Origin of the sequence: Streptomyces sp. NPDC096040 (assembly GCF_040303265.1) — a bacterium.
In the GTDB taxonomy this organism is placed as follows: Bacteria; Actinomycetota; Actinomycetes; order Streptomycetales; family Streptomycetaceae; genus Streptomyces.
Window position 1 is genome coordinate 56859 of the sequence record NZ_JBEOTA010000026.1, and the last position, 55616, is coordinate 112474.

Below are 55616 nucleotides of genomic sequence, written 5' to 3' on the forward strand. Positions count from 1 at the left end.
TCGACGAGCGGCGCGTGGTCGAGGCCCAGTTCCTCGCAGGAGAGCTCGACCTGCTCTACCTGGCGCCGGAGCGGCTGCGCCTGGACTCCACGCTGGACCTGCTCGCCCGCGGCAAGATCGCCGTCTTCGCGATCGACGAGGCGCACTGCGTCTCCCAGTGGGGCCACGACTTCCGCCCCGACTATCTGTCCCTCTCCCTCCTCGGCGAGCGCTGGCCGGACGTCCCGCGCATCGCGCTCACGGCCACCGCCACCCACGCGACCCACGAGGAGATCACCCAGCGGCTGCACATGCCTGCCGCCCGGCACTTCGTGGCCAGCTTCGACCGGCCCAACATCCAGTACCGGATCATCCCCAAGGCCGACCCCAAGAAGCAGCTGCTCACCTTCCTCCGCCAGGAACACGAAGGTGACGCGGGCATCGTCTACTGCCTCTCCCGCAAGTCGGTCGAGTCCACAGCGGAATTCCTGACCCGCAACGGCATCGATGCCGTCCCCTACCATGCCGGCCTGGACGCGGGCACCCGCGCGGCCCACCAATCCCGATTCCTGCGCGAGGACGGCCTGGTCGTGGTCGCCACCATCGCCTTCGGAATGGGTATCGACAAACCCGACGTCCGTTTCGTCGCCCACCTCGACCTGCCCAAGTCCGTCGAGGGCTACTACCAGGAGACCGGCCGCGCCGGCCGCGACGGCCTGCCCTCCACCGCCTGGATGGCCTACGGCCTCAACGACGTCATACAGCAACGCAAACTCATCCAGTCCGGCGAGGGCGACGAGGCGTTCCGCCGCCGCGCCCAGGCCCACCTCGACTCCATGCTCGCCCTGTGCGAGACCGCCCAGTGCCGCCGCGGGCAACTGCTCAACTACTTCGGCCAGGACCCCGCTCGGGAGGGCTGCGGCAACTGCGACACCTGCCTCATCCCGCCGGAGACCTGGGACGGCACCGTCGCCGCCCAGAAGGTCCTCTCCACGGTGGTACGACTGCAGCGCGAACGCGGGCAGAAGTTCGGCGCCGTCCAGATCGTCGACATCCTGCTCGGCAAGCGCACCGGCAAGGTCATACAGTTCGACCACGACCAGCTGTCCGTCTTCGGTATCGGCACCGACCTCGACGAAGGCGAATGGCGAAGCGTCGTCCGGCAACTGCTCGCCCAGGGACTGCTGGCCGTCGAGGGCGAGTACGGCACGCTGGTGCTCACCGAGGCCAGTGGCACGGTACTGCGGAGGGAACGGGACGTTCCACTCCGCAAGGAGCCGAAGAAACCGGTGGTCTCCCGGTCCTCCGGGACGTCCGGATCCTCCGGGTCCTCCGGCAAGGGCAAGGCGAAGGCAGCTGTGGCAGAGCTGCCCGAGGACCTGCTCCCCGCCTTCGAGGCACTGCGCGCCTGGCGTGCCGAACAGGCCCGCGAACAGGGCGTACCGGCGTACGTGATCTTCCACGACGCCACGCTCCGGGAGATCGTCGGCCGATGGCCCGAGACGATCGCCGAACTGGCCACCGTCGGCGGCGTGGGCGAGAAGAAGCTCATGACGTACGGGGAGGGCGTGCTCGGTGTACTGGCCTCCCTGAAGGCACCGTCCTCCCCGTCCCCGTCCCCGTCTCCGTCCCCGTCCCCGGCGGCGGGGACCGGGGACGAGGACCACTGGCCCGAGATGGACGCGGAGCCGGAGCCGGACGACTGGATATAGCCCGAGCCGGCCCGGCGCGCGGACCCTGCTCAGAGACCCCGCGCCGCGTACGCCCTGACGTCCGCGTCCGCCGTCGCCGTGGCCAGCGCCGCACGGGCCTCTTCGACACCGGCGTGCCGGGTCAGAGCGAGGACGGCCGCTTTGCGGACGTCGGCGTTCGATGGGCCCGGCTGGTGTGGGACAGCCGTCCTCCAGGCCAGCCGCTTCCCATGCCTGAAGCCGATCGCCCGCGCATCGACACGAACTCGGTCAACCGTTCACGGGTCTGGTCGAAGTTCCCCGCGTCCGGCAGGTCGCCGGCGGCAGGTCCCCTACCCGAGCGCCGTCAGCCCCGGTGCGAACGTGATCAGCAGGGGCAGCAGGGGTACCAGTGCGGCCACTGTCGTCGTCAGGGCCCGCTGGCGGCGCAGCAGCCGTGGTGGTGGTTCCAGGAGGCGGTCGACCCGCTCGCCGAGCAGTCGGCGGCTCGACGCGCAGGACAGGACTCCGCGGTGCTGGTTCAGTTCGATCAGCGCCAGTGCGGTCGTGAGGTGGCCGCAGCGGCGGGATGCCGCGTCGTCGGCGGCGAGTTCGACGAGCCGGTGGGTCTGGTCGCAGAAGTGGGAGAAGAGCGGCACCCGCGGGAAGCCTGTGGCCAGTGCACTGGACAGGTGGAGCAGCCAGTCGTGGTGTGCGCGGGCGTGGCCCCGCTCGTGGGTGAGTACGGCGTCGAGCTGGTGGTCGGTAAGGCGGTGCAGTGCCCCGGTGGTCACGACCAGCTGCGGTGGATGCCCGGGCATCCACCAGGCGTCCGGGTATTCGTCCTCCAGCACCAGCATTGGTCCGCGTGCCGCAGGCAGCCCCGCCGGCAGTTCCGGTGCCCGTTCGCGCAGGTGTGCGCGGGTCTGGTCGCGGTGCCGCCGGGCCTCGACCAGTTCGCGGGCGAGCATCGCCGTCGTCCACGCGGCCCCGCAGGCGAGCAGCACCGTGAGGGCGACCGCCCACGGGGGCGCGACGGAGAGGTCGTACGCCGCGGTGACCGCCGGTGGCGCCGGCGCGAACACCCGGTCGCGCACGGTGTGGAAGACGGCCGCCGCGCCCAGGACGAGTGCGGTCAGGCAGCACATCAACACGGTGGCGACCAGGCACTGCCAGACCCACAGCGCGACCACCGGTTCCCGTTCGGGCCACAGGGCCTGCACCAGCGCACGCGGCGCGGGCACCGCAGCCGTCAGGGCGACGACGCTCAGCAGGAGCAGGCAGACGGTCATGCCGAGGCTCCGTTTCCTGTCGGAGAGGTGCGCGGGTGGTGGGTGGTGCGGGGGTGATGCGCCGTTGCGCGACAGGGTGCGTGCGCCGACGCATCACGTAATGCGTGCGCCGTCGCCTCGCATGGTGCGCGTGCGGGCGCCTCGCATGGTGCGTGTCCCGTCAGTATGACGGGACGGAGCACCCCGAGTCAGGTACCGACGAGGATCCGGGTGCCCTACTGCCCAAACCCCGGCAGTGGGCGCGGCCCTACTCCTGCAAGCGCTCTGCGATCCGACCGCCTCTCACGCCGCCACGATCCGCCCGCTGACCTCCCCGAGCCCCACCCGGCTACCGCCCGGGCCCGGCGCCCACGCGGCCAGCGTCACCACGTCGCCGTCCTCCAGGTACGTCCGCTTGCCGTCCGGGAGTTCGAGCGGGTCCCGCCCGTTCCAGGTGAGCTCCAGGAGCGACCCGAGTTCCCCGGGATCCGTACCGCTCACCGTGCCGGAGCCGTACAGGTCGCCGGTGCGCAGTGAGGCGCCGTTGACGGTCAGGTGGGCGAGTTGCTGCGCGGCGGTCCAGTACATGGTGGAGAACGGCGGCTCGGACACCACCTGACCGTTGATCGCGATCGACATCCGCAGGTCGTAGCCCGCGGGCTCCTCGGCGGAGTCGTCGAGATACGGCAGCAGCGGATGCGTCCGGCGGGGCGGGGCGACCCGTGCGTCCTCCAGCGCGTCCAGCGGGGTGATCCACGCCGAGACCGAGGTGGCGAACGACTTGCCGAGAAAAGGGCCGAGCGGGACGTACTCCCAGGCCTGGATGTCGCGCGCCGACCAGTCGTTCAGGAGAGTGAGCCCGAACACGTGCTCCCGGAAATCGCTCAGCGCCACCGGCCGCCCCTGCTCGGAGGGCGCGCCGACGACGAAGCCGACCTCGGCTTCGATGTCCAGCCGGACCGACGGGCCGAACACCGGCGCCTCCGAGGGGTCCGAAGTCGTCTTCCGCTGGCCCGACGGCCGTACGACGTCCGTCCCCGACACCACGACCGTGCCCGCACGGCCGTGGTAGCCGATCGGCAGGTGCTTCCAGTTGGGGGTGAGCGGTTCGGCGGCGTCGGGTCGGAAGATGCGGCCGGCGTTCCGGGCGTGGTTCTCGGAGGCGTAGAAGTCGACGTAGTCGGCGACCTCGAAGGGGAGGTGCAGGGTCACCGCGGACAGCGGGTGGAAGAGGGGTTCGAGTACCTCGCGGTGAGCGGGCACGGTCACCCAGGCCGTCAGGGCGCGCCGTACGTCCGACCAGGTGGTGCGTCCCGCGGCCAGCAGTGGGTTGAGGGTCGGGCGGGCCAGCAGTGACGCGTACGGGGAGCCGAGCGCGAGAGCCGCGGCGCCGGCGTCCAGGACGTGGTCGCCGAGGCGGACGCCGACCCTCCGTTCCGTGTTCTCGGGCGTCGAGAACACGCCATACGGGAGATTGTGCGGGCCGAAGGGGTCACCCTCGGGGACCTCGAAGGGGGGCAAGGGGGGCATGGGGTGGCTGCCTCGCTCTCATCCGTGTCGCGCTGGGCCAAGTATGTGGAGACGTTGCTATGGCGTTGCGCGGCATTCCATGTGGTCGCGCCACACGTTACGGGTGAGTTGGCTGTCGTGGCAGTGTCTAAAGAGTTCGCAATGTCCGAATAAGCCTTGTCGGAGGGGTCAATTCCGGCTTAGCGTCCTTTGGGGGACACGGACGGGGTGGATCCGGTCCGTAGGGGGGACACGTGGGGGGACCCGTGGCCAGGAATGCCGTCAGCATGCCGTTCGAAGCGGATCGCGACGTGCCGGGCCTGATCGTCAAATTCGGCGACTATCCGCTGCACCATGGCGGGGTCGGCGCGATTCGCAGCCTGGGCCGCCTGGGCGTTCCCATGTACGCGATCACGGAGGACGCCTACACACCGGCGGCTTCCTCCCGTTACCTCAAACGGGCGTTCGTGTGGCCGACAACGGGCGCCGAGGAACCGGCTCATCTGGTCGAGGGACTGCTGCGCATCGGCCGCCGCATCGGCCGGCCGACCGTGCTGATTCCCACCGATGAGGAGGCCGCCGTCCTGATCGCCGAGCACCAGGACGCGCTCGGCGACCGCTTCCTCTTCCCGCGCGTGGAGTCCGCGCTGCCCCGCCGGCTCGCCAGCAAGCAGGGTCTGCACGAACTGTGCGTGGAACACGGCATCCCCAGCCCGACATCCGCCTTCCCGCAGTCGTACGACGAGATCATCGACTTCGCCGAGAAGGCCCGTTTCCCGATCGTCGCCAAGAACCGCGAGGCGTTCGTCCGGCGCGCGCAACCCGCAGTCAACGGCACGACGAAGATCGCCACCCGCGAAGGGTTGCTCGCTCTCGCGCGTGACTGGGGCACCCACCCGGGTGTCATCCTCCAGGAGTACCTCCCGAGGGAGGATGCCGAGGACTGGATCGTGCACGCCTACTTCGACGCCGACTCGAACCCGCGCGCCCTGTTCACCGGCGTCAAGGTGCGCTCCTGGCCGCCGCACGCGGGCATGACGGCGAACGCGTACGTCGTCGACAACCCGGAACTCGCCGACCTCGCCGCTCGTTTCATCAAACAGATCGGCTTCAGCGGCATCATCGACCTCGACCTGCGCTTCGACCGCCGCGACAGGCAGTACAAGCTGCTCGACTTCAACCCGCGCATGGGCGCCCAGTTCCGGCTCTTCGAGAGCGAGTCGGGGGTGGACGTGGTCCGCGCCATGCACCTGGACCTGACCGGGCGCCGCGTTCCGGAGGGGGAACAGCGCGCCGGTCACCGGTACGTCGTGGAGAACATCGACCTGCCCGCCCTCCTCGCCTACCGCCGCAGCGGCTATACGACACCGCACGCACCCGAACGGCCGAGCGGGACCGAACTGGCCTGGCTCGCGGGTGACGACCCGCTGCCGTTCGTCACGATGCTCGCCCGCCTCGTGCGTCCGGGCGCGAAGCACCTCTTTCAGCTGTGGCGCACCAACCGCCGCGGCTCCAGCACCTCCACGAAGTAGGCACCACGTTCCTGGGGAGGGACTTCGTGATCCAACCGGTAGCAGTCATAGGTGCCGGGCCCTTCGGCCTGTCCACCGCCGCCCATCTGCGGGCGCGCGGCATCCCCGTCCGGGTCTTCGGCGACCCCATGGTCAGCTGGCGCGACCACATGCCCGAGGGCATGCTCCTGAAGTCGACGCCCGCCGCCTCCAACCTCGACTGCCCGCAGCGCGGGCACACCCTCGCCGACTACTGCGACGCGGCGGGCATCCGCAGGCTGGTGACCGACGAGGACGTCATCCCGGTGGAGACCTTCATCGGCTACGGCGAGTGGTTCCAGCAGAAGCTGGTGCCCGAGCTGGAGCGGGTGCGGGTGGTCTCCGTGGACCGCGACAAGGCGGCCGGGTTCGAACTGAAGTTGGACTCGGGAGAGTCGTTCACCGCCCGCGCGATCGTCGTCGCCACCGGCCTGTCGGGACTCGCTCATCTCCCCGCGGTGCTCGCGAAAACGGCGGCGGACGGGCCCACGAGCCCCGTCTCACACAGCTCTCAGCACCACGACCTGACCCGCTTCTCCGGCAAGGAACTGATCGTCGTCGGTGCCGGACAGTCCGCGCTGGAGACGGCGGCTCTCGCGGCCGAGGCGGGCGCCCAGGTGCGGGTGGTCTCACGCGGGCGCGGCAAGGTCACCTTCGGCGCCCCGCCCTGGGACCAGCCCCGGCTGCGCCCGGAGTCCCCGTTCGGCCGGGCCTGGTCGCTGTGGGCGCTCAGCTACTACCCGCACCCCTACCGCTACCTCCCCGCGCGGACCCGCCACTACCTGGTCCGCCGGGTGCTCGGCCCGCTCGGCGCCTGGTGGCTGCGCGACCGCTTCGAGGGCAAGGTCCAGGTCCACGAGGTCGCCGGCGTGACCGGCGCCGACACCTCCGACGGCGCCCCGGTCCTCACCGTCCGCACCCACGACGGCCGTACCGACCGGCTCACCGCCGACCATGTCGTCGCCGCCACCGGCTACCGCGTGGACACCGCGGCGATGGACTTCCTCGGCCCCGAGCTGCGCACCCGCGTCGCAGTCAGCCGCGGCGCCCCGAAACTGGGCGCCGGATACGTCTCCTCCGTGCCCGGCCTGTACTTCACCGGCCTGCCCGCGGCGGCGTCGTACGGCCCGGTGATGCGGTTCGTGTGCGGTACGGAGTTCGCCTCGCCGCGCCTGGCCAAACACCTGGCGGCTGCCCACGCCTGACGCCCGCCTCGCCCACCGCTCGCGGATCCGGCCCCGCCCACCCGCACTCGGGGCCAGGCGGCAGCCACCCCTGGATCCGCGCCGACACCCACCTCCGGGGGCGGGGCCTGTCACCCCGCCCCCAGGGCCCGCCTGCCACCCCGCCCTCGGGGCCGGCCCGCCACCCCGCCCCGGGGCTACGCGGCCTCGGCCGCAGCTGCCAGGTCAGGAACTCCTCGATCGTCTCGGGCGGATTGGCCGCTTCCGTGGCCTCGGCCTCCGATCCCGGGCAGTACATGTAAGACCACCACCGGCAGCGGTCACCCGAGGACCTTCTCGATGCGGCCCCCGCCGTGCGGATCATGTGCCAGCCGTATGCACGGGTCGGCGAAGTGCAGCCCCAACGGCTCGCGCCCCGCGTCCAGTTCGGCGTTCTCGCCGTACCCGTCGAACCAGAGTCCGAGCCGCCGGACCTCCTCGGTGGACAGCACGCCGCCGACCGGGTCCTCGGGACAGTTGCCGAGCATCTCGAAGCCGCCGAGGATCCAACGCCCGTAGTTCCAGCGCGCCTCGCCGGGTCCGCCGGGTCCCGTTCGGCCTCGTACTGGCTCTCGGTGTTGCAGCCGGCCGCCACGTACGGTCTGAGCTCGCCGTCGTCGACACGCCGGATGCGGAACGACGGCGTAGATCTCCGGCCGCAGCGCCCGGGGAAACCGCTCCAGCACCTCGGACGCCGATTCCAGCAGACGCGCGCGGGAGTCTCCCGGTCCAACCGTCACCATGGCCGCCCCCGTCCGATCGGTGCCATCAACCCACCGCCAACGTAACGCGGCCCACTGACAAGGCCCCATCACTGAGGCAGCGGGCGCCACTTGAGGCCGAAACGCACAGTGAGTCTCAGGGGCGTGCTGTCCGTATTCTCTGATCATGGTCGCACCCACCCCGTACTCACTGATCGCCACCGACCTGGACGGCACGCTGCTGCGCACCGACGACACCCTGTCGGAACGGTCGCTCGCCGCGCTCGCGCGGGCCGGCCGGGCCGGCGCCCGGCATCTCGTCGTGACCGGGCGCCCCGCGCCGAGAGTGCGCCCCCTCCTGGACGACCTCGGCTGCACGGGACTCGCGGTCTGCGGCCAGGGAGCGCAGGTGTACGACGCCGGCACAGCCCGGCTGCTGTGGTCGGTCACCCTGGACCGGGAGCTGGCGGAGACCGCCCTCGGCAAGATCGAGGCCGAGGTCGGACAGGTGTACGCGGCGGTCGACCAGGACGGCGTGGACGGGCTCACGCTCATCGAGCCGGGCTATCTGATGCCGCACCCCACGCTGCCCGCGCTGCGCGTCGGCCGGCGCGACGACCTGTGGTGCGCGCCCATCAGCAAGGTGCTGCTACGGCACCACACCCTGTCCGATGACGAGCTGGCGGCGACCGCGCGCTCGGTGGTGGGGTCGCTGGCGACGGTCACCATGTCGGGGCCGGGGACCGTCGAGCTCCAGCCGTGCGGGGTGACCAAGGCGACCGGGCTCGCGCTGGCCGCCGACCATCTGGGGCTGAGCCGCGAACAGGCCGTCGCCTTCGGGGACATGCCCAACGACATCCCCATGTTCGACTGGGCGTCCTACGGGGTGGCGATGGCCAACGCCCATCCCGAACTCAAGACGGTGGCCGACGAGATCACCTTGTCGAACGAGGACGACGGCATCGCCGTCGTCCTCGAAAGACTCTTCCGCTGACGGCGCCGGTCAGTACGCGCCGTGCACGTTGTCGATCGAGCCGTACCGCGCGGCGGCGTAGTTGCAGGCGGCGGTGATGTTCGCGACCGGGTCGTATATGTCGAACGACGTGCCGGCCACGTGGTACGCGCTGAACGTCGGGTCGATCACCTGGAGCAGCCCCTTGGACGGGATGCCGGCGGCCGCGTTGGAGTCCCAGAGGTTGATGGCCCGCGGGTTGCCGGAGGACTCACGGATCACGTTGCGGTAGATGCCGTTGTAGCTGCCCGGGATCTTCTTTTCAGCCATGATCGCGAGCGACTCGCGGATCCAGCCGTCGAGGTTGTTCGGGTACCCGGCGAGCGTCGTCGAGGCCGTCGAGGTGGAGGTGGCGGCGGAGGCGGTGGTCGCCCCGATGAGCGGGAGGGCGAGAACGGCGGCGCCGGTGCCGGCGATGGCAAGCGTGCGGACGACGCGGTTACGGCGGGGACGGCGGTGCTGATCGGCAGCAGACATGGCGAAGTTCCTCTCCGTCGCCTACGAGGTGAGCTGTCGGGTTCGGGCGCGGGGAGTGCCCGGCCGCACCGCCCGAAGGCGAGGCGACTTCACCCCTAGCCGTTCCGGTACGACGTCCGTCGTTGACGTCGGCCGCCCGGTCCCGCGACTTACCTGGATCCCCCGCTCCTGCCGTGCGAATGGACTCGTCGATGGGTCACGACGGGCGGCGGCAGGATTCGGCGTCCGCCCGGCGAGCGGGAACGTATGCGAGAGCACATGTCCGGAACAAGTGCTGGATTCACACAACACACCGATTGACCTTGATCTGAGTCGTATGGGGTACTTGATCCTTTGCGGCTGCCAAGCCTCAACTCGCCCACAGGAAACGGAAAGAAAGGTTCGTCCTGGCTTTTACGGCCTCCCGACCAACGTGACCCACTTCACGAAGTGGCAATCGCGGCAAATCCGACATAGGCGATTCGTGAAATCCGTTTTTCCGGGCATCGATGGAAAAGCGTTCGGCCGTCATTCGTGCGGATTGCCCTAATTGGGGTAAGCGGAGTGGTGTGCATCACAGGCGATTTCGGGTATTGCCCGAATTGTCTAATTCGGCGGAATTCCGGCTCGGTAGGCGAACCGGCGGGCCCGACCGGGTGCGGGTCGGCAGTGGGCGCTGCTCGTCCAGTCCATCTGTTCAGATGGTTCATCCGGTCGTGTGCATCTCCGGCGCGCCCCTCGTGAACTCCGTACGGTCCGGGTACGCGCGCGTGCCGCTGATCGAGCGCGGCGCCGGAAGGTCGGCGCCCGACGGCTACGTCCGTTCGGATTCCTCGACGGCGACGGGTCGGCCAAGTCCGCGGAGCAGGCGTGGAATTCAAGTGCGTGGGCCCCGGCGGGCGTACATGATTCCGGTCACGTTGGGGGAGGGATGGGCGGGCCCGCCGACCCGGCGGCGGGCGAGGCGGCAGTCCACGCGCGCGTGTCCACCGTGAGAGGGGAACCTCCGCCGCCCCACACGTCGTTGTCATAGCGGCCGTCCGTGGAGTAGGCCACGGCGACCGCTTTGAGCGGCTCGGGTGCGAGGGTCGTCACCCGGAGCGAGATGCAGCCGTCCCGGGGGATGTCGGCCGCTCGACGGTCGCGGGGCCTGCCGGCCGGCCGAGGCATGTCCATGACCCATCGGGCACGGTCGGCGCCGGCGGCCGCGCGGGCCCGTCCGGTCGGTGAGCTCGGCGGGGGAGGTCTTCGAGCGGCGCGGGGGCGGTCTCGTCCGTCCGTGGGCACCACGCCCGTGGGAACGACGTTCGGACGGCGAAGGGGATGAAGGGGGGTGCGGAGGTCGTCGTGCGTGGTCTTGTAGGGGACGGATGTACGGGTACGGATCGACTCGATCTGAACCCCGTCGGCTTTGACGGGCCGCGGAGGGGGTACCTCCGGGCAGGTGACGTCGGTCGGAGAAGACATGGCCGTCCGTGGTCGGGGCTCTGTGGGACGGCCCGCCGTCCGACCCGGTGACGGCGCTGGTCCGGGACGCGGTTCGCCCTCCGGCCCGGGACACGACTTGAGCCCCGGTTCGGGACAACTGGCGGTACTTCCTGTTAAGTCATTGGATGTCAGGTCGTATCGGCTGATCAAAAACATACCGGTCGTGATCCGATAGTGCCCGGGGTGTAACGATGGGCGCCCTCGGTGATCGAAACCTGACCGGATACGCTGACTTGAGTGATGGCAGCGACCTATCGACAAACCGTGTAATCGCCAGTGGACACCAGCAGACAGGAGACCCCTCGTGACCGTCGGGCCGTTCGGGCTGAGCGTGCGGGACCAGGCTCTGGAAGCCGATGTCCAGGCCGGATTGACGGCTGTCGAGGAGGGCTTGCTAGAAGCCACCAAAAGTGAGGTCCCCTTCATCACGGAGGCCGCGCAGCACCTCGTGCGGGCCGGCGGGAAGCGGTTCCGGCCGCTGCTGGTGATGCTGGCCGCGCAGTTCGGTGACCCGTACGCGCCGGGCGTCGTGCCGTCGGCCGTGGTCGTCGAGCTGACCCATCTCGCCACGCTGTACCACGACGACGTCATGGACGAGGCCGCCGTGCGGCGCGGTGTCGACAGCGCCAACACTCGCTGGGGCAACTCGGTCGCCGTTCTCACGGGTGACTTCCTGTTCGCCCGCGCCTCGCAGATCCTCGCCGACCTCGGACCCGAAGCGGTGCGGGTCCAGGCCCTCGCGTTCGAAAGGCTGGTGACGGGCCAGATCCTGGAGACGGCCGGGCCGTCGGACGGGCGTGACCCGGTCGACCACTACCTCGACGTGCTGGCCGGCAAGACCGGCTCGCTGGTGGCGGTCTCCTGCCGCTTCGGCGCGATGATGTCCGGTGCCGACGAGACGGTCGTGGACGTCCTCACCCAGTACGGCGAACGCCTCGGTGTCGCCTTCCAGCTCGCCGACGACGTCCTGGACATCGCCTCCGACTCCCGCGAGTCCGGCAAGACCCCGGGAACCGACCTCCGCGAGGGCATTCCCACGCTTCCGGTGCTACGGCTGCGGGAGCGGGCGGCCCGGCTGGGGCTGGCCGAGGACGTCGCGCTGTGTGAGCTGCTGGACTCCGACCTCACGGACGACGCGCGGCACGCGGAGGCCCTGACCGCCCTGCGGGCGCATCCGGCGCTGGAGCAGGCGCGCCGGGACACGGTCAGGTACGCCGAGGAGGCCCGGGCCGCGCTGACCCCGCTGGCGGAGTGCGATGCGAAGGTTTCCCTCCTGGAACTGTGCGACGCGGTGGTGCACCGGGCGGGATAGCCCTCCAGCTCCCTGGCCAAGCCCAAGGGGCGCATTCGTGACGCATGTCACATTACTGGACTGAGTTCAATCTAGGACCGTTTCGTACTTCCTCTCAGAAGCCGACGCAGGGGGCGTCGGCTGCCAAAGGGGGAGAAAACGGATTGATGGTCATCAACGCAACGCGTCGCAAGAGCCTCGTCGCCGCCGTCGTCACTGTGACCGCTCTCGGTGGTGCCGTCGTCCCGGCGTTCGCCGTCACCAGCCACAGCCCCACCAGCCACAGCCACAGCTCCACCAGTCAGGGCTCCACCGACTCCGCCGTCCTCGTCGCCAGTCTGCGTGGCGCCAACGAGGTGCCCGTTGCCGGTGGGCCCGCCGCCGGGGACGAGGACGGCACCGCGCTGGAGTTCATCGAGGTCAAGGGAGACAAGGTGACCGTCGCCGTGACCTGGCGCGGTACCGGCAGGCCGACCGCCCTGCACATCCACCAGGGCGCCCAGGGCACCAATGGCGGGGTGAAGATCGACTTCGGGAAGCTGCTGAAGACGGCCAAGGGTCACCGCCTCACCGGCAGCGTCAAGGTCACCGACAAGGCCCTGCTCCAGCAGCTCACCACCGACCCCGGAGCCTTCTACGCCAACCTGCACACCGCCGAGTTCCCGGGCGGGGCGGTCCGCGGCCGGCTGCACGCCGTCACCACCGTCTCCGACCTCAGGAGCGGGGGCTTCCAGGCCTCCGTCGTCACGGGCAAGCAGATCTACGAGTGCAAGGCGGCCGACGGCGGAGGCTACGCCTTCGCCCAGCGTGACGTCAGCGCCAAGCTCGGCTTCGGCATCCGGCACTCTTACGTCGCACCCAACTCCGGCACCCCGCAGTGGGCCGCACCCGACGGCAGCGCGGTCACCGGAGCCGTCCTGACCAAGACGGCGAACGGCAACGGCAACATCCCAGAGCTCGACCTCATGGCCACCCAGTCGGGCAAGAAGCACGGACTGCTCGCGCACACCGGTGAGGTCCTGCGCCTGAACACCGCCGGCGGCGTCGCCCCGGCCGGCACCTGCACCCCGGGTGCCGTCGTCGGCGTCCCCTATCAGGCCGACTACGTGTTCGTGCGGCAACCCTGAGTGACTATTGCGCGTGGCAGGAGGCGCCTTCCCCGCACGACCCCTACGGGTCGGGGGAGGCGCCTCCACCCTTGTGTCATACCGCAGGCGTACGCGGAGTTGGCTCCCGGGTCTGACGCTTCTGTGGCTGCGATTTGGTGAGATGGAAACCACGGAAATCACCACCACTCACCGATTCGGGTGAGAATGGCGGCTCAGGGTGGGACACGTGCGAGCACAGCCGCCGCCGACGACGGAGGTAAGGCACACATGGCACCGTACGAAACCGACGACAGCACGGGGGCCGCGCAGGCCGACGACGAGCTGCGCGCCCAGCGGCGGCGCAAAGCCGCACGGTACGTCGTTCCGGTCACCGTGGTGGGCGTGGCCGCGGCCACGATCGGGCTGGTCCCGGCGCTCGCCGACTCCGGCGACCCCAACCTGCCGAAGATCACCGCGCAGGAACTCATCAACAAGATCGCCAAGTCGGACGTGCAGCAGCTGTCCGGCACGGTGAAGATCAGCACCGACCTCGGGCTGCCCGACCTCGGCGGTCTGGAGAGCGGCCTGATGTCCGGCGCGGCCCAGGGCGGCGGCGACGGCTCGTCCGCCGACCCGTCGACCAAGCTCACCGAGCTGGCCTCCGGCACGCACACACTGCGCGTGGCCGCTGACGGCCCCGAGAGGCAGAAGGTGTCGCTGCTGGAGAGCGGCGCCGAGTACAGCCTCATCCACAACGGCACGGACGTGTGGGGCTACGACAGCAAGTCCAACGAGGTCTACCACTCCACCGCCGCCGACTCCGGCAAGGCGGAGCGGCACGAAACCCCGGCCACGCCCAAGGACTTCGCCGACGAGGTCCTCAAGTCGGTCGACGACACCACGTCGGTGAAGGTCGACGGCACCGCCCAGGTGGCCGGCCGCGACGCCTACCGGCTCGTCATCAAGCCCAAGCAGTCCGGTACGACGGTCGGCGCGATCAGCATCGCGGTGGACGCCAAGACCGGAACCCCGCTGAAGTTCACGCTCACCCCGTCGGGTGGCGGCGCGGCCGTGATCGACGCCGGTTACACCCAGGTCAGCTTCGCGAAGCCGACCGCCTCGACCTTCGACTTCACCCCGCCCAAGGGCGCCAAGGTCACCCAGGGCGACAGCCTCGACAAGGCACACAAGGGTGACAAGGGTGACAAGATCACCAAGACGCCCGGCCGGAGCACACCCGAGGAGCTCGGCAAGAACGGCTTCGACGTGCTCGGCAAGGGCTGGAACTCCATAGCCGTCCTCGACACCGGCAGCAAGGGCGGACTGCCCACCGGCTCCGCTTCCGGCGGCGGCGACCTGGGCGGCTTCCTCGGCTCGCTCGGCGACCCGGTCTCCGGCAAGTTCGGCAAGGGCACGGTCCTCTCCACCCGGCTGATCAACGCCCTGGTCACGGACGGCGGCAAGGTGTACGTCGGCGCGGTGGACAAGGCGGCCCTGGTGAAGGCGGCGAACGCGGGGTAGCGCAGGGCGGGGTGGGTACCGTGAGTACCCACCCCGCACGACGAATCGAGGGAGCCGATGGACCAACCGTCCGCCACGGACCGGGAGTCGGAGGACCCGGGGCAGGATGACCCGGGCCAGGACGACCCGGCACGCGCGAGCGTCATCGACACCCGCGGCCTCACCAAACGCTACGGGGGACAGCTCGCCGTGGACGGTCTCGACCTGACCGTCCCGGTGGGCAGCGTCTTCGGCTTCCTCGGTCCGAACGGCTCCGGCAAGACCACCACCATTCGCATGCTGATGGGCCTGATCACACCCACCTCGGGCACGGCCCGCGTCCTGGGCCACCCGATGCCGCGCGCCTCACGCGTCGTACTGCCCCAGGTCGGCGCCCTCATCGAGGGCCCGGCGCTGTACGGCTTCCTCTCCGGCCGCGACAATCTGCTGCGGTACGACGCCGCCGACCCGACCGCCGACCCGCGCACCCGGCGCGCCCGCGTCGAGGCCGCGCTGGAGCGGGTGGGGCTGACGGCCGCCGCCGCGAAGAAGGCGAAGGCCTACTCCCTGGGCATGAAGCAGCGGCTGGGGCTGGCCGCCGCACTGCTCCAGCCCCGCAGGCTGCTGGTCCTGGACGAGCCGACCAACGGCCTCGACCCGCAGGGCATGCGGGAGATCCGTTCCCTGGTGCGGGAGCTGGCCGGGGACGGCACGACGGTCTTCCTCTCCTCCCACCTCCTCGACGAGATCGAGCAGGTCTGCACGCACGCGGCCGTGATGGCGCAGGGCAGGCTGATCACCCAGGGCGCGGTGGCCGACCTGGCGGCCGGGGCGCGCGGCCGGCTCGTGGTGACCACCCCGGACACCGGCGAGGCGGCCCGGGTGCTCAAGGAACAGGGCGTCGTGGACCTCGTCACCGCCGAGGACCGGGTGAGCGGCGAGCCGCCCGAACGCGACCTCGCCGAGGTCAACGCGGCGCTCGTCTCGGCGGGCGTGCGCGTGCGCGGCTTCACTCTCGAACGGGCCTCGCTGGAGGACGCGTTCGTAGCGCTGACCGGGGAGGGCTTCGATGTCGCGGGCTGACGTGGCGGTCGTAGAGGGAACGACCGTCCGGCCGAACCCGCTGTGGACACTCGGCCTGCTCCGCAGCGAGCTGGCCATCACCCTGCGGCGCTGGCGCACCCTCGCGCTGCTCGGCGTACTGGCGGCGGTGCCCGTCCTGATCGGGGTCGCCGTCAAGATCGAGACGCGAGGCGACGACCAGGTCGGCGGGGGTGGTGGCGGTGGTGGTGGCCCGGCGTTCATCGCGCAGATCACCAACAACGGCCTGTTCCTCGTGTTCACGGCACTGGCCGCGACCCTCCCGTTCTTCCTGCCGATGGCCGTCGGGGTAGTGGCCGGCGACGCCGTCGCCGGCGAGGCCAACGCGGGCACCCTGCGCTATCTGCTGGTCGCCCCGGCCGGCCGCACCCGTCTGCTGCTCACCAAGTACGCGGCGACCATGGCCTTCTGTCTGCTGGCCACCCTGGTGGTGGCCGCCTCCGCCCTCGCCGTCGGTGCGATCCTCTTCCCGCTCGGCGACCTGACCACCATCTCCGGCACCCAGATCTCCTTCACCGAGGGCCTCGGCCGGGCTCTGCTGATCGCCCTGATGGTGGCGGCCTCCCTGACCGGTATAGCGGCGCTGGGCCTGTTCGTGTCCACGCTGACCAACAGCGGTATCGCGGCGATGGCGACCACCGTCGGCCTGCTGATCACCATCCAGATCCTCGACCAGATCCCCCAGTTGCACGCGCTCCAGCCGTACTTCTTCTCCCACTACTGGCTGTCCTTCGCCGACCTGGTGCGCGACCCCGTCTACTGGGACGACCTGGTCAGGAACCTGGAGCTGCAGGCCCTGTACGTGGCGGTGTTCGGGTCGGCGGCCTGGGCGCGGTTCACGACGAAGGACATCACGGCGTAGCGGCGGCGGAAGCCTCACCCACCGCGAATCGGGCCAGGGGCGCCTCCCCGGCGAAGAAATCCTTTGCCCGCGCCAGCGCCTCCGTGTCCTTGAGGACATCACCTCGCGCGCTGCCGTTGCCGAGCAGTACCCCGCCGAAACGCATGCCCATGTAGGCGGCCGAGTTGTGGAGCAGGCCGGCGTACGGGTCCGCGACGGACGGCTCGTGGTCCGCCAGCACTGCCACCCCCCACAGGGTGCGGCCCGTCAGGGTCGCCCTGAAATCGAGATCAGGGATGCGCAGCCAGCCCGACCAGTAGTCCAGGTAGCGCTTGGTGAGACCGGACACCGAGTACCAGTACACCGGCGAGGCGATCACGATGTCGGTTGCCGCCAGTGTGGCGTCGAGCAGCAGACCGGCGTTGGTGTGCGAGGGCGCCCGCACGTGGTCGGCGTCGCGTCGCAGGTCCACGAAGTCCGGCAGCGGATGGTCGGCCAGGCTGATCCACTGCTGTTCGACGCCCTCGGGCAGTTGTTCGGCGGCTCGGCGGGCCAGGCGTTCGGTGTTGCCGTCGGCGCGGGCACTGCCCAGTACGAACAGGAAGCGGCGAGTCACAAGATCCCCCAGGTGAGCGGCGCACGAAGAATAAAGTTGTGTGCATCATATGCGCATGCATTCAACTTGGCCAGGGGTGGTGCCGCCGGGCCACGGCGGGCGGCCCCTTCCTGATGCGAGGCTGTGACGTCGCGGTGACGCGTGAGCCGAGGGGAGCGGCCAGACTTGACCGTACGCACGGGTACGACCGGACGGTGACGCCGGGGGAATGAGGGCCGATGTCCCGACTCAGCCGCGAGACGAAGCGGGAAGCTCAGCAGACCGACCGGCCGGCGGAACCGGTCGAGGTCCGCGTGACGGGCGGCGCCGCGACCGTGGACGGCGTACCGCTGTTCCCGGCGCCCGGTGAGGAGCCCCAGCAGGCGGTCCTCAACCACCTCCAGCGCCTCGCCCACGCCGGCGGCCGTCCCGTCCTCGCCACCGTCCACGACAGCCGCATCGGCTATGTCGTCCGCCTCGAGGTGAACCTGGACGGCTCCAGCAGCTTCACCGGCGATCCGGAACAGATGGGGCCGTCCGGTGCGCCGAACGCGCCCACAGCACCCCCGGAGGCGGCACAGCAGCCCCATCGGGACAGGCCGCCGCATCTCCTGCGCGCCGTAGACGAGTCGCCGGCCACGGCGGCCGCGACCACGGCGGTCACGGGCACGGCGGTCACGGGCAGGGCGGTCACGGGCACGCCGGTGGCGGAGGCGGCGGCTACGGGCACGCCGGCCGCAGGGGCGGCGGTCACGGAGGTGCCCCCCTCGTTCCCGCTGCGTGCGGTCCCGGCTCCGCCGGTGGCCGAACCGACGGCGCCGGGCACGGTCCAGCCGCCGACCGGGGTGTTCGGCCCGCCGCCCGTCATGGACGGGACACCCGCCCCGGCGGCCCCCGCCGTCATACCCGCTCAGGCCGTCACCGGGCCCCAGTCGGTGCCCCGGAACGATCCTCGCGTCACCCCCCGTACAGAACCCCTCATGGACTCCCTCATAGGACCCCTCGTAGCACCCGAATCCGCCCGCGCCCTCGAACCCGATCCCAGGCACACCCCCGCCCGCGGGTTCGACGCTGTCGCCGAGGAGGTGCTCGGGGACGAGCCCGGGACCGTGACAGCGGAGGGGGCCGCGCTGCTCACCGAGCCGGTGTCGCGGATCAACGAGGCCGTCCGGGCGGGCCGTATCGAAGTGGCGGCCGAACTCGCGGAGCGCACCGTCGCCGAGGCCTCCGCGACCCTCGGCGACGGTCACGTCGAGGTGTTGCACCTGCGCGAGCTGACCGCCTACATCGCCTACCTGGCGGGCGACCCGCTGCGCGCCTTCCACCTCTCCCTCGACCTGGCCCGGCAGCGCCGGCAGGCACGGGACGGCGAGGGGGCGTACGGGAACGTGCGGAGCGCGGCCACGGCCTGGCGCGCGGTGCGCGACCCGGAGCACGGGCTGCGCCTCGGCCGCGACCTGATCGACCTGTGGGCGCAGCTCACCACCGAGGACGGCCCGGCCGCCGACGACCCGGAGGAACTGGATTCCGCCCGCGCCCGGATGGGCCGCCTCACCGAACGCGCCCGCCGCGCCTCCGAGAACGTCTGAACGTCGGTCACCGCATCCGGAGCGTCAGTCACCGGAGCCGGAGCTCAGCCGCTGCATCCCTGAGCGTGTCACTGCACGCAGAACTCGTTGCCCTCCGGGTCGGCCATCACCGTCCACGCCCCGGCCGGCTCGGACACATGCCGCAGCACCGTCGCGCCCAGCCCTTCGAGCCGCGTCACTTCATCCGACCGCTTCCCCGCCTCGGCGTGCAGGTCTATATGGAGCCGGTTCTTGCCGGACTTCCCTTCCGGTACCCGCTGGAAAAGCAGCCGCCGGCCCAGCCCGGTCCCGCGCTCCTGGTCGAACGGATCGTCTGGATGCCGTACGGCCATGAGGTCACGGAAGGCGGCACGGCCGTGGTACTCCACGGTCGCCACGCCGGGCAGCGCGCCCAGCTCCAGCAGACGTTCGACCAACGCGCTGTTGTCCTCGGCCACATAGTGCAGCGCCGCGGCCCAGAAGTCGGCCTGCGCGTGCGGGTCGCGGGCGTCGACGACGAGTTTCCAGTGCAGGGGTGCGGGCGTCTGCGTCATGCCGCCCACTTATAGCCGAAGGCCGTGGGCCTCACACCTGACTTGTGGGAGTCTCCGCGGCCGCAGTCACCGGCCGTGGTACGGGCGCCGCCGCGAGCGCACGCGCGGACCGGTGGGCGGTGCGCAGCGCGTCCCAGGTGAGCAGGGCGAGGGCGACCCAGACCAGGGCGAAGCCGGCCCAGCGTTCGGCGGGCATGGCCTCGTGGAAGTAGAGGATGCCGAGCAGGAACTGGAAGACCGGCGCCAGGTACTGCAGCAGACCGAGCGTGGAGAGCGGGACGCGGATCGCGGCGGCGCCGAAGCAGACCAGCGGGAGCGCGGTGACGATGCCGGTGGAGGCCAGCAGGGCGGCGTGCCCGGCACCGTCGTTGACGAAGCTGGAACGGCCGTGGCCGGCCAGCCACAGCAGATAGCCGAGCGCGGGCAGGAACTGGATCGCCGTCTCCGCGGCGAGTGACTCGATGCCGCCGAGGTTGACCTTCTTCTTGACGAGGCCGTAGGTGGCGAAGGAGAAGGCGAGGACGAGCGAGATCCACGGCGGCTGCCCGTAACCCACGGTCAGTACGACCACGGCGGCGAAACCCACGCCCACCGCCGTCCACTGCGCGGGCCGCAGCCGCTCCTTCAGCAGCAGTACACCCATGGCGATGGTCACCAGGGGGTTGATGAAGTAGCCGAGCGAGGCCTCCACGACGTGCCCGGAGTTCACGGCCCAGATGTAGACACCCCAGTTGACGGTGATCACGGCGGCGGCGACCGTCACCAGTGCCAGTCGGCGCGGCTGCCGCAGCAGCTCACCGGCCCAGGCCCAGCGTCGTACGAAGGCCAGCGCGACGGCGACGAAGGCCAGGGACCAGACCATCCGGTGGGCCAGGATCTCCAGGGATCCGGCGGGCTTCAGCAGCGGCCAGAAGAGGGGGACCAGGCCCCACATTCCGTAGGCCGCGAAGCCGTTCACCAGCCCCGCCCGCCGCTCACCCCTCGATATCTCGGCCATCGGCCCTCCTCACGCCCCTCACGCCCAGCTCTCCAGCACACCGGGACGAAGGTAACGCCGAGCACCCCCGTCTGTCATGGCCGTATCGGCATACGGTCATGACAGACGGGGGTGGAAACGCGCGGTGCCTCTCCAGGCCTCTCGGGGCCTGCTTGGGTCAGGGCCTGCTTGGGTCAGGGCCTACTTGAGGCCGGCCGCGACGGCCTCGGAGATCGGGGAGGTCGGGCGGCCGGTCAGGCGGGAGAGGTCGCCGGAGTCGACGACCAGCTCGCCCTTGGCGATCGACGCGTCGACGCCGACCATGATCGCGGCGAACGGCTCGGGCATCCCCGCGCCGGTCAGGATGGACTGGAGCACCTCGCCGGGCACCGAGTTGTAGGCGATCTCCTTGCCGGTCTGCCGCGCGATCTCCGCCGCGTACTCCGCGAAGCTCCAGGCGACGTCGCCGCCCAGCTCGTACGTCTGGTTCTCGTGGCCCTCGCCGGTCAGTACGGCGACGGCGGCGGCCGCGTAGTCCGCGCGGGAGGCCGAGGAGACCCGGCCGTCGCCGGCGGCCGCGACGACGGCGTTGTGCTCCAGGACGGGGGCGAGGTTCTCGGTGTAGTTCTCGTGGTACCAGCCGTTGCGCAGCAGGGCGTACGGCAGGCCGGAGGCGAGCAGTGCCTCCTCGGTGGCGCGGTGGTCGTCCACCAGCGACGCCTTCAGGCTGCCCGGCGCGCTGGTGTAGGCGAGCAGGGCCACACCGGCCGCCTTGGCCGCGTCGATGACGACCTTGTGCTGCTGCGGGCGGCCCTTGTCGAACTCGTTGCCCGAGATCAGCAGCACCTTGTCACCGGCGGCGAAGAGACCGTCGAAGGTCCCGGGGGAGTTGTAGTCCGCGACGGCGATCTTCACGCCCCGGGCGGCGAAGTCGGCGGCCTTGGCCTCGTCGCGCACGACGGCGGTGATCTGCTCGGCCGGGACCTTCTCCAGCAGCTGCGTCACGACGTGACGGCCGAGGTGTCCGGTGGCTCCGGTGACAACGATGCTCATGGTCTGCCATCTCCTTGTGGGGTTCCGATGCCACTAACCCTACGAGGTGCGCTAACCAAAAGAAAGTACCCACTTTGAAGTAAGGTACTGGCATGGCCGTAAGTACCTCTGAAGTCGAACACCGCCCCGACGCGCCCGGTGCGCGGGCCGGCACGCACGTCGTCGGCGAGGCGATGTGCCCGCACCGCCTGGTCCTGGAGCACGTCACCAGCCGCTGGGGCGTCCTGGTCCTGATCCAGCTCCTCGACCGTGCCCACCGCTTCAGCGAACTGCGCCGCGCCATCGGCAGGGTCAGCGAGAAGATGCTCACCCAGACCCTCCAGACCCTGGAACGCGACGGCCTCGTCCACCGGGACGCCAAGCCCGTCATCCCGCCCCGCGTCGACTACTCCCTCACCGATCTCGGCCGCGAGGCGGCCTGGCAGGTACGGGACCTGGCGCTCTGGACGGAGCGGCGGATGGCGGACGTGACCCGGGCCCGGGAGGCGTACGACGAGGCGAAGCGCGCCTGAGCACGAAGCGGGCCCGGACGCAGCGTCCGGGCCCGCACTCACTGCTCGCACTACCGAGGGTCAGCCAACGACCGTCCAGGTGTCCCCGCCGGCCAGCAGTGCCGCCAGGTCGCCCTTGCCGTGCTCCTCCACCGCTGTGTCCAGTTGCGCGGACATCTGGGAGTCGTAGACGGGCCGTTCCACCGAGCGGAAGACGCCGAGGGGTGTGTGGTGCAGGGTGTCCGGGTCGGCCAGCCGGGACAGCGCGAAGGCCGTGGTGGGGGAGGGGGAGTGGGCGTCGTGGACGAGGATCTCGGACTCGTTGTCCGGAGTCACGTCGACCACCGTCAGGTCGCCGGTGAGCCGGTCGCGTACGACTCCGCGCATGCCGTCGGTGCCGAAGCGGATGGGCTGTCCGTGTTCCAGGCGGATCACCGCTTCCTCGGCGGACTGCTTGTCCTTGAGGGTGTCGAAGGCGCCGTCGTTGAAGATGTTGCAGTTCTGGTAGATCTCGATCAGGGCCGTGCCCGGGTGGGCGGCGGCCTGGCGCAGCACCTGGGTCAGGTGCTTGCGGTCGGAGTCGATCGTGCGGGCCACGAAGGACGCCTCGGCGCCGATCGCCAGCGACACCGGGTTGAACGGGGCGTCCAGGGAGCCCATCGGTGTCGACTTGGTGATTTTCCCGACCTCGGAGGTCGGTGAGTACTGTCCCTTCGTCAACCCGTAGATCCGGTTGTTGAAGAGGAGGATCTTCAGGTTGACGTTGCGGCGCAGGGCGTGGATGAGGTGGTTGCCACCGATGGAGAGGGCGTCGCCGTCACCGGTGACCACCCACACGGACAGGTCGCGGCGGGAGGTGGCGAGCCCGGTGGCGATGGCGGGGGCGCGGCCGTGGATGGAGTGCATCCCGTAGGTGTTCATGTAGTACGGGAAGCGGGAGGAGCAGCCGATCCCGGAGACGAAGACGATGTTCTCCTTCGCCAGCCCCAGCTCCGGCATGAACCCCTGTACGGCGGCCAGGATCGCGTAGTCACCGCAGCCCGGGCACCAGCGCACCTCCTGGTCGGACTTGAAGTCCTTCATGGACTGTCTGGCCTCGGCCTTGGGGACGAGCTGGAGCAGTCCGTCGGCGGCGTCAGTCATGGATGGCCTCCTTGAGCGCCTCGGCGAGTTGCTCCGCCTTGAACGGCATGCCGTTGACCTGGTTGTACGAATGCGCGTCCACGAGGTACTTCGCCCGGATGAGGGTGGCGAGCTGACCGAGGTTCATCTCGGGGATCACCACCTTGTCGTAACCGCCCAGGACCGCACCGAGGTTGCGGGGGAAGGGGTTGAGGTGGCGCAGATGCGCCTGCGCGATCGACTCGCCGGCCCGGCGCAGCCGCCGTACCGCAGCGGTGATCGGCCCGTAGGTCGAGCCCCAGCCCAGGACCAGGGTCCGCGCCCCGTCCGGGTCGTCGACCTCCACATCCGGGACGGCGATGCCGTCGATCTTGGCCTGCCGGGTGCGGACCATGAAGTCGTGGTTGGCGGGGTCGTAGGAGATGTTGCCCGAGCCGTCCTGCTTCTCGATGCCGCCGATACGGTGTTCGAGACCGGGCGTGCCCGGGATGGCCCACGGACGGGCCAGCGTCTGCGGGTCGCGTTTGTACGGCCAGAACACCTCGGTGCCGTCCTCCAGGGTGTGATTGGGCCCCTGGGCGAACTGCACCTGTAGGTCGGGCAGTTCCTCCAGATCCGGGATCCGCCAGGGCTCGCTGCCGTTGGCCAGGTAGCCGTCGGACAGGAGCATCACCGGCGTTCGGTACGTCAGCGCGATCCGGGCCGCCTCCAGCGCCGCGTCGAAGCAGTCCGCCGGGGTCCGCGGGGCGATCACCGGGACCGGGGCCTCGCCGTTGCGGCCGTACATCGCCTGCAACAGGTCGGCCTGCTCGGTCTTGGTCGGCAACCCGGTGGACGGCCCGCCACGCTGGATGTCCACCACCAGCAGGGGCAGCTCCAGCGACACCGCGAGCCCCACCGTCTCCGCCTTCAGCGCCACACCCGGGCCGGAGGTGGTCGTCACGGCGAGCGAGCCGCCGAAAGCCGCGCCGAGCGCCGCGCCGATCCCGGCGATCTCGTCCTCGGCCTGGAAGGTCCGCACACCGAAGTTCTTGTGCTTGGAGAGTTCGTGGAGGATGTCGGAGGCCGGGGTGATCGGATACGAGCCGAGGAACAGTGGCAGGTCGGCCTGGCGGGACGCGGTGACCAGGCCGTAGGCCAGGGCCAGATTCCCCGAGATGTTGCGGTAGGTGCCCACCGGGAACGCGGTCGTCGCCGGGGCGATCTCGTAGGAGACCGCGAAGTCCTCGGTCGTCTCCCCGAAGTTCCAGCCCGCGCGGAAGGCCGCCAGGTTGGCGTTCATGACCTCGGGCTTACGGGCGAACTTCTGCTTGAGGAAGCGTTCCGTGCCCTCGGTGGGCCGGTGGTACATCCATGACAAGAGGCCGAGCGCGAACATGTTCTTGCTGCGCTCGGCCTCTTTACGGGTGAGGTCGAATTCTTTGAGGGCTTCCACGGTCAGCGTGGTCAGCGGCACCGGATGGAGGCTGTAGCCGTCCAGCGAGCCGTCCTCCAGCGGAGAGGTGTCGTAGCCGACCTTCTGCATCGCCCGTTTGGTGAACTCGTCCGTGTTGACGATGATCTCCGCGCCGCGTGGCAGGTCCCCGATATTGGCTTTCAGAGCGGCCGGGTTCATCGCGACCAGCACGTTCGGCGCGTCCCCGGGGGTGAGGATGTCATGGTCGGCGAAGTGCAACTGGAAGGAGGAGACCCCGGGCAGGGTGCCTGCAGGGGCACGGATCTCGGCGGGAAAGTTGGGGAGGGTCGACAGATCGTTGCCGAAGGACGCGGTCTCCGACGTGAACCGGTCACCGGTGAGCTGCATACCGTCACCCGAGTCCCCCGCGAACCGGATGATCACCCGATCCAGGCGCCGGACGGCCTTCACGCCGCCCGGCCTGCGCTGTTCTCCTACGACGGTTCCGTCGGCCTGTTCCGTTGTCCTGCTGACCTGGCTGGTCACTGAACTGGACCTCCTTCGAGGCGGCTGTCCGGGCGTGGTCGTCCCACGGACCATCCCACGTTCAACCCTACGTCGGTTAGGGTCACCTTCCCGCGCCTGCTCACATGATGGACGGCGCTTTGAGACGACCTGTCGCCCTGACTTGTCATGATTTTCCCTCCCCCTGGCTGCCTTCCGGTTCCGACACGGTGTCGGTCCCGTCAGGAGTTCAGATAGGTCAGAACGGCCAGAACGCGCCGGTGGTCACCGTCGCTCTGGGAGAGCCCCAGCTTGAGGAAGATGTTGCTGACGTGCTTCTCGACGGCTCCGTCGCTCACGACCAGCTGCCGCGCGATCGCCGAGTTGGTCCGCCCCTCGGCCATCAGCCCCAGCACCTCCCGCTCCCGCGGGGTCAGCCCGGCCAGCACGTCCTGCTTACGGCTGCGCCCTAGCAGCTGCGCGACCACCTCGGGGTCGAGCGCGGTACCGCCCTCGGCGACCCGCACGACCGCGTCAACGAACTCCCGCACCTCGGCGACCCGGTCCTTCAGCAGATAGCCCACGCCCCGGCTGGAACCGGCCAGCAGTTCGGTGGCGTAGCGCTCCTCCACGTACTGCGAGAGCACCAGCACCCCGAGCTCCGGATGTGCCTTCCGTAGCCGTACGGCGGCTCGCACACCCTCGTCGGTGTGCGTCGGCGGCATCCGTACGTCCGCCACCACCACGTCCGGCATCGCGCCCTGTGCATGGAGATCGGCGATGGTCTTGACCAGCGCCTCGGCGTCGCCGACGCCCGCGACGACGTCATGTCCGCGGTCGGTCAACAGCCGGGTCAGCCCCTCTCTGAGCAGCACTGAATCCTCGGCGATGACCACCCGCACCCTGTCCTCCACGATCTCCCGGCCCCCCACACCCCGTCCGGCGTACATGCCTGCCCTGTCCGAAAGACCAGCATTCCAGCATTCGGATCGAAGCGCGCCGGGGTCATGAGAGGAGACGAGCCAAATAAGCCCGCCCGGCGTCCGAGATACACCCTCCTGTCCAGCGCGTCCGGCGTTACAGGACGAGGCCGTTCGGGGTTCGGGTCGAAGCGGGGGGCTGGGGGCGGCAGCCCCCAGGAGCGGCGGCCGAAGGGGCGCGCCCTCGTGGGGATGGGACGGGCAAGGGCGGCGGGGGCGGATCGGCCAGGGGACGGAAATCTGCCGGGGGGCGGATCGGCCGGGGGACGGAAATCTGCCGGGGGGCGGATCGGCCGGGGGACGGAAATCTGCCGGGGGGGCGGATCGGCCGGGGGACGGAAATCTGCCGGGGGGCGGATCGGCCGGGGGACGGAAATCTGCCGGGGGGCGGATCGGCCGGGGGACGGAAATCTGCCGGGGGGCGGATCGGCCGGGGGACGGAAATCTGCCGGGGGGCGGATCCGCCGGGGGGACGGAAATCCGCCTGGGGGCGGATCCGCAAGGAGACGGAAACCCGCCCCGGGGACGGAAACCCGTCCCGGGACGGAAACCCGCCCGGGGGCGGATCCGCCAGGGCCCGGGGACGGAATCCGCCAGGGGGCGGAAATCCGTGCCCTCAGCCCCGCCAGGGCAGCTCCGCCGTCACGCGCGTGGGCCCGCCCACCGGCGAGTCCACCACCAGGATCCCGTCGACCGCGTCCAGCCGCTCGGCCAGACCCGCCAGCCCCGACCCCCTCGCCGTGTCCGCACCCCCCACCCCGTCGTCCACGACCTGCAACATCAACCGGTCCTCGCTCCGCCACACATCCACCGCCGCCGCACTCGCCCGCGCGTGCTTGCTGATGTTCTGCAGCAACTCGGACACCGTGAAGTACGCGATCCCCTCGATCGCCGCCGCCGGCCGCTCCGCCAGGTCGACCTCCACCTGCACCGGCACCGTGCACCGCGAGGCCACCGCCGACAGCGCCGCATCCAGCCCCCGGTCGGTCAGCACCGCCGGATGGATCCCCCGGGCCAGGTCCCGCAACTCCTGCAGCGCGGTCTTCACCTCACCGTGCGCCTCGTCCACCATCCGCGCCGCGACCTGCGGATCCTCCCGCAGCTTCTCCTTCGCCAGCCCCAGATCCATGGCCAGCGCCACCAGCCGCGCCTGCGCCCCGTCGTGCAGATCCCGCTCGATGCGCCGCAGGTCGGCCGCGGCCGTGTCGACGACCACCCCCCGGCCGGACTCCAGCTCCACCACCCGTGACGCCAGCTTCGAGGGCCCGAGCAGCCCGTGCACCATCAGCCGGTCCACCAGCGTCAGCGCCCGCACGATCCACGGCGTGGCCAGCGTGAACAACAGCCCCACCAGCGCGGTCACGGTGATCTCGAACGGGTTGTCGAGATAGACGCTGTGATGGGAGTCGCCGTACAGCTGAAGACCGCCCTGCCCGGCGTACATCGGAAAGACCCAGAACCACAACGGGTACGTCAGCAGGGCCCAGCCGTACGCCCAGAAGTTGAGCGCGACGACGAAGGAGAACATCGACCAGGGGAACTGGAGGACCGCGTACAGCAGATGCCGCCAGGACGTGCCGCTCTTCAGCACCGCGCCGATCCACGCCATCACCCCGGGCTTGCGCATCCGCAACGGTTCCGGGTCGGCCACCTCCAGGCCTAGCAGCCCGCGCGCCCGCGTCCGCTCCAGCGCCCCGAAGCCACGGCAGCCGGCGAGGGCCGCGGCCAGCAGGGGGATCCCGATGAAGGTCACCAGCAGACCGACACCGAGGGACAGCATCGTCACGGTCCACACGAACAGCGCGACACCGATCGGAAAGCCCAGCAGCACATAGGCGAACTCACGCCAGCTGCGCGCCTCGAACGGCGCCCGCAGCACGGCCGGCACCCGATGCCGAGGCTCACCGTACGGACCGTGGCCGTACCCGCGATCCTGCCCGTATCCGTGGTCCTGCTCGTATCCGTATCCGTGCCCGTGCCCGTACTCCGTGGCCATCGGTGCCGTCCCGTCCGTCCTGTGCTGTCCCAGCCCGTCCCGTCAGGCCTGTCCCTGCCGTACCTCCACCCTGCTGTGCCGCAGGTCCACGAACCATGGAGGCCGTCGGCATCTTGAACGGGGGGTTTTCCCTACCTCCCGGTCCTACCCGCGGTCGCGCCAGGGCAGCTCGGCGGTGACCGTCGTGGGACCGCCGGCCGGAGAGTCGACGACGAACAGGCCGTCCACCGCCCCCAACCGGTCGGCGAGCCCGCGCATCCCGGTGCCGCCGTCCAGGCTCGCGCCGCCGCGACCGTCGTCCCGTACCTGGATCAGCAGCCGGTCGTCGGCGCGCCACACGTCGACCGAGGCGCTGCGCGCCCCGCTGTGCTTGCTGATGTTCTGCAGCAGCTCGGAGACGGTGAAATAGGCGATGCCCTCGATCGCGGGCGCCGGTCTGGACGGCAGGTCGGCGGTCACCTGGACCGGTACCGTGCAGCGCGAGGCGACCGAGGACAGCGCCGCGTCCAGCCCCCGGTCGGTCAGCACCGCCGGGTGGATGCCCCGGGCGAGGTCCCTGAGCTCCCGCAGGGCCAGCTTCACCTCGCCGTGCGCTTCCTCGACCATCGCGGCGGCCCCGTCGGGATCCTCCAGCAGCTTCTCCTTCGCCAGACCGAGCCCCATGGCGAGGTTGACGAGACGGGCCTGCGCCCCGTCGTGCAGATCCCGTTCGATACGCCGCAGGTCGGCGGCGGCCGTGTCCACCACGACCCCCCGGTCCGACTCCAGCTCGGCGATCCGGCGCTCCAGCTCGTCGGAGGGCGACAGCAGACCCCGGACCATCGCCCGGTCCGCGTTCGCCAGCCCACGCGCGATGAACGGCAGCACCGGCCACAGCACGAACAACGACGTCAACACGATGCAGAAGGTGAGGATGCCCCAGGGCAACCGGATGAAGTCGTACAGCAGGGTCCGCCAGCCCACCGGATCCTTCAGCGCCATCCACAGCCGTTGAGTGCGCGCACCCCGCTTGGACCACGGCAGCGGAGTCGGCTCCTCCACCCGCACCCCGAGCAGCGCACGCGCGCGTGCCCGCTCCAGCTTCCCCAGCTGCCGGGCGCCCACCAGCGTGCCGGCGAGCAGCGGGATGCCGACCACGGTGATCGTCAGCACGCCGCTCACCCACACCGACGTGAACACATAGATGAAGCCGAACAGCGCTATCGGCAGGTTCAGCAGGAGGTGCGCGATCTCCTTCCAGGTGTGACCGTCGTAGGCGAAGCGGACGGGCGGCAGCCGGTCGCGGTCTTCTCCGCCGTCGGCCAGGCTGGTGGATCGGGGTGCGGGTGCGGTCATATGCGTCAGCGTGCCGTGTGCCGTGACGCAATGCCATGGAGTCCGCCGCCCGGGCCACCCTGGGGAAAACCCCACCAGTCGCCCCGCTGTCACGTCTCACCGTGTGACGGGCTGCTTACCGTGTCTTTATCAGGGCCTAGACTCCCGTGCGTACAGATCGTCGAATCAAGAGTTGACTGAGGTTACGACGCGGGGCCGGGGCCGGCCCGTTGTCTGTCGAGGGAGTGAGGGGACGGACGATGTGGGAGACGGTGAGTGGTGAGCCGACCGTGGTCGTCGCCGCGGACTACTTCGCGTCCTACTCGGTCGTGGGACTGCTGACACTCATCGGCGTGCTCTTCGTCGCCGCCGCCTTCGGAGCCGGCCGGCTACTGCGCCCCGTGGTCCCCACGCCCGAGAAACTCCTGACCTACGAGTGCGGTGTCGACCCCGTCGGCGAGGGCTGGGCACACACCCAGGTCCGCTACTACGTCTACGCCTTCCTCTACGTCATCTTCGCGGTCGACTCGATCTTCCTGTTCCCCTGGGCGACGGTCTTCGCCGCCCCCGGCTACGGCGCCACCACGCTCGTGGAGATGTTCGTCTTCCTCGGCTTCCTCGCCGTCGGCCTGCTGTACGCATACAAGAAGGGCGTCCTGACATGGACGTGACGCCGTCGGAGCCCGTGCTGCTCCCGGAACCGAAACGGTTGGGCGCGCTCGCCCGTCTCGCCCCCGAGCCGATGAAGGTCGTCCTCAACTGGGGCCGCCGATACTCGCTCTGGGTCTTCAACTTCGGCCTCGCCTGCTGCGCGATCGAGTTCATCGCCGCGTCGATGGCCCGCCACGACTTCATCCGCCTCGGGGTGATTCCCTTCGCGCCGGGCCCCCGCCAGGCCGACCTCATGGTGGTCTCGGGCACGGTCACCGACAAGATGGCCCCGGCGGTCAAGCGTCTGTACGAGCAGATGCCCGAGCCCAAGTACGTCATCTCCTTCGGCGCGTGCAGCAACTGCGGCGGCCCGTACTGGGACTCCTACTCCGTCACCAAGGGCGTCGACCAGATCATCCCGGTCGACGTCTACGTCCCCGGCTGCCCGCCGCGCCCCGAGGCCCTCCTCCAGGGCATCCTCAAACTCCAGGAGAAGATCGCCGCGGAGTCCCTGGGCGAGCGCTACGACACCCCCCGCCCGTCCGCCGCGGCCCTCCAGAGCGGCCTGGTGCGGCCGCCGGCCCCCGCCGCCGAAGGGGACACGCGATGACCGCCCCCACCGGCTGGCTCCCCGCCCCCGTGGACGAACTCTTCGGCACGGACGCCACGGCCGAGGAGTCCTACGAGGTCCTCACGGTCGATGTCCCTCCCTCCTCCTGGCTCGCTGCCCTGGAGACCGCTCGTACGACGCTGACCTGCACCTTCTTCGACTGGCTGAGCGCGGTCGACGAACCCGGCACCGGCTTCCGAGTCTCCGCTCACGTCATCGCCCTCGCCCCGGTCCGCCGCCTCCTCCTGCGTACGACCGTGCCGCACTCCGCCCCCGAACTCCCGTCCGCCGTCGGCGTCTACGCGGGCGCCCGCTGGCACGAACGCGAGACCCACGAGATGTTCGGCGTCCGCTTCTCCGGCCACCCCGGCCTGGACCATCTCCTCCTTCCGGAAACCTTTGAGGGCCACCCCCTTCGCAAGGACTTCGTCCTGGCGGCCCGTGTCGCCAAGGCCTGGCCGGGCGCCAAGGAACCCGGCGAGTCCGACCACGGCGGCCCCAGGCGTCGCCAGATGCTGCCCCCAGGCGTCCCCGACCCCAACGAATGGGGTCCCCTGAAAGGCCAGCTCCCCCCTGCGCCCGCCCGCCCCGCCCGAGCCGCGGCAGGCCGCCCCACCGGCGAACGCCCGGCCCGCGAGCCCGGCGAACGCCCGGTACGGCGCTCCCGCACAGCAGCGGAGGGCTCGGCCAGCCAGACAGCCGGGGCGGGCACGGCGGCCCCGACGCCTGCGGCGGACGCGCCCGTCGAGGCACAGCCGACGCCCATCCCGCGTCGGGGGCGGAGTGCGGGCGAGGGGTCCGCTTCCCAGCGAGCCACCTCTGCGGGGCAGCCGTCGGCGGCTGCGGACCGGGGGCTGAGTGCGGGAGAGGCTCCTGCTCCCCAACCGGGCGCTTCTGGGGGGCAGCCATCGGCGGCTCCGCGCCGGGGGCGGAGCGTGAGCGAGGGTTCCGCCTCGCAGCGCGCGGCATCCGCAGCAGACGAGACCGCTCCGGCGGAGGAGCCGACGGCCGCCGCTCCCCGGGGGCCGCGCCGGGCACGTACCGCCTCGGGCGGCTCCGCGTCGCAGCGCACGCAGCAGACGACACCGCCGGCAGAACCCGCCACCCCGGCCCGCCCCTCGACCCCACGCAGCGCCGACGCTCCGTGGCACCACGCCCGCCCGGCCTTCGACGAACCTGGAGGCGAAGAGCGGCGGGCTACGTCGGCCGGGCCGGGCGAGCCGACCGAGGCGACCGAGACACGCGGGGCCGGGCCGGAGGCCAAGAAGGCGGGGGCGGGGGCGGGGGAGCCGATGCCGCAGGAGCCGGCTGGACCTGAGCCGACGGCGCAGGATTCAGCTGACCCTGAGTCGGCACCGTCTGAGTCGGCCACGCCTGGGCCGACCGCACCGGACGCGGCCGAGCCGAAACCTGCCGCGCCCGAGACCCCAGAGGTTCCCGAGGCCGCTGAGGACGCTGAGGCCGCCGAACCTGAGACTTCACCCCCCGACACCTCCGACGCCTCAGCCTCCGACTCCCCCGCCTCTGAGGCCCCGGCCTCCGAAGCCTTCGCCCCCGACGCTCCTCCCAGCCCTGAAGCCCCGGCCGCGACCCCGGACAACGCCACGCCGGACACCGCCACCCCCGAACAATCCGCCCCCCACGACGACCGCCAAGGAGGCCCGCAGTGAACGACGCTCTGGACGTCGCCCTGCGACTCCTCGTCGTGTTCGTCGTCTTCCTCACCTTCCCCCTGATCGTCGGTCAGACCGAGCACAAGGTGATGGCCCATATGCAGGGCCGCCTCGGCCCGATGTACGCCGGTGGTTTCCACGGCTGGGCCCAGCTGATCGCCGACGGCGTGAAGTTCGCGCAGAAGGAGGACGTGGTTCCGGCGGGCGCGGACCGCCGTATTTTCCAGTTGGCGCCCGCGGTGGCCCTCCTGCCGTATCTGCTTGTGCTGCTCGCCATCCCGATCGGCCCCGGCGAGGGTGCCGTCGGCCAGGTTCTGGACGCGGGTGTGTTCTTCGTGCTGGCCGTGATGGGCGTCGGTGTCCTCGGCTCGCTCATGGCCGGCTGGGCCAGTGCCAACAAGTTCTCCCTCCTCGGCGGCCTGCGCACCGCCGCCCAGCTACTCGCCTACGAACTTCCCATGCTGCTCGCCGCCGCCTCCGTGGCGATGGCGGCCGGTACGGTCTCCCTGCCGGGCATCGTCGGGGCCTTCCACTGGTGGTGGCTGCCCTGGCAGATCACCGGAGGGCTGGTCTTCTTCGTCGCCGGTCTCGCGGAGCTCCAGCGGCCCCCCTTCGACATGCCCGTCGCCGACACGGAGATCATCTTCGGCGCGTACACCGAGTACACCGGCCTGCGCTTCGCGCTGTTCCTGCTCGCCGAGTACGCCGGGATCGTCGTCCTGTGCGGCCTGACCACCGTCCTCTTCCTGGGCGGCTGGCACGGCCCGTGGGGAGCCGACGGCCTCGGCTGGCTGTGGACCCTCCTGAAGACGGCGCTCCTTGCCTTCGTCGTGATCTGGCTCCGCGTGACCTACCCCCGCCTGCGCGAGGACCAGCTGCAGAAGTTCTCCTGGACCCTCCTCGTCCCCCTTTCTCTCGCTCAGATCGCCCTCACCGGCATCGTCAAGGTGGTGATCTCCTAACCATGGCCCCCATCCCCGGCAGCGGCCTCGCCAAGGGCCTGGCCGTCACCCTGCGCACGATGACCCGGAAATCGGTCACCGAGCAGTACCCGGACGCCCTGCCCGAGCTCCCGCCCCGCACCCGCGGTGTGATCGGCCTGTTCGAGGAGAACTGCACGGTCTGCATGCTCTGCGCCCGTGAGTGCCCCGACTGGTGCATCTACATCGACTCCCACAAGGAGACCGTCCCGGCGGCGACCCCGGGCGGCCGCGAACGCAGCCGCAACGTCCTGGACCGCTTCGCCATCGACTTCTCCCTGTGCATGTACTGCGGTATCTGCATCGAGGTCTGTCCTTTCGACGCCCTGTTCTGGTCCCCGGAGTTCGAGTACGCCGAGACCGACATCCGTGACCTCACCCACGAGCGAGACAAGCTCCGCGAGTGGATGTGGACGGTCCCGGCCCCGCCCGCCCTCGACCCCGGCGCGGAGGAACCGAAGGAGATCGCCGCCGCCCGAAAGACCGCCGAGAAGCTCGCCGCCGCCCAGGCCGAGCCGGGGGAGGGGGAGTCGTGACCTTCCTCGCCCAGGCGCCGCACGGCTTCCTGTCCCCGACCGGCGTGGAGATCGCCTTCCTCCTCGTCGCCCTGGTCACCTTCGGCGCCGCCCTCGTCATGGTGACCACCCACCAGCTGGTGCACGCCGCCCTGTGGCTGGTGGTCACCCTCGGTGGTCTCGCTGTCGAATACCTGCTGCTGACCGCCGAATTCATCGCCTGGGTGCAGGTCCTCATCTATGTGGGTTCCGTAGTCGTCCTCCTTCTCTTCGGTCTGATGCTCACCAAGGCCCCGATCGGCCGCTCCCCGGACGCCGACTCCGGGAACCGCTGGGCGGCGCTGGCCGTCGCCGTGGCCGCCGCGGCCGCCCTGGTCTGGGTGGTCGTGGACGCCTTCCGCGCCACCTGGATCGACCTGGACGGCGCCGCCGCCGGTTCGACGAAGGTCACCGGCCAGAGCCTCTTCCAGTACTGGGTCCTGCCCTTCGAGGCCCTCTCCGTGCTTCTCCTCGCTGCCCTGGTCGGCGCGATCGTCCTGTCCCGGAAGGCGAAGGCGGACTCGGCCCCGCCCCCTGTGAACGGCCGGCCCGTCACGCAGAGTTCCCCTTCCGTCACGGATTCCGGGATTCACCCGATCGAGCAGGAAGGCGTCCGCTGATGCACCTCGCCTATCCCGCCGTCCTCTCCGCCCTCCTCTTCTGCACCGGCCTGTACGGCGTCCTCGCCCGCCGCAACGCGATCCTGGTACTGATGTCGGTCGAGCTGATGCTCAACGCCGTCAACCTCAACCTCGTCGCCTTCGACGTGTGGCTGAGCAAGACCGCCCGGGACACCCTCCACTCCGGCCAGGCGCTGACCCTGTTCACCATCGCCATCGCCGCCGCCGAGATCGGCATCGGCCTGGCGATCGTCCTCTCCGTCTACCGCAACCGCGGCACCTCCGCCATCGACCGGCTCCGCGACACCGCCGAGGGCCACGAGCACGGCACGCCCACGGACGGGACGGCCGACGAGAAGGCTGAGGCCACCGCGTGACCACGACCCACCTCGCCGTCCTCGTCCCCCTCCTGCCCTTCCTGGCCGCCGCGGCCGGCCTGCTCGTGGGACGCTCGGCCCCCGGCTTCGTCCGCCCGCTCGCGGTCCTGCCGACGCTCGCCGCGCTCGCGCTGGCCATCACGGTCGCCGTCGACCAGGGCGGCGGCCGGGCCGTCGACGCCCACACCCAGCTCACCCCGACCGGCTCGGTCCCGATCGAACTCGCCCTGCACATCGACGGCTTCGCCGCCCTTGTCGCCGTCCTGGTCGCCTTCGTCGCCACCTGTGTGCAGATCTATTCGACCGGCTACCTGCGCGACGACCCGCGCTACCCCTCGTACGCCGCCCTCGTCTCCCTCTTCACCTCCGCGATGCTGCTGGTCGTCTACTCCGGCGATCTGATCGTGCTGCTGGTCGGCTGGGAAGTCATGGGCATCTGCTCCTACTTCCTGGTCGGCCACTACTGGGAGACCCCCGAGGCCCGCGCCGCCTCCATCAAGGCCTTCCTGGTCACCAAGCTCGGCGACGTGCCGTTCCTGATCGGCCTGTTCGCGCTCGCCACCGACGCCGGGTCCTTCCGCATCACCACCGTCCTCGGCACCGTCGCGAACGGCGGACTGCACCATCCGGCCCTGGTCGCCCTGCTGCTCCTGTGCGGCGTGGCGGGCAAGTCGGCGCAGTTCCCGCTGCACACCTGGCTCCCCGACGCCATGGCGGGCCCGACCCCAATCTCCGCGCTGATCCACGCGGCCACGATGGTCGCCGCCGGTGTCTACTTCGTCGCCCGCCTCCTTCCGGTCTTCGAGGCCAGTGCGGCTGTGATGATCGTCCTCGCCGTCATGGGCGCCGTCACGATGGTCGGTTCGGCCCTCGCCGCCCTCGCCCAGGACGACATCAAGCGCGTCCTCGCCTACTCGACGATCGGTCAGCTCGGCTACATGACCGGCGCCCTCGCCGTCGGTGACCGCGGTGCCGCCGTCTTCCACCTCCTGTCCCACGGCGCCTTCAAGGCACTGCTGTTCCTCGCGGCCGGCGTGATCATCCACGCCGCCGGCACCAACTCGCTGGCCGTCATGTCCCGCACTTCCGGCCTGCGCGAACGCGTCCCGGACGCCTACTGGACGATGACCGTTGCGCTCCTCGCGCTCGCCGCGATCCCGCCCTTCAGCGGCTTCTTCTCCAAGGAGTCCGTCCTGGTTGCCGCCGAACATGCGGCTACCGGCCACACCGCGCACGCCCCCGGCAGCGCCGGCTGGATCGTCCTCGTCGCCGGCCTGGTCACCGCCGTACTCACCGCCGCGTACGCGACCCGGTTGTGGCTGCTCGCCTTCCGCGGCCGGGGAACCGATGCCCCGGACCACGGCCGGCAGCCGCTGTCCATGACCGTGGTGCTGTGGGTCCTGGCCGTCCCGTCCCTCGCCTTCGGCGGGTTCGCCTACCGGTCGCTGCCCGGCTGGTTCGACGGCCGCGACCTCACCCCGACCCTCACCACCTCGATCCTCGGCACCGGCCTCGCACTTGTCGGCGGACTCGTCACCTACGGCGCATGGCAGCGCACCAGGGCGCTGGCCGCCCGCGCCCCGATCGGCGCCGTCGCCGCGCACGCCGAGGGCGACGCCGGACTGGTCGAGGCCGAGGCCATCGCCACCCACGAGCCGGCGTTCGGCGACGTGGCCTACGCACCCGACCCGGCGGACCCCGCCAGGCTGCTGCTCGGACCGCTGCGCCGGCCCGCCGCCGAAGGCTTCCACCTGGACGCCGTGTACGACGTGCTGTTCGTCCGCCCGGTCCTGGCCGCGGCGAGCCTTGTCCAGTTCCTCGACCGCGAGGTCGTCGACACCTACGTCCGCGGCGCAGCCGCCGCACCTCGGCTGCTCGGCGCCGCGGTACGGCGGGCCCAGACCGGCAACGTCCAGACCTATGTGAGCGCGCTGCTCGCCGGCACCGTCGTCCTGGCGGTCGCCGTCCTCCTCGTCGCCACGGGAGCGTGAGCAGGCGTGATCGATATCAGCGAGTCCGTGATGCAGTTCCTTCTGGCATTGATCGTCGTCGGCCCGCTTCTCGGCGCCGTCGCCGCCCTGCTCCCCGCCCCGCCCGGGCTGAAGGGGAAGTCACCAGAGCAGGCCGTGCTCCGCCACGGCGTGACCGTGACCGGCGTGATCCTCATCGCCGCGATCGTCCTCGCGCTCGGCTTCGACCACGACCATCCGTCGAGGATGCAGGCCACGACCGACATCAGCTGGATCCCCGCACTCGACGTGCGCATCCACCTCGGCGTCGACGGCATTTCCCTCCCCCTCGTGGTCCTGACCGCGCTGCTGACCTTCCTCTGCGCGCTCTACTCGTACTTCAACATGCCCGCGGGCCCGTCCCCGAAGGCCTTCGTCGCACTCCTGCTCGTCCTGGAGTCCGGCACCCTCGCGAGCTTCGCCGTCCTCGACCTGCTGCTGTTCTTCCTCGCGTTCGAGATGGTCCTCATCCCGATGTACTTCCTCATCGCCCGCTGGGGCGGCGAGGGACGGACACAGGCCGCCTGGAAGTTCATCCTCTTCACCCTGCTCGGGTCCGTCGTCATGCTGCTCGGCCTGCTCCTGATCGGCATCAAGGCGGGCACGTTCGACATGGTGGCACTCGCCACTGACAACGGCCGGTCGCTGACCACATCCGTGCAGGTCATCGCCGTTCTGGCGATCGGGATCGGGCTCGCCGTCAAGACCCCGATGTGGCCCCTGCACAGCTGGCTGCCGGACGCCCACACCGCCGCGCCGACCGTCGGCTCGGTCCTGCTGGCCGGTGTCCTGCTCAAGATGGGTACGTACGGGTTCGTCCGGATCCTGCTGCCGGTCGCCCCGGACGGATTCCGCACCTTCGCGCCGTACCTCGCCGCCTTCGCCGTGGTCGGGATCATCTACGGCTCCCTGGCCTGCCTGAACCTGGCCAAACGGGGAGCGAAGGGCGACCTCAAGCGCCTGATCGCCTACTCCTCCGTCGGCCACATGGGCTTCGTCCTGCTCGGCATCGCCACCATGACCCCGACCGGCGTGAACGGCGCCCTGTTCGCCAACATCGCCCACGGCCTCATCACCGGCCTGCTGTTCTTCCTGGTCGGCGGCCTCAAGGACCGCACCGGCACCACCGACCTCGACACCCTTGCCGAGGCGAGCGGTGCCGCACTGTACGGCAAGGCACCGCGCCTCGGCGGACTGCTCGCCTTCGCCGCCGTAGCTTCGCTCGGACTGCCCGGACTCGCCGGGTTCTGGGGCGAGATGCTGGCCCTGTTCGGCGCGTTCAAGCCCGCCGCCGACCTCAGCCGCCCCGCCTTCCTGACCTTCATGGCGATCGCCGCCATCGGCACCCTTCTGACGGCCGCGTACCTGCTGACCGTGGTCCGCCGCGTCTGCATGGGCGCCGTACCGCACGACATGCCCAAGCTCGCCGACGTCCGCACCTACGAGTTCGCGGCCTGGACCCCGCTCGTCGCCCTCACCGTCGTCGCCGGACTGTGGCCGAAGGCCCTGCTCGGGCTGACCGACCCGGCCGTGCAGCAGCTCCTCGCAGGAGGCACCCGATGAGCGCCCTGGCCCAGCCCCTGGCCGCCGACCTCGTCCAGTCCGTCGACTGGCTCGCCGTCGGGCCGCCCACCCTCACCGCGGTCGTCGCACTCGCCGTCCTGGTCGCCGACCTGTTCGTGCCCGAGGCCAGGAAGCCGCTCCTCGGCTGGGTCTCGGTCGCCGGACTCGCCGCGGCCGCCGTCCTGCTGCTGCCGCTCCTGGATCACGACCGCAGCACCTTCTGCCTGACGGGCGCCACGCGCGCGTGCAGCTACACGGCCGACCGGTTCACCCTGGTCGTGCAGTTCCTGGTGCTCGGCGGCGCCCTGCTCACAGCCCTGCTGTCCGTCACCACCCTGAAGGACGGCAACCGCCGCTACCCCCAGGGCGAGTTCTGGTTCCTGCTGCTCTCCTCGGCCGCCGGCGCCGCCCTGCTGCCCGCCTCCCGCGACCTCGCCACCCTGATCGTCGCCCTGGAGGTCGCCTCCCTGCCCGCCTTCGCCCTCGTCGGCATCAGGCACGGCGACAAGATGTCCTCCGAAGCCGCCCTGAAGTTCTTCCTGTCCTCGGTGACCGCGACCGCCGTCAGCCTCCTGGGCGTCAGCTTCGTCTACGCCACCACCGGCAGCCTCTACCTCACCCAGGTCGCCGACCGCATCCAGCACGTCGACGGCCAACTGCACACCCTCGCCCAAACGGGTGTCGTCCTCACCCTTGTGGGTTTCGCCTTCAAGACCGCCGCCGTCCCCTTCCACTTCTGGGTCCCCGACACCTACGTCGGCGCCCCGCTCCCCATCGCCGCCTACCTGTCCGTCGTCGGCAAAGCCGTCGGCTTCTCCGGCCTGATCCTGGTCACCGTCGTCGCCTTCCCGTCGTACGCCGACGTCTGGGGCCCCGCACTCGCCGCCCTGGCCGCCCTCACCATGACCGTCGGCAACGTCGCAGCCCTGCGCCAGCAGGCCACGCGCGCGTACAGCGCGGTACGGCTGCTCGCCTGGTCATCGGTCGGCCAGGCCGGCTATCTGCTCGTGCCGATCGCCGCCGCCGGATACGCCAAGGACCCCCAGAAGGCCATCGGCTCCACCGTCGCCTACGCCCTCATGTACGCGGCCGTGAACCTCGGCGCCTTCGCGGTGGCCGCCCTGGTCGGCCGTACGAAGGAACCTAACCGGCTCTCCGACTACCGCGGCCTGTACGGCAAGAACCCGCTGACCGCCCTGCTCCTGGCTTTCTTCCTGCTGTGCCTGGCCGGACTCCCGCCCGGCATCATCGGACTGTTCGCGAAGGTCACCGTCTTCTCCGCGGCCGTCGACGCCGGCCTCGGCTGGCTGGCGGTCATCATGGCCGTCAACGTCGTGATCGCCCTCTACTACTACCTCCAGTGGACGGCCCTGTTGTTCCGCCCCTCCGAAGGCGAGACCGCCAGGCACCGCCTTCCGGCCCCCCTCACCGCCGCGCTCGCCCTCACCGGCGCTCTCGGCGTCGCCCTCTCCGGCGCGCCGCAGCTGGTGCTCCGCTTCGCCGGCACCGGCCTGTTCTGACGCCCTTCACGCGTGCGTGCGCACCACTACGCGCGCGTTGCACGCGGCTCTCACCTGTACGGCTCACGCGGCGCACAGCGGACACAAGGGAACTAGTGGCTGTCGCCTGGCGTTGACCAGTGCGGAAGGGTCCACTGGACGTGACACCACGACACCGGTGGCAACGCAGATCGGAAGGCAGCACCGCAGGCAAAGGGTTCCCCTGCCGCACGACTTGGAGGGCGTACCGTGCACCGCCGGCACAACGGACTCAGGACGGCAGTCCTCCTCGGGGGACTGTCGGCACTCATCATCGTCATCGGCAGCTTCTTCGGCCGGACGGGTCTGATCGTCGCGGTCCTCGTCGCCCTCGGCACGAACGCGTACGCGTACTGGAACAGCGGCAAACTGGCGCTACGCGCGATGCGCGCGCGCCCGGTGAGCGAATTCGAGGCACCCGTCCTGTACCGGATGGTCCGCGACCTCTCCACGCAGGCCCGCCAGCCCATGCCCCGCCTGTACATCTCCCCGACGGAGGCCCCGAACGCCTTCGCGACGGGCCGCAACCCACGCAACGCCGCCGTGTGCTGCACGGAGGGCATCCTGCGCATTCTGGACGAGCGCGAACTGCGAGGTGTGATCGGCCACGAGCTCAGCCACGTCTACAACCGCGACATCCTCATCTCGTCCGTCGCCGGCGCCCTCGCCTCGGTGATCATGTTCCTCGTCAACTTCGCGTGGCTGATCCCGGTCGGTCGCTCGGACGACGACGACGGCCCCGGCCTCCTCGGCATGCTGCTGATCATGATCCTGGGCCCGCTCGCCGCCACCCTCATCCAACTCGCCATCAGCCGCTCCCGGGAGTACGAGGCGGACGCCTCCGGCGCCCAGCTCACCGGCGACCCGCTCGCCCTCGCCAGCGCTCTGCGCAAGCTGGAGGCCGGCACCAAGCAGCTCCCGCTGCCCCCCGAGCCCCGGATCGAGACCGCGAGCCACATGATGATCGCGAACCCCTTCCGTCCGGGCCAGGGAGTGTCCAAGATGTTCTCGACGCATCCGCCCATGGCGGAGCGGATCGCCCGGCTGGAGAAGATGGCAGGTAGCCCGCGGTGAAGACCATCCTGAACGTCATTTGGCTCGTCCTGAGCGGCTTCTGGCTGTTCCTCGGGTACCTACTGGCGGGCGTGATCCTGTGCGTCACGATCGTCGGCATCCCATTTGGGATAGCCGCGTTCCGCATCGGCGTGTACGCGCTGTGGCCCTTCGGGTACACGACCGTCGAGCGGCGGGACGCGGGTGCCCCCTCCTGTGTCGGCAACGTCCTGTGGCTGGTTCTCGCGGGCTGGTGGCTGGCCCTTGCCCACATCGTCACCGGTGTGGCGATGTGCCTGACCATCATCGGGATCCCGTTCGGCATCGCCAACTTCAAGCTGATCCCTGTCTCCCTGCTCCCGCTGGGACGCGAGGTCGTGCCCACGGACCAGCCGTTCGCGGCCCGCTGACCACACCTCATCCGGCCCTTGCCGCAGACGAGTTGTGCACAGGCCCGCACCCGGGCCGGGGGTTGTCCACAGGGAGCCGCGATTGTCAGTGGCGGCCTGCATCATGAAGCCATGACCGAGATCGAGCAGTTGCTGACACGGGTGGCCGTACAGGCCCGCGGCTCCCGTCCGTGGGGCTGGCCTTCGCTCCCCGCTCCGGTCGACGTGGCCACGCTCGACCGCGCCCAGGAGGCCCTTGGCTTCCCTCTGCCACCCCTCCTCGCCGCGCTCTACGAGCAGGTGGGCGACGGAGGCTTCGGCCCGTCGTACGGCCTGCTGCCCCTGCTCGACGGCGCCCCCTCCGGCGAACCGGCCGCCGTCGCCCAGTACCTCACCAACCGCGAATACGGCCGCAAGAACCCGGAGTGGCCCTGGCCGGAGGGCGTCCTGCCGATATCCCACTGGGGCTGCGGTATGTACGCGTGCGTGGACTGCCGTACCCCGGAGGCCGCGGTTCTGCTCTACGAGCCGAACGCCGACGGCGCCGACGGCGCCTGGTTCGTGGACGCGCCCACCCTCACCGACTGGCTGTGCGTCTGGCTGAACGGCAGGGGTTGGTACGAGGAGACCGACGAGGGCACGGATCTGGCGCCGTGGGACGGCTTCCGGATACGCACGGTTCCGGCTTCGGGGCAGGCCTTCTGAGAGGCCTGACCTCCCGAGTGGGGCGCCGCGCCTGCCGTGGCGCTGCTCTTCGCCGCAGACTCCAGCTCGCAGACCGCTGTGACCGCCCACCGAGCCGTCGCCCACCGAGTCGGCGTTCGTCGTCGTACGCCGCAGGCTGCAGCCGTCGGCTACCGAGCCGTCACCCACCGCCGTACGGCGTACGCCAACGCGCCCACGGCGAGTACGGCCGCTCCCGCGGCCACCGACACCACCGGCAGCGCGAAAGCGAGCGCCGCACAGCCCAGCAGGCCTATCACCGGAACCACGCGGGCTCGCGGGGCCGGATCGAGTGTCCAGGCCGAGGCGTTGGCCACCGCGTAGTACGCCAGCACACCGAAGGAGGAGAAACCGATGGCCCCCCGGACGTCCACCGTCGCCGCCGCCACGGCGACCACCGCGCCGACGGCCAGCTCCGCGCGGTGCGGAACCTGGAAACGCGGATGCACGGCGGCCAGCGCCCGAGGCAGATGGCCGTCACGGGCCATGGCGAGCATGGTGCGTGACACCCCTAGGATCAGTGCAAGCAGCGACCCGAGCGCGGCCACCGCTGCCCCCACCCGCACCACGGGTACCAGCCTGGGCACCCCGGCCGCCCGCACCGCGTCGGCCAGCGGCGCCCCAGCACGTCCCAGCGCGTCGGCGCCGAACACGGAGAGGCCGGCCACCGCCACGCACGTGTACACCACCAGCGCGATACCCAGGGCCAGCGGAATCGCGCGCGGAATGGTGCGCGCCGGGTCCCGTACCTCCTCGCCGAGGGTCGCGATCCGCGCGTACCCGGCGAACGCGAAGAACAGCAGGCCGGCCGCCTGAAGCACGCCGCCCACACCCGATGACAGACCGATGTCCAGCCGCCCGGCGTCCGCTCGCCCGGACGTCAGGCACACGACCACCGCGGAAGCGAGGACCGCCAGCACCACGGCCACGATCACCCGCGTCAGCCAGGCCGACTTCTGGATGCCGCCGTAGTTCACGGCGGTCAGTGCCAGCACCGCCGTGACCGCCACCACGTGCGCATGACCTGGCCAGGCGTAGGCACCCACGGTGAGCGCCATCGCGGCGCACGACGCCGTCTTGCCGACGACGAAGGCCCAGCCCGCGAGGTACCCCCAGAAGGCGCCGAGCCGCTCCCGCCCGTACACATAGGTGCCGCCCGACTGTGGGTAGCGGGCGGCGAGGCGGGCCGAGGACATGGCGTTGCAGTAGGCGACCAGGGCGGCGACGGCCAGCCCGGGCAGCAGCCCTGACCCGGCCGCGTGGGCCGCCGGGCCCAGGGCCGAGAACACGCCGGCCCCGATCATCGAGCCGAGGCCGAGGACCACGGCGTCGCGTACGCCCAGCGTGCGCCGCAGGCGGGGAAGGGGGGAGGCCATGCGCCGCACCCTACTGATCGCCGCAACCGCGGGGTATCGCCGTGGCGTCCTCGTCATCGACGGGACACGAACAGACGCGCGACGGCCATCTGCGGATGGCTCGGACGGCCTGTCCGGCACAGCCGGCCGAGAACGAAATCACAGGGCCGGAACAGTGCGAACACAGCGCGGAAGGGCAGGTTCAGGGCATGGGCATCATCGGTTGGATCATCCTGGGACTGTTGGCCGGCGTCATCGCCAAAATCCTGCTGCCGGGACGCGACCCGGGCGGCTTCATCGGCACGACTCTCATCGGCATCGTGGGGGCGTTCCTCGGCGGCTGGATATCGGCCCACTGGCTGGACCACCCCATCACCAAGAACTTCTACGACGGTGCGACCTGGGTGGCGGCGATCGGCGGCTCGCTGGTCCTGCTGATCGTCTATCGCCTGCTGTTCGGCAATTCGCGCGACTGAGCCTCTGCCACGGGGCAGCAGACGAGAGGGGTGGGCACCGGAGGCGTCCACCCTTCCTTCGTACCTCGGCCGGCAGTGACTACCGGTAGTTAACGAACTGGAGCGCGAAGTCGAAGTCCTGGCCCTTCAGGAGCGCGATCACGGCCTGAAGGTCGTCGCGGCTCTTGGAGCTGACACGTAGTTCCTCGCCCTGCACCTGGGCCTTCACACCCTTGGGGCCCTCGTCGCGGATGATCTTCGCGACCTTCTTCGCGTTCTCCTGGGAGATGCCCTCCTCGATCGACGCGAAGATCTTGTACTCCTTGCCGGAGAGCTGCGGCTCACCCGCGTCCAGCGCCTTCAGCGAGATGCCGCGCTTGATCAGCTTCGACTGGAAGACGTCGAGGATCGCCTTGACCCGCTCCTCGGAGTTCGCCTGCATCAGGATCTTCTCGCCGGACCAGGCGATCGAGGCGCCCACGCCCTTGAAGTCATAGCGCTGTGAGACCTCCTTGGCGGCCTGGTTGAGGGCGTTGTCGACCTCCTGCCGCTCGACCTTCGAGACGATGTCGAAACTGGAGTCGGCCATGTCCTGTGGCTCCTTGCATCGGGGGGGTAAGGGGATGCGTTCCGGCGCGCGACGGCGGCCGCGCCTGGTGTGGGGATCAGGCCGCATCCGCACCAGCCTAGCCACCCGACGTCTCGCGAGCGCCGATCAATCGGGTGGCGGAGCACCCCTCGGGATCGGGTATTGTTTACGTCGTTGCCAGGGAGCACCGCCGAATAGCGGTTCGACTTGGTGGCAGACCCCGGCGGTGTGCCCGAGCGGCCAAAGGGAGCAGACTGTAAATCTGCCGGCTCAGCCTTCCCAGGTTCGAATCCTGGCGCCGCCACAAGTCTGAAAGGGTCTGTGACCAGCAGCAATGCTGGTTGCAGGCCCTTTCGGCGTTCACCGGCGAGAACTGAGGGTTATGGGAGCTTTTTCCCAGTGTGTCTCACTCTGATTCGGGTGTTGACCAGTCCGTGTGGGGCAGGTGTGGGGCAGCTTTGACCTTCCTAGCTGCCGTTCTTCAGCGCCCGCTCGATCCGGGCGTTCGCCGTGGCGACGCCGCCGTCCAGACACTTCGCGTACACCCGGAACAGCACCGCCACACTGTGGCCAGCGCGCGCGGCCACCTCCTGTGGTTCCACGCCGGAGCTGAGCCATGTGGATACGGCGGCGTGGCGAAGATCATATGGACGCTTTGCCAACAGCGACGCGCACTGAGCGGGCGTGAGAGCACGCGCCCGGGCTTCCGCCCACACCTCACCGTATCCGGTGTCCTGGATGAGCCCGCCATGTTGCGTCCGGAACAGCCGCCCGTCGGGAGCGACGCCGTACGCCATGACGTGCCACCGCAACAGGTTCACAAGATCGGGCGGAATCGGCACGGTGCGGACCGCTTTCCGGGGTCGATAGAGCCCGCGTCGCTCGTGCGCTTCGCCGCTGTCCGTCCAGGCCGACCCCGAGCGGGGCGGGTCTCCCGCAGCCGCAGAGTGCCCCATCCCCGGCGCGGCAGGTCGCAGTCCTGGAGACGGAGACCGATGACTTCCGCCGGTCGTGCCGCCGCGTAGTACATGCAGCCGAAGAACGCGACCAAGTGCCGCCCGCGGGAGCTCTGCGTACGCACGGCATTGAGCAGGGCGAGAGCCTGCCGGGGCTCTGGGACCGAAGCGGGGTCCAGTTCCTCAGCTCCTTGCTCCGGAGCCTTCCACTGCACCTGTGGCAGGGGATTGTCCGTCAGGCGTCCGGCGTCAACGGCGTAGCCGAGTGAGTTGTGGAAAATGGCCCGCTTCCGGCGGATGGTCGACGCCGTCGCCGTGGTTCCGTCTAGTTTTCTGGTCAGGGCGTCCAAGGCGGCGCGTACCTGCATACGGTCGGCCAGTGCGGACGTGGGCAGAGACTTCCGCTCGAACCACGCCAGCACGGTAGCCACTTCGTTGGGCGGGTCTTGGTCGCGGCGGCTCATGTTGAATGCCCAGCTGTAGAGAGCCGTTCGAACCGTCGTGGCGTCGGCCATGCCCTTGGTGTCCTTGACGAGAGCCGGCGTCACGGTGGCCATGGCTTCCGCGAGCGTCCGGCGAGTCGAGCCGGGGGAGTGCTGCCACTTCATCTCGATGTACTCGCGGGGGTGCTGATACCAACTCACATCGTTGCGCTGTCGTAGCTCAGAGAGTGGCACCCCGGTGGACTCGTCGAACGGCTCGCCGGCGTGGGCCGCCCGCAGCAGCTCAGCGCGTCGGCCCTCGGCCAGCGTCTTGGTACGGAACGTCTGAGAGTGCGGGGTCTCACCCGTCTTCCAGCGCAGTTCCGCGGAGGTCTGTCCACGGTCCTTCCGCTGCCGGACGGACCAGATACGAACGTTGTACGTCTTCCCCATCGGGGGCCTTCCTGCAAACGGGGCCCGGTATGAGCCGGGCCCCGTGGGTGAGTTGGTCAGTCGGTGCGGTCAGTAGGCGGGGGAGTCCAAGTTGTTGAGCCAGTCGTCCAGGTCGCTGCGACGGATCCGCAGGTGACCGTTGGGCAACTTCACAAGCCGCGGCGCCTGCCCGCGAGCGCGCAGGCGGTAGAAGGCGGCGCGGCTCATGGCGATCTCGGTGAGGACTTCGGGGAGCTTGAGCATCTGTGGGCGGGCCATCGTTGCTACTCCTCGCGTGGCTTGGCCTTGGGGCGGGTGTGCGTCCGAGGTCGGGATTTCTGCGTCACCGCGTCACCTGCGTCATTCGGAGGGACGGCTACGACGTGACACTCGTGGACCCGGTCCCCCGGCACGTCGAGAGCGCGTCGGCCGTGTGCTCAGCGGTCGTGGGAGACGCCCGCGGTCTGAGTGAGCCGGACGACAGTTTCGACGTCGTGCAGCTCCTCGGGCCGCTGTATCACCTGCCGGACCCCGAGGACCGGCGTACCGCGCTGGCGGAAGCCCACCGCGTGGTGAAGCCGGGCGGGCTGGTCGCAGCAGCGGCCATCAACCGGTACGTCTCGCTCTTTGAACACGTGACGTACGCCCACCTCCACACGGAGCGAATCCGTGACTCCGTCTCCAAGATTCTTGAGACAGCCGTCTACGACGGTGTCCGAGGGTTCACCCTGTCCTACTTCCACAGGGCTGAGGAGTTGGTCTCGGAGCTGGGGGCGTCCGGACTGACTGACGTGCAGGTCTTCGGGATCGAGGGGCCCGCGTGGTCGCTCGTGAAGACAGCCGAGCAGCAGCCGGGTGAGGGGCCCACGGATGAGCTGATTGCGTCGGCCATGGAGGCGGCCCGCATGGCCGACCCGTAGCCGGAATTGCTCGCTGCCAGTTCGCATCTACTGGCCGTGGGAAGGGCTCCCGCTGACATCAAGGCCTGACATCAACGGTGGCGAACACTGACGGACAGGCGCAGCCATTCCGTCGGGCGCCCCTGTCGTTGTGCGGGGAAAGGGCGCGCGCGCGGTGCAACTATCTCTCCGTCATCAAGGCCCGCGCACGGCGCGGGCGCGCGCCGCCTCTGCCGCGCGGCCTGACGGCTGTCTGCCACCCACCGCCCCACCGGTCTGACCATGGACGACGACGCGAGCAGACCGCCGGACTCCTCTGAGTATCACCTGCGCGGGGGCACTGCCTTCGCCGAGCAGCTGGACGTTACGGTCGCGGCGGGTCACGCCGCTGTGCGCGGATCACTTCCAGCAGGCGGAGGACTGCCGCGTCGGTATCGGGACGGTATACGGCGAACACCGTGGTCTCCAGATACGGAGATGACCCTCGCACCGGAACAAAGGCGATCCCGGGGACGCTGAAGTCCCGCAGGCCTTCAGCCAGCAGACTCACGCACAGGCCGGAGGCGACGTAGCTGAGCAGGCCACTGAGGTCGTCGGCAACGGAACGTCTGCGGGGAGTGAACCCTGCTTGACGGCAGGCGAGGTGGACCTGTTCGGCCAGGGCGGGAAGGGCCGTCACGTTCGGAAGAACGAAGTCGTCGTCGCGCAGATCCTCCAGCCCGATTTGGTCGGCCTCGGCCAGCGGGTGATCCTGCGGCAGAGCCGCGGTGAGGCGCTCGACGGCGAAGACCTCGCTGGCCAGATCGCCCGACAGGGGAGAGGTGTCGCGCAGGTACCCCAGGTCCAGCGTGCCGGAGCGCACCTTCTCGGCGATGGCGGCCGATGAGTCCTGGTGCAGGTGCACCCGCAGCCCGGGTAGTTCCTCAGCCGCCGCCCGCAGCAGTCTGGGCACGTAGAGGTGGCTGAGGATGGTCACGTACCCCACATGGATGTCCCCTTCCAGGCCGCTCGCAACACGGCGGACCCGCTCGACGGCCGCCTCCTGCGCATCGAGGAGCCGCCGCGCGTCCAGGACGAAGGCCGCACCGGCCGGAGTCAGACGGACACCTCCCGGACCCCGCTCGAACAGCCGCACACCCAGACCGCGCTCCAGACGCTGTATCGACTGGCTCAGCGGCGGCTGGCTCATGCCAAGTCGTTCCGCTGCGCGCCCGAAATGCTTCTCGTCGGCCACGACCAGAAACTGTTCCAACAGGCGTTCGGTCAGGGAGATATCATTAAGCATATCAGCCATTACCTCATCATATATTGGACAGGATGACGGAGGTTGGTGTCGACTGGTCCGGAAATCGCACCTCACCGAGTGCAAAGCCGGTGACCTGCGCGAACTCCTATTAAGGCAGGAGGATCAATATGCGCGACGTGCGCGAAATGTCGACCCCCGTTCTCGTTATCGAGGAGACGCCGGCCTACTGGCGGGTCCTGTTCGACAACCCGCCCCTCAACGTGGTCGACCAGGCCGTGTTCGAGGGCCTGCAGGACGTGCTCGCCCGGATGGACGCCAGCGCGGACCTGCGCGTCGTCGTCTTCGAAAGCGCGAACCCCGACTTCTACCTTGCCCACACCGACATGTCCGGGAAGTCAAGGAACTACACCAACAGCGGTGGTCCTTCCGGCATGAACATCCTTATGGACACCTTCGTCCGCCTCACCCAGTCCCCCGTGGTGAGCATCGCGAAGATCCGCGGCCGCGTCCGCGGCCTGGGCAGCGAATTCGCCCTCGCCTGCGACATGCGCTTCGCCTCCCGCGAGAAGGCCATCCTTGGCCAGCCCGAGGTCGGCGCGGGAGCCATCCCCGGGGCCGGCGGCACGGAGCGTCTTCCCCTGCTCGTCGGCCGAGGCCGCGCGCTGGAGATCATCCTCGGCGCGGACGACTTCGACGCCGACACCGCCGAACGCTACGGCTGGGTCAACCGGTCCGTCCCGGACAGCGAACTGGACGGCTTCGTCGACACCCTCGCTCGACGCCTTGCCTCCTTCGACCGGCGCCCGATCGAGGTGGCAAAGAACCTCGTCAACCAGGTCTCCCTGCCCTCCATCGACAGGCTCCTCGACGGCCGCAACGCCTTCGCGCCTGCTCTTGCCTGGCCCGAAACCCAACAGCGAGTCGCCGCCCTGTTCAAGCGCGGGATGCAGCAGGAAGGCGACCTGGAGAACCGATTCGGCGCACACCTCGCCCATCTGCTCGACGACCACCCCAAGGCCGTGTAGTCAGCCGGCTGCTGTCCCCCCGGCCCGCAGCCCGCCCGGGCCGATCCAGCCGGACTGCTGTGGCATCGCTCAGCAACAACTGACGCCGCTCACGGCCGCAGTGAGTGGTGTGCATCGCGAAGTGGCAGGTCACGGGCCTGGTGTGATTGCGTGCCCGGGTGCTCGTGCTGGTCGCGCGCGGCAGGCTGCCGTGTGTAGATCGTCGGGCAGGGAGGTCTTCGCGGGTTCTGGTCCGTTCCAGCCCGCGAGGCTCCTACGCTCCCGGGCATGGTGGACCCCGAGGTACTGGAACGGATCGCCGCGCGCCGCGCGGAACTGGACGGGCTGGATGAGAGGTACGAGGACATGGGACGGACACGGACGTACGAGTGGGAGGACCCCGCGGTCACGGCGTCGGGCGTTGGCCTTGCCTCAGGCCTGGACTCGCTGCGGGAGATACAGGCGGGTCGCATCCCGAGGGCTCCCATCGGGGCCACCTTGGGCATCTCGCTGGACGAGGTGGACGAGGGCCGGGTGGTCTTCTCCCTGATACCGGGCGAGGAGCACTACAACCCGATCGGCAGCGTTCACGGCGGCGTCTACGCCACGCTGCTCGACTCGGCGGCGGGCTGCGCCGTCCATTCGACGCTTCCGCTCGGCATGGGCTACACCTCGATCGACCTGGCGGTGAAGTTTCTCAAGCCGATCAAGGTGGACACGGGCCGCGTGCGGGCCATCGGCACCGTGGTCAGCCGGGGCCGTCAGACTGCCCTGGCCGAGGCCAGGCTGGTCGACGCGCGGGACCGACTGCTGGCCCACGCCACCAGCAGCTGCATGCTGTTTCCACTGCCCGCAGCCAGCGTCGGAGAGGCGAGCCGCGGCAAGTGACGGCTCGTGCAGCGGCTTCGCCGGCGAGCCGCCGCAGTGATGCGAGGAGTTGCCCTCCGAGATCCTTCCGTTCGTAGTCCCCCGCCCTCCGGGCAGCTAACGGTGCCATTTGAGTACGAGCCGCCGGAGCTGAGCCACGTGGATACGGCGGCGTGGCGAAGATCATATGGACGCTTTGCCAGCAGCGACGCGCACTGAGCGGGCGTGAGAGCACGTGCACGGGCTTCCGCCCACACCTCACCGTAGCCGGTGTCCTGGATGAGCCCGCCCCGTTGCGTCTGGAACAGCCGCCCGTCGGGGGCCACGCCGTACGCCATGACGTGCCACCGCAGCAGGTTCACAAGATCGGGTGGAATCGGCACGGTGCGGACCGCTTTCCGCGGCCGATGCTTGAGCCCGCGGCGGTCGTGTCGCGCGGGGGAAGGTGGTGATCAGCTCTTGGCGGTGGAAAATGCGGATCATGTCTTCGCCCAAGTGGGCGGTGACGACCTGGTGGGCATAGCCGCGGCCGAGCCGGCGCACGGCTACGGGCGCTGGATCGTCCCGTCCGCCGAGATGCGGGCGGCGTGCGAGCCGAAGTCCTCCTCCGACACGCTGGAGACGAGGTCGATCGCCTCGCCGCCCGGCTCGGGCGTGCCGGGCTCCACGATCTGGGTCGGGCGCAGGCGCCCGGACACGTAGGTGCCGTCGGAGCGGAGGGTTAGTTGCAGCACGCCGCTGGTGGAGAGCGTGCCGCCAAGGCCTAGCACCTTGTAGCCGGAGAAGTTCCCAAGGCTGTAGGCGATCAGTCGGCCCTTGTAGAACTCCATTCCCCGTATCACGTGCGGGCCGCTGCCCACGACGAGGTCGGCGCCAGCGTCGATCACCGCACGGCTGAAGCGGTAGCTGTCGCCGCGGTTCTCGCCGAGGAAGTACTCGGTGCCGGGCTCTACGTGGGTGCGGTCCGAGCCCTCCGCGCCGGCGTGCATCATGACGATCACGATGTCCGCCATCGTTGCGGCGCGGGCGGTGAGTCGCTTGGCGGCGGGGATGTTCGTGAGGTCGTTCGCCCCTCGGTCGGGAGCGAACCCGATCAGTGCGACCCGGATGCCATGCAGCCGCTGGATGGTGATCTGGCCCAGGCGGCCGGTGAACGGCAGGTTCACGGAGCGCAGGGCGGCGAACGTCTCGCGCCGCCCCTCCGCCCCGAAGTCGTCGACATGATTGTTCGCCATGTTCAGGACCGTGAACCCGGCCTTCTTGAACCAGCGGCCGTAGGACGGCGGGGCGTGGAACGCGAAGCAGTTGGGGCTGTCGTTGTCGTCGCACTTGCTGGAACCGCCGGTGGTGAGTGTGCCCTCCAGGTTCCCGAGCACCACATCGCCGGCGAGCAGGTCGTCGACAGGGTCGAAGAACGAGGCGCCGCCATCCGGCGGCAGGTCGTCCGGCAGCGAGCCCATCACGATGTCGCCCACAGCGGCGATCCGCACGTTGCCGGCAGAGCGCGGCGGCGCCGGCGCACCGGACGTCGTGGTCCCGGTCGTCCGCAGGGGGGCTTGAGCGGAGCCGATGGAGGCGGCGTCCTCGGAGCTGGAGTGGAATACGAACGCCGCAACAACCACCACGCCGGTCCCGACCAGACCGAGGGCGAACAGGCGGTGACGGCGCACCGACTCCTGCTGCTCGCGCCGCTGCTGGGGGCGCTGTTGAACGGACCTGATCATTGGCTCATGCTACGAAGCGGACACCCTTCCTTCACGGAGGGTCATCGGCTGGCGTGTTCCCGACGGCGTTCCCGTTCGCGCTCGACGCCGTCCGTGCCGCACCGGCCGCGAGCCGGGCGGGCCTGCTTAGTGTCCAGCAAGGCGTAGACCGTCGCCTGGGAGGGCAGCGGCGTGAGCCCCTGCGTTCCATTCGTGCACCAGCCTGCGCGGACCCCAGCCGGGATGCCAGCGCCGCAGCTCACACCACCGTCTCCACCTCCCCGGCGATTCGGTGCGGACACGAGCCTGGACGATGCGACCGGTCCGCCAGCCCCGGCAGCCCGACTGCTCGTACTTGCGCACCCTGGCATGCACCGACTGCCTCGACACCCATACCGGGCCGCGACTTGAGTGACCGGAATCCCCGCGGCAACCTCCATGATCGCGTGATACCGCTGCTCGACCACACTCAACTCCACCAGCACGGCCAGCCTCCCTGCACACGCCGATCAGACGCCCACAGCCAAGCCGAGGCAAGCGGTGTCAAGCGTCAGGCGAAGCCACAACGTCAAGCATCAACCGAGACAAGACAGGCGCGCAGGGAGCGCGCGGTGCAACTATCTCTCCTTCATCAAGGACATGCCTCCGGCAGGGGCGCTCAGGCTCCAGGATGGCGGGGGCACCGTTCGCGAGTGCCAGCCGTGAGTGGCGTGCGTGGGGAGCTCCCATCCCGTCTGCCGTCGACCCAGGCAGAGCCGAGCAGACCCGGCCCCTGGTGTCCAGGTCGTTCGTACAGTGGCGAGCTTCACCTGGACGCCAGGAACCACGCCCGCTCCACGGTGTGTGGGTCGACGGCAGACGGGATGGGAGCTGGGGACGGTAATGGGAAACTGCGCACGATCACCGACGGCGCGATGGCGTCGATCGGCCCCGAGAAAGAGGAACAGCGATGAGTGACTCACAGCAACTCTGGGAGAACCTCGCGGCGTGCTGGTCGGCCGACCCCGGCGACCGGCTCGCCGCACTCGGCGCGGTCGCGGTCGACGACGTCGCCTACCGGGACCCGGGCACGGAGGTCCGCGGGCTGACCGAACTGGCCGCCTACATGATCGGATTCGTCCCAGCCTTCCCCGGCCACCGGTTGCGCATCGATGAGGTACACGACCACCACGACCGGTCGCTCGCACAGTGGACCCAGCTCGGCGAGCACGGCGAACCCGCCATGGCGGGCGTGAGCACCGCGCTCCACCGCGACGGCCGACTCGCCGACATCACCCAGTTCTTCCTCCCCGCGTGAGCGGATCCCGCAGCCTCGCCGAGCACGCCGCCGACCAGCTGGCGCCGCTCGGCGAGGTCACCATCCACCGCTACTTCGGCGGCTGGGCACTACGCAGCCGCGCTCTAACTCCCGCAGCTGACGGCCTGGAAAATAGGGTATGGTCGGCTGAGCTGGGCTGATAGGTAAGCGATGTGACAGAGAGTCTTGAGTATTCCGCCCTGCTGCAACTGATCGACGAGCGGTCGGCCGCGTTCCGGAGTGCGGTTGCCGCCGCGCCCAGCCTTGACGCGCCGGTGCCGTCCTGCCCCGAGTGGACGTTGTTCGATCTGGTGCAGCACCTGGGTACGGGCCAGCGCTGGTGGGCCGCGATCGTCGCCGCGGGCCCGGCCGAGGCTCCGCCGGCCAAGGATGCCGCGGAGGTGCCGCGCGAGCTCGAGGCGCTGCTGGCCTGGTACGCCGAGTCGAACGAGCTGCTGCTGAGTGCGCTGCGCGAGGCTGGCCCGGAGCGCGAGTGCTGGGCGTGGTGGGCCGCCGGCGTGTCGCCGGCGAGTGCCCGGGGCGTTGCCCGGCGCCGGGTGCACGAGGTGCTGGTGCACACCTACGACGCCCAGCTCGCCGCAGGCGCCGTGCAGCCGATGCCGACGGACGTCGCGATCGACGGCGTGGCCGAGTTTCTCGACACCTGCAACTCCACCCCGGCGGCCTGGCCGCACGAGGCCGCCACCATCCACTACCACGCCACCGAGGGCCGCTCCTGGCTCCTCGCGCTGGACGGCACCGGCGCCTGGCCCGCACCCCTCACGGACGACGCCGCGCCCGCCTCCGCTTCGGCCACGGGCACGGCCGAGCAGCTGCTCCTCTTCGTCTGGGGCCGCCTCACGCTGAGCGACCTGAAGATCGAGGGCGACCAGCAGGTGTTCGAGCAGCTGATCGCCTGGGAGCCCGAGGAGTAGCCAGTCAATACCGCCAGCGGACGGCCTTGATGACGTCCGCGTCGGTGAACATCGCGAACAGCTCCGCCTCCGCGCGGCGGACGGCCAGTACGGCCTCGTACAGCTCGGGCCCGAGCGCCTCCCGCAGCACTGCCGACTCAGCCAGGAAGAGCAATCCGACCCCGGGGCGCCGCATACCCGGGACCGTGGGACCTGAGTGGGGCAGACAGGTCGACGCGCGAGGCTTTCCGCTGTTCAGGGCTGTTCGGTCGCGCGGTCTGTAAATCTGCCGGCTCAGCCTTCCCAGGTTCGAATCCTGGCGCCGCCACTTTGGGGAAGACCCTTCCGGACTGTGGAAACACAGATCGGAGGGGGGTCTCTTCGTTGTGCCATGGGTGCGTCGAGCGGAGACGTGACGTGAGGTGTTCCACACCGGCGTCGGCGTGTCCGCTTCTGAGGGCTTGTCACCTGGGCGGACGGAAATCCGCCGTCCGGTCGACCGTGGTTCGAGCCAGTGACCCGAAGTGATCCAACCGGTGATCCACCGACACCGGCGACGCCCGGACCAGCCGCCCTGGGCTCCCGCGGCCCCCGGTAGGTGCGCCATGCCCCGGGGCACACTGAACACATGTCCTCCCGACGTAGAAACTGTCCGGTGTGCCGCCGTGAAATCGCCGTCGTCGCGGGACGCTTCGCGCGGCACGACCCGCCCGGGGCGCGGGAGACCGGCGACCTGGTCTCCTGCTCCGGCTCGCGGCGGCAGGCCCAACTCGGGGCTGTCCAGCCGTCGTTGGACGGTTACGCTGTGCCGGACTTTCCCGGACAACTGCCGCTGTTCTGAGAACTGCGCCCGGCCGCCGTCACAAGTCCCAACGGCCGGACGGCGAGTTCAGTTCCCCGCCACCGACTTCACGGCCACGGTGAGCGGCGTCGAACCGCTGATCAGCTCCAGGGTCAGACCGGCCGTCGCCGGCGTGTCCACCAACTCCGCGAGTACCGCGGCCACGTCGTCGCGAGGGACCTTGCCCCGGCCCGTGTGCGCCTCCAGACGCACCAGGCCCGTGCCCGGCTCGTCCGTCAGTGAGCCAGGTCGCAGGATCGTCCAGTCCAGGGCGCTCTGCCGGGTGACGTACGCGTCGGCCTCTCCCTTGGCCCGCAGATACACGTCGAAGACCTCGTCGCCCTGGTGCGCCGGATCCGCGCCCATCGCGGAGACGATCAAGAAACGGCGCACACCCGCGCGCACGGCCGCGTCCGCGAACAGCACCGCCGCGCCCTTGTCCACCGTCTCCTTGCGGGCCGTGCCGCTGCCCGGGCCCGCGCCCGCCGCGAACACCGCCGCGTCCGCTCCCCGCAGGTGCGCCGCGACCTCCTCGACCGACGCCGACTCCAGGTCGAGCACCACCGGTTCGGCGCCGGCCGCCCGCAGATCGTCGCTCTGCTCGGCTCTCCGGATGATTCCCGCGACCTCGTCCCCACGCGCGGAGAGCAGCCGCTCCAACCGCAGC

Annotated in this window: 50 protein-coding genes, 1 tRNA gene, 4 pseudogenes and 1 riboswitch (2 of these 56 cut by a window edge); of the genes and pseudogenes, 32 read left to right on the forward strand and 23 right to left on the reverse strand. The window is 70.2% G+C overall.

The genetic code is table 11. The annotated features are described in order from the left end of the window. Nucleotides 1-1691, forward strand: partial view of a DNA helicase RecQ gene (gene recQ, locus ABTY98_RS30960; protein WP_502994403.1) — the 3' portion only. Its footprint begins 352 nt before the window's first position; 1691 of the gene's 2043 nt are visible here — the last part of the coding sequence; its start codon lies beyond the left edge, outside the window; the stop codon is at nt 1689-1691. A 311-nt stretch (nt 1692-2002) separates the two neighbouring features. On the opposite strand, the gene ABTY98_RS30965 is transcribed toward recQ, so the two are convergent. Together ABTY98_RS30965 and fahA are read right to left on the reverse strand one after the other, a co-directional pair. Continuing rightward, nucleotides 2003-2941, reverse strand: coding sequence for a M56 family metallopeptidase (locus ABTY98_RS30965; protein ID WP_352224361.1), 939 nt, complete (start codon nt 2939-2941; stop codon nt 2003-2005). 282 nt (nt 2942-3223) lie between these two features. After that, a complete protein-coding gene (fahA, locus tag ABTY98_RS30970; RefSeq protein ID WP_352224428.1) occupies nt 3224-4441 on the reverse strand; it encodes a fumarylacetoacetase in 1218 nt (405 codons plus the stop codon). Between the two features lie 275 nt (nt 4442-4716). Between fahA and ABTY98_RS30975 the strand changes: the two genes are divergently transcribed. Both ABTY98_RS30975 and ABTY98_RS30980 read left to right on the forward strand, forming a co-directional pair. Further along, complete coding sequence (locus ABTY98_RS30975; RefSeq protein ID WP_352224362.1) at nt 4717-5961, forward strand: carboxylate--amine ligase; 1245 nt, start codon at nt 4717-4719, stop codon at nt 5959-5961. A gap of 26 nt (nt 5962-5987) precedes the next feature. Then, nucleotides 5988-7184, forward strand: coding sequence for an FAD-dependent oxidoreductase (locus ABTY98_RS30980; RefSeq protein ID WP_352224363.1), 1197 nt, complete (start codon nt 5988-5990; stop codon nt 7182-7184). A 299-nt stretch (nt 7185-7483) separates the two neighbouring features. On the opposite strand, the gene ABTY98_RS30985 is transcribed toward ABTY98_RS30980, so the two are convergent. Beyond that, a complete protein-coding gene (locus ABTY98_RS30985) occupies nt 7484-7945 on the reverse strand; it encodes a hypothetical protein (protein ID WP_352224364.1) in 462 nt (153 codons plus the stop codon). Nucleotides 7946-8090: 145 nt separating this feature from the next. On the opposite strand from ABTY98_RS30985, the gene ABTY98_RS30990 reads away from it, so the two are divergent. Continuing rightward, nucleotides 8091-8897, forward strand: a complete 807-nt coding sequence (locus ABTY98_RS30990) for an HAD family hydrolase (RefSeq protein ID WP_352224365.1) — start codon at nt 8091-8093, stop codon at nt 8895-8897. Nucleotides 8898-8906: 9 nt separating this feature from the next. Here the strand turns inward: ABTY98_RS30990 and ABTY98_RS30995 are convergent, their stop codons facing one another. Then, nucleotides 8907-9392 carry a transglycosylase SLT domain-containing protein gene (locus ABTY98_RS30995; RefSeq protein WP_352224366.1) on the reverse strand — a complete coding sequence of 162 codons (486 nt, stop codon included), beginning with the start codon at nt 9390-9392 and terminating at the stop codon, nt 8907-8909. A 3-nt stretch (nt 9393-9395) separates the two neighbouring features. Continuing rightward, nucleotides 9396-9593, reverse strand: a riboswitch (cyclic di-AMP (ydaO/yuaA leader). Nucleotides 9594-11163: 1570 nt separating this feature from the next. On the opposite strand from ABTY98_RS30995, the gene ABTY98_RS31000 reads away from it, so the two are divergent. From ABTY98_RS31000 to ABTY98_RS31020, 5 genes are all read left to right on the forward strand, one after another. Beyond that, on the forward strand, nt 11164-12171 hold the full coding sequence (locus ABTY98_RS31000) for a polyprenyl synthetase family protein (protein WP_352224367.1): 1008 nt from the start codon (nt 11164-11166) through the stop codon (nt 12169-12171). A gap of 146 nt (nt 12172-12317) precedes the next feature. Then, nucleotides 12318-13277, forward strand: coding sequence for a CHRD domain-containing protein (locus tag ABTY98_RS31005; protein ID WP_352224368.1), 960 nt, complete (start codon nt 12318-12320; stop codon nt 13275-13277). 249 nt (nt 13278-13526) lie between these two features. After that, nucleotides 13527-14759: a LolA family protein gene (locus ABTY98_RS31010; RefSeq protein WP_352224369.1), complete on the forward strand. Its 1233-nt coding sequence runs from the start codon at nt 13527-13529 to the stop codon at nt 14757-14759. Between the two features lie 57 nt (nt 14760-14816). Then, a complete protein-coding gene (locus ABTY98_RS31015; protein WP_352224370.1) occupies nt 14817-15821 on the forward strand; it encodes an ABC transporter ATP-binding protein in 1005 nt (334 codons plus the stop codon). Then, nucleotides 15808-16701, forward strand: coding sequence for an ABC transporter permease (locus ABTY98_RS31020; protein WP_352224371.1), 894 nt, complete (start codon nt 15808-15810; stop codon nt 16699-16701). Before ABTY98_RS31015 ends, ABTY98_RS31020 begins: the two co-directional genes overlap by 14 nt. Here ABTY98_RS31020 and ABTY98_RS31025 read toward each other — a convergent pair. Next, nucleotides 16691-17296, reverse strand: a complete 606-nt coding sequence (locus tag ABTY98_RS31025; protein WP_352224372.1) for a flavodoxin family protein — start codon at nt 17294-17296, stop codon at nt 16691-16693. The genes ABTY98_RS31020 and ABTY98_RS31025 overlap by 11 nt on opposite strands. A gap of 218 nt (nt 17297-17514) precedes the next feature. Here ABTY98_RS31025 and ABTY98_RS31030 point away from each other — a divergent pair, with 218 nt between their 5' ends. Continuing rightward, the gene (locus ABTY98_RS31030; protein WP_352224373.1) at nt 17515-18864 is read left to right on the forward strand and encodes a tetratricopeptide repeat protein; all 1350 of its coding nucleotides are present in this window, start codon (nt 17515-17517) and stop codon (nt 18862-18864) included. A gap of 68 nt (nt 18865-18932) precedes the next feature. Here the strand turns inward: ABTY98_RS31030 and ABTY98_RS31035 are convergent, their stop codons facing one another. The 3 genes from ABTY98_RS31035 to ABTY98_RS31045 all read right to left on the reverse strand — a co-directional run bounded on the left by ABTY98_RS31035 (nt 18933) and on the right by ABTY98_RS31045 (nt 21426). Continuing rightward, on the reverse strand, nt 18933-19397 hold the full coding sequence (locus tag ABTY98_RS31035; RefSeq protein WP_352224374.1) for a VOC family protein: 465 nt from the start codon (nt 19395-19397) through the stop codon (nt 18933-18935). A gap of 31 nt (nt 19398-19428) precedes the next feature. Then, entirely contained in the window at nt 19429-20394 is a 966-nt protein-coding gene (rarD, locus tag ABTY98_RS31040; protein WP_352224375.1) for an EamA family transporter RarD, read from the reverse strand. Nucleotides 20395-20574: 180 nt separating this feature from the next. Continuing rightward, nucleotides 20575-21426 (reverse strand): SDR family oxidoreductase, encoded by an 852-nt coding sequence (locus ABTY98_RS31045; RefSeq protein ID WP_352224376.1) that lies wholly within the window; start codon nt 21424-21426, stop codon nt 20575-20577. 173 nt (nt 21427-21599) lie between these two features. On the opposite strand from ABTY98_RS31045, the gene ABTY98_RS31050 reads away from it, so the two are divergent. Next, on the forward strand, nt 21600-21938 hold the full coding sequence (locus tag ABTY98_RS31050; RefSeq protein ID WP_352224429.1) for a winged helix-turn-helix transcriptional regulator: 339 nt from the start codon (nt 21600-21602) through the stop codon (nt 21936-21938). Nucleotides 21939-21998: 60 nt separating this feature from the next. On the opposite strand, the gene ABTY98_RS31055 is transcribed toward ABTY98_RS31050, so the two are convergent. The 5 genes from ABTY98_RS31055 to ABTY98_RS31075 all read right to left on the reverse strand — a co-directional run bounded on the left by ABTY98_RS31055 (nt 21999) and on the right by ABTY98_RS31075 (nt 29250). Further along, nucleotides 21999-23060 (reverse strand): 2-oxoacid:ferredoxin oxidoreductase subunit beta, encoded by a 1062-nt coding sequence (locus ABTY98_RS31055; RefSeq protein WP_352224377.1) that lies wholly within the window; start codon nt 23058-23060, stop codon nt 21999-22001. After that, entirely contained in the window at nt 23053-24981 is a 1929-nt protein-coding gene (locus tag ABTY98_RS31060) for a 2-oxoacid:acceptor oxidoreductase subunit alpha (protein WP_352224378.1), read from the reverse strand. The genes ABTY98_RS31055 and ABTY98_RS31060 overlap by 8 nt, the downstream gene beginning before the upstream one ends. Nucleotides 24982-25181: 200 nt before the next feature. Further along, entirely contained in the window at nt 25182-25889 is a 708-nt protein-coding gene (locus ABTY98_RS31065; protein WP_352224379.1) for a LuxR C-terminal-related transcriptional regulator, read from the reverse strand. Between the two features lie 646 nt (nt 25890-26535). After that, nucleotides 26536-27915 (reverse strand): sensor domain-containing protein, encoded by a 1380-nt coding sequence (locus tag ABTY98_RS31070; protein ID WP_352224380.1) that lies wholly within the window; start codon nt 27913-27915, stop codon nt 26536-26538. Nucleotides 27916-28059: 144 nt separating this feature from the next. Further along, nucleotides 28060-29250: a sensor histidine kinase gene (locus tag ABTY98_RS31075; RefSeq protein WP_352224381.1), complete on the reverse strand. Its 1191-nt coding sequence runs from the start codon at nt 29248-29250 to the stop codon at nt 28060-28062. A gap of 239 nt (nt 29251-29489) precedes the next feature. Between ABTY98_RS31075 and ABTY98_RS31080 the strand changes: the two genes are divergently transcribed. The 13 genes from ABTY98_RS31080 (at nt 29490) to ABTY98_RS31140 (ending at nt 41951) form a co-directional block, all read left to right on the forward strand. Then, entirely contained in the window at nt 29490-29900 is a 411-nt protein-coding gene (locus ABTY98_RS31080; RefSeq protein WP_352224382.1) for an NADH-quinone oxidoreductase subunit A, read from the forward strand. Then, the gene (locus ABTY98_RS31085) at nt 29891-30490 is read left to right on the forward strand and encodes an NADH-quinone oxidoreductase subunit B (protein ID WP_352224383.1); all 600 of its coding nucleotides are present in this window, start codon (nt 29891-29893) and stop codon (nt 30488-30490) included. Before ABTY98_RS31080 ends, ABTY98_RS31085 begins: the two co-directional genes overlap by 10 nt. Continuing rightward, nucleotides 30487-32160 carry an NADH-quinone oxidoreductase subunit C gene (locus ABTY98_RS31090; RefSeq protein WP_352224384.1) on the forward strand — a complete coding sequence of 558 codons (1674 nt, stop codon included), beginning with the start codon at nt 30487-30489 and terminating at the stop codon, nt 32158-32160. Before ABTY98_RS31085 ends, ABTY98_RS31090 begins: the two co-directional genes overlap by 4 nt. Then, nucleotides 32157-33125: a complex I subunit 1/NuoH family protein gene (locus ABTY98_RS31095; protein ID WP_352224385.1), complete on the forward strand. Its 969-nt coding sequence runs from the start codon at nt 32157-32159 to the stop codon at nt 33123-33125. Before ABTY98_RS31090 ends, ABTY98_RS31095 begins: the two co-directional genes overlap by 4 nt. A gap of 2 nt (nt 33126-33127) precedes the next feature. Further along, nucleotides 33128-33679, forward strand: a complete 552-nt coding sequence (locus ABTY98_RS31100; protein WP_352224386.1) for a NuoI/complex I 23 kDa subunit family protein — start codon at nt 33128-33130, stop codon at nt 33677-33679. Next, on the forward strand, nt 33676-34317 hold the full coding sequence (locus ABTY98_RS31105; RefSeq protein ID WP_352224387.1) for an NADH-quinone oxidoreductase subunit J family protein: 642 nt from the start codon (nt 33676-33678) through the stop codon (nt 34315-34317). The genes ABTY98_RS31100 and ABTY98_RS31105 overlap by 4 nt, the downstream gene beginning before the upstream one ends. Continuing rightward, nucleotides 34317-34694: an NADH-quinone oxidoreductase subunit NuoK gene (gene nuoK / locus ABTY98_RS31110; protein ID WP_352224388.1), complete on the forward strand. Its 378-nt coding sequence runs from the start codon at nt 34317-34319 to the stop codon at nt 34692-34694. The genes ABTY98_RS31105 and nuoK overlap by 1 nt, the downstream gene beginning before the upstream one ends. After that, a complete protein-coding gene (locus tag ABTY98_RS31115) occupies nt 34691-36685 on the forward strand; it encodes an NADH-quinone oxidoreductase subunit 5 family protein (protein ID WP_352224389.1) in 1995 nt (664 codons plus the stop codon). The genes nuoK and ABTY98_RS31115 overlap by 4 nt, the downstream gene beginning before the upstream one ends. Before the next feature lie 6 nt (nt 36686-36691). Then, nucleotides 36692-38266, forward strand: coding sequence for an NADH-quinone oxidoreductase subunit M (locus ABTY98_RS31120; RefSeq protein ID WP_352224390.1), 1575 nt, complete (start codon nt 36692-36694; stop codon nt 38264-38266). Beyond that, complete coding sequence (locus ABTY98_RS31125) at nt 38263-39786, forward strand: NADH-quinone oxidoreductase subunit N (RefSeq protein ID WP_352224391.1); 1524 nt, start codon at nt 38263-38265, stop codon at nt 39784-39786. The genes ABTY98_RS31120 and ABTY98_RS31125 overlap by 4 nt, the downstream gene beginning before the upstream one ends. A gap of 228 nt (nt 39787-40014) precedes the next feature. Next, a complete protein-coding gene (gene htpX / locus ABTY98_RS31130) occupies nt 40015-40878 on the forward strand; it encodes a zinc metalloprotease HtpX (RefSeq protein WP_352224392.1) in 864 nt (287 codons plus the stop codon). After that, on the forward strand, nt 40875-41267 hold the full coding sequence (locus tag ABTY98_RS31135; RefSeq protein ID WP_352224393.1) for a YccF domain-containing protein: 393 nt from the start codon (nt 40875-40877) through the stop codon (nt 41265-41267). The genes htpX and ABTY98_RS31135 overlap by 4 nt, the downstream gene beginning before the upstream one ends. A gap of 111 nt (nt 41268-41378) precedes the next feature. Beyond that, nucleotides 41379-41951, forward strand: coding sequence for an SMI1/KNR4 family protein (locus ABTY98_RS31140; RefSeq protein WP_352224394.1), 573 nt, complete (start codon nt 41379-41381; stop codon nt 41949-41951). Nucleotides 41952-42100: 149 nt separating this feature from the next. On the opposite strand, the gene ABTY98_RS31145 is transcribed toward ABTY98_RS31140, so the two are convergent. Next, on the reverse strand, nt 42101-43345 hold the full coding sequence (locus ABTY98_RS31145; protein ID WP_352224395.1) for an APC family permease: 1245 nt from the start codon (nt 43343-43345) through the stop codon (nt 42101-42103). 188 nt (nt 43346-43533) lie between these two features. On the opposite strand from ABTY98_RS31145, the gene ABTY98_RS31150 reads away from it, so the two are divergent. Beyond that, nucleotides 43534-43800, forward strand: coding sequence for a GlsB/YeaQ/YmgE family stress response membrane protein (locus ABTY98_RS31150; protein ID WP_352224430.1), 267 nt, complete (start codon nt 43534-43536; stop codon nt 43798-43800). A gap of 79 nt (nt 43801-43879) precedes the next feature. Here ABTY98_RS31150 and ABTY98_RS31155 read toward each other — a convergent pair whose 3' ends face one another. Next, on the reverse strand, nt 43880-44368 hold the full coding sequence (locus tag ABTY98_RS31155; RefSeq protein ID WP_307621912.1) for a YajQ family cyclic di-GMP-binding protein: 489 nt from the start codon (nt 44366-44368) through the stop codon (nt 43880-43882). 222 nt (nt 44369-44590) lie between these two features. On the opposite strand from ABTY98_RS31155, the gene ABTY98_RS31160 reads away from it, so the two are divergent. Beyond that, a tRNA-Tyr gene (locus tag ABTY98_RS31160) sits at nt 44591-44672 on the forward strand. Nucleotides 44673-44835: 163 nt separating this feature from the next. Here the strand turns inward: ABTY98_RS31160 and ABTY98_RS31165 are convergent. Continuing rightward, a pseudogene (locus ABTY98_RS31165) lies at nt 44836-46199 on the reverse strand (tyrosine-type recombinase/integrase). Between the two features lie 69 nt (nt 46200-46268). Beyond that, on the reverse strand, nt 46269-46457 hold the full coding sequence (locus ABTY98_RS31170) for a helix-turn-helix transcriptional regulator (protein WP_352224396.1): 189 nt from the start codon (nt 46455-46457) through the stop codon (nt 46269-46271). A gap of 38 nt (nt 46458-46495) precedes the next feature. On the opposite strand from ABTY98_RS31170, the pseudogene ABTY98_RS31175 reads away from it, so the two are divergent. Continuing rightward, nucleotides 46496-47095, forward strand: a pseudogene (locus tag ABTY98_RS31175) (class I SAM-dependent methyltransferase); the annotation flags it as partial. A gap of 346 nt (nt 47096-47441) precedes the next feature. Here ABTY98_RS31175 and ABTY98_RS31180 read toward each other — a convergent pair. Further along, entirely contained in the window at nt 47442-48371 is a 930-nt protein-coding gene (locus tag ABTY98_RS31180; RefSeq protein WP_352224397.1) for a LysR substrate-binding domain-containing protein, read from the reverse strand. Nucleotides 48372-48490: 119 nt separating this feature from the next. On the opposite strand from ABTY98_RS31180, the gene ABTY98_RS31185 reads away from it, so the two are divergent. Both ABTY98_RS31185 and ABTY98_RS31190 read left to right on the forward strand, forming a co-directional pair. Continuing rightward, nucleotides 48491-49348: an enoyl-CoA hydratase/isomerase family protein gene (locus ABTY98_RS31185; RefSeq protein ID WP_352224398.1), complete on the forward strand. Its 858-nt coding sequence runs from the start codon at nt 48491-48493 to the stop codon at nt 49346-49348. Between the two features lie 345 nt (nt 49349-49693). Then, entirely contained in the window at nt 49694-50215 is a 522-nt protein-coding gene (locus ABTY98_RS31190) for a PaaI family thioesterase (RefSeq protein ID WP_352224431.1), read from the forward strand. A gap of 122 nt (nt 50216-50337) precedes the next feature. Here ABTY98_RS31190 and ABTY98_RS31195 read toward each other — a convergent pair. The 3 genes and pseudogenes from ABTY98_RS31195 to ABTY98_RS31205 all read right to left on the reverse strand — a co-directional run. After that, nucleotides 50338-50625 (reverse strand): annotated as a pseudogene (locus tag ABTY98_RS31195) (site-specific integrase); the annotation flags it as partial. A 114-nt stretch (nt 50626-50739) separates the two neighbouring features. Then, complete coding sequence (locus tag ABTY98_RS31200; RefSeq protein WP_352224399.1) at nt 50740-51918, reverse strand: CapA family protein; 1179 nt, start codon at nt 51916-51918, stop codon at nt 50740-50742. 134 nt (nt 51919-52052) lie between these two features. Further along, nucleotides 52053-52370 (reverse strand): annotated as a pseudogene (locus ABTY98_RS31205) (helix-turn-helix domain-containing protein); the annotation flags it as partial. A gap of 476 nt (nt 52371-52846) precedes the next feature. Between ABTY98_RS31205 and ABTY98_RS31210 the strand changes: the two are divergent. After that, nucleotides 52847-53194, forward strand: a complete 348-nt coding sequence (locus tag ABTY98_RS31210; protein WP_352224400.1) for a nuclear transport factor 2 family protein — start codon at nt 52847-52849, stop codon at nt 53192-53194. A gap of 173 nt (nt 53195-53367) precedes the next feature. Then, nucleotides 53368-54129, forward strand: coding sequence for a maleylpyruvate isomerase family mycothiol-dependent enzyme (locus tag ABTY98_RS31215; RefSeq protein WP_352224401.1), 762 nt, complete (start codon nt 53368-53370; stop codon nt 54127-54129). Nucleotides 54130-54133: 4 nt separating this feature from the next. Here ABTY98_RS31215 and ABTY98_RS31220 read toward each other — a convergent pair whose 3' ends face one another. After that, nucleotides 54134-54304: a hypothetical protein gene (locus ABTY98_RS31220; RefSeq protein ID WP_352224402.1), complete on the reverse strand. Its 171-nt coding sequence runs from the start codon at nt 54302-54304 to the stop codon at nt 54134-54136. Between the two features lie 432 nt (nt 54305-54736). Between ABTY98_RS31220 and ABTY98_RS31225 the strand changes: the two genes are divergently transcribed. Continuing rightward, a complete protein-coding gene (locus ABTY98_RS31225; RefSeq protein ID WP_352224403.1) occupies nt 54737-54949 on the forward strand; it encodes a hypothetical protein in 213 nt (70 codons plus the stop codon). A gap of 48 nt (nt 54950-54997) precedes the next feature. Here the strand turns inward: ABTY98_RS31225 and ABTY98_RS31230 are convergent, their stop codons facing one another. Further along, nucleotides 54998-55616, reverse strand: partial view of an SDR family oxidoreductase gene (locus ABTY98_RS31230; RefSeq protein WP_352224404.1) — the 3' portion only. Its footprint extends 38 nt past the window's final position; only the last 619 of its 657 coding nucleotides appear in the window; the start codon falls outside the window, past its right edge — the gene reads right to left on this strand; the stop codon is at nt 54998-55000.

What these genes read in the sequence shown, in the direction of transcription:
- ABTY98_RS31080 (WP_352224382.1), top strand. Translation starts at nt 29,490, where the DNA reads ATGTGGGAGACGGTGAGTGGTGAGCCGACCGTGGTCGTCGCCGCGGAC.
- ABTY98_RS30965 (WP_352224361.1), bottom strand. Translation starts at nt 2,941, where the DNA reads ATGACCGTCTGCCTGCTCCTGCTGAGCGTCGTCGCCCTGACGGCTGCG.
- ABTY98_RS31140 (WP_352224394.1), top strand. Translation starts at nt 41,379, where the DNA reads ATGACCGAGATCGAGCAGTTGCTGACACGGGTGGCCGTACAGGCCCGC.
- ABTY98_RS31030 (WP_352224373.1), top strand. Translation starts at nt 17,515, where the DNA reads ATGTCCCGACTCAGCCGCGAGACGAAGCGGGAAGCTCAGCAGACCGAC.
- ABTY98_RS31045 (WP_352224376.1), bottom strand. Translation starts at nt 21,426, where the DNA reads ATGAGCATCGTTGTCACCGGAGCCACCGGACACCTCGGCCGTCACGTC.
- ABTY98_RS31075 (WP_352224381.1), bottom strand. Translation starts at nt 29,250, where the DNA reads ATGACCGCACCCGCACCCCGATCCACCAGCCTGGCCGACGGCGGAGAA.
- ABTY98_RS31200 (WP_352224399.1), bottom strand. Translation starts at nt 51,918, where the DNA reads ATGATCAGGTCCGTTCAACAGCGCCCCCAGCAGCGGCGCGAGCAGCAG.
- ABTY98_RS31085 (WP_352224383.1), top strand. Translation starts at nt 29,891, where the DNA reads ATGGACGTGACGCCGTCGGAGCCCGTGCTGCTCCCGGAACCGAAACGG.
- ABTY98_RS31150 (WP_352224430.1), top strand. Translation starts at nt 43,534, where the DNA reads ATGGGCATCATCGGTTGGATCATCCTGGGACTGTTGGCCGGCGTCATC.
- ABTY98_RS31100 (WP_352224386.1), top strand. Translation starts at nt 33,128, where the DNA reads ATGGCCCCCATCCCCGGCAGCGGCCTCGCCAAGGGCCTGGCCGTCACC.
- ABTY98_RS30985 (WP_352224364.1), bottom strand. Translation starts at nt 7,945, where the DNA reads ATGGTGACGGTTGGACCGGGAGACTCCCGCGCGCGTCTGCTGGAATCG.
- ABTY98_RS31170 (WP_352224396.1), bottom strand. Translation starts at nt 46,457, where the DNA reads ATGGCCCGCCCACAGATGCTCAAGCTCCCCGAAGTCCTCACCGAGATC.
- ABTY98_RS31145 (WP_352224395.1), bottom strand. Translation starts at nt 43,345, where the DNA reads ATGGCCTCCCCCCTTCCCCGCCTGCGGCGCACGCTGGGCGTACGCGAC.
- ABTY98_RS31050 (WP_352224429.1), top strand. Translation starts at nt 21,600, where the DNA reads ATGTGCCCGCACCGCCTGGTCCTGGAGCACGTCACCAGCCGCTGGGGC.
- ABTY98_RS31070 (WP_352224380.1), bottom strand. Translation starts at nt 27,915, where the DNA reads ATGGCCACGGAGTACGGGCACGGGCACGGATACGGATACGAGCAGGAC.
- ABTY98_RS31190 (WP_352224431.1), top strand. Translation starts at nt 49,694, where the DNA reads ATGGGACGGACACGGACGTACGAGTGGGAGGACCCCGCGGTCACGGCG.
- ABTY98_RS31220 (WP_352224402.1), bottom strand. Translation starts at nt 54,304, where the DNA reads ATGCGGCGCCCCGGGGTCGGATTGCTCTTCCTGGCTGAGTCGGCAGTG.
- ABTY98_RS31065 (WP_352224379.1), bottom strand. Translation starts at nt 25,889, where the DNA reads ATGTACGCCGGACGGGGTGTGGGGGGCCGGGAGATCGTGGAGGACAGG.
- ABTY98_RS31035 (WP_352224374.1), bottom strand. Translation starts at nt 19,397, where the DNA reads ATGACGCAGACGCCCGCACCCCTGCACTGGAAACTCGTCGTCGACGCC.
- ABTY98_RS31155 (WP_307621912.1), bottom strand. Translation starts at nt 44,368, where the DNA reads ATGGCCGACTCCAGTTTCGACATCGTCTCGAAGGTCGAGCGGCAGGAG.
- ABTY98_RS30975 (WP_352224362.1), top strand. Translation starts at nt 4,717, where the DNA reads ATGCCGTTCGAAGCGGATCGCGACGTGCCGGGCCTGATCGTCAAATTC.
- ABTY98_RS30990 (WP_352224365.1), top strand. Translation starts at nt 8,091, where the DNA reads ATGGTCGCACCCACCCCGTACTCACTGATCGCCACCGACCTGGACGGC.
- rarD (WP_352224375.1), bottom strand. Translation starts at nt 20,394, where the DNA reads ATGGCCGAGATATCGAGGGGTGAGCGGCGGGCGGGGCTGGTGAACGGC.
- ABTY98_RS31020 (WP_352224371.1), top strand. Translation starts at nt 15,808, where the DNA reads ATGTCGCGGGCTGACGTGGCGGTCGTAGAGGGAACGACCGTCCGGCCG.
- ABTY98_RS31015 (WP_352224370.1), top strand. Translation starts at nt 14,817, where the DNA reads ATGGACCAACCGTCCGCCACGGACCGGGAGTCGGAGGACCCGGGGCAG.
- ABTY98_RS31210 (WP_352224400.1), top strand. Translation starts at nt 52,847, where the DNA reads ATGAGTGACTCACAGCAACTCTGGGAGAACCTCGCGGCGTGCTGGTCG.
- ABTY98_RS30995 (WP_352224366.1), bottom strand. Translation starts at nt 9,392, where the DNA reads ATGTCTGCTGCCGATCAGCACCGCCGTCCCCGCCGTAACCGCGTCGTC.
- ABTY98_RS31185 (WP_352224398.1), top strand. Translation starts at nt 48,491, where the DNA reads ATGCGCGACGTGCGCGAAATGTCGACCCCCGTTCTCGTTATCGAGGAG.
- ABTY98_RS31005 (WP_352224368.1), top strand. Translation starts at nt 12,318, where the DNA reads ATGGTCATCAACGCAACGCGTCGCAAGAGCCTCGTCGCCGCCGTCGTC.
- ABTY98_RS31055 (WP_352224377.1), bottom strand. Translation starts at nt 23,060, where the DNA reads ATGACTGACGCCGCCGACGGACTGCTCCAGCTCGTCCCCAAGGCCGAG.
- ABTY98_RS31180 (WP_352224397.1), bottom strand. Translation starts at nt 48,371, where the DNA reads ATGGCTGATATGCTTAATGATATCTCCCTGACCGAACGCCTGTTGGAA.
- ABTY98_RS31125 (WP_352224391.1), top strand. Translation starts at nt 38,263, where the DNA reads ATGAGCGCCCTGGCCCAGCCCCTGGCCGCCGACCTCGTCCAGTCCGTC.
- ABTY98_RS31225 (WP_352224403.1), top strand. Translation starts at nt 54,737, where the DNA reads ATGTCCTCCCGACGTAGAAACTGTCCGGTGTGCCGCCGTGAAATCGCC.
- ABTY98_RS31010 (WP_352224369.1), top strand. Translation starts at nt 13,527, where the DNA reads ATGGCACCGTACGAAACCGACGACAGCACGGGGGCCGCGCAGGCCGAC.
- ABTY98_RS31090 (WP_352224384.1), top strand. Translation starts at nt 30,487, where the DNA reads ATGACCGCCCCCACCGGCTGGCTCCCCGCCCCCGTGGACGAACTCTTC.
- nuoK (WP_352224388.1), top strand. Translation starts at nt 34,317, where the DNA reads ATGCACCTCGCCTATCCCGCCGTCCTCTCCGCCCTCCTCTTCTGCACC.